This is a genomic window from Lysobacter sp. F6437 (genome assembly GCF_052547215.1).
Genome location: NZ_JBQWRB010000002.1, coordinates 282,601 through 338,603, shown reverse-complemented (window position 1 = coordinate 338,603; position 56,003 = coordinate 282,601). Strand labels below are relative to the sequence as shown.

51 protein-coding genes (2 of these 51 only partly in view) are annotated in these 56,003 nt (G+C 69.7%); 16 read left to right on the top strand and 35 right to left on the bottom strand.

All coding sequences use genetic code 11. From position 1 onward, the window contains the following. The 3 genes from ACT9F5_RS10090 to ACT9F5_RS10080 form a co-directional block, all read right to left on the bottom strand. A protein-coding gene (locus tag ACT9F5_RS10090; RefSeq protein WP_445119814.1) for an anti-sigma factor domain-containing protein crosses the window boundary here: on the bottom strand, positions 1-16 show its beginning. It extends 773 nt beyond the left edge of the window; 16 of the gene's 789 nt are visible here — the first part of the coding sequence; the start codon lies at positions 14-16; its stop codon lies beyond the left edge, outside the window. After that, a complete protein-coding gene (locus ACT9F5_RS10085) occupies positions 13-588 on the bottom strand; it encodes a sigma-70 family RNA polymerase sigma factor (protein WP_445119813.1) in 576 nt (191 codons plus the stop codon). The genes ACT9F5_RS10090 and ACT9F5_RS10085 overlap by 4 nt, the downstream gene beginning before the upstream one ends. A gap of 112 nt (positions 589-700) precedes the next feature. Further along, positions 701-1,522, bottom strand: coding sequence for a hypothetical protein (locus ACT9F5_RS10080; protein WP_445119812.1), 822 nt, complete (start codon positions 1,520-1,522; stop codon positions 701-703). A 125-nt stretch (positions 1,523-1,647) separates the two neighbouring features. On the opposite strand from ACT9F5_RS10080, the gene ACT9F5_RS10075 reads away from it, so the two are divergent. Then, positions 1,648-2,562 (top strand): alpha/beta hydrolase fold domain-containing protein, encoded by a 915-nt coding sequence (locus tag ACT9F5_RS10075; RefSeq protein ID WP_445119811.1) that lies wholly within the window; start codon positions 1,648-1,650, stop codon positions 2,560-2,562. A 125-nt stretch (positions 2,563-2,687) separates the two neighbouring features. Further along, positions 2,688-3,269, top strand: coding sequence for an Ax21 family protein (locus ACT9F5_RS10070; protein ID WP_445119810.1), 582 nt, complete (start codon positions 2,688-2,690; stop codon positions 3,267-3,269). A gap of 94 nt (positions 3,270-3,363) precedes the next feature. Here the strand turns inward: ACT9F5_RS10070 and ACT9F5_RS10065 are convergent, their stop codons facing one another. From ACT9F5_RS10065 to ACT9F5_RS10045, 5 genes are all read right to left on the bottom strand, one after another. After that, a complete protein-coding gene (locus ACT9F5_RS10065) occupies positions 3,364-4,389 on the bottom strand; it encodes an NAD(P)H-dependent glycerol-3-phosphate dehydrogenase (RefSeq protein ID WP_445119809.1) in 1,026 nt (341 codons plus the stop codon). Positions 4,390-4,399: 10 nt separating this feature from the next. After that, complete coding sequence (secB, locus tag ACT9F5_RS10060) at positions 4,400-4,930, bottom strand: protein-export chaperone SecB (protein WP_445119808.1); 531 nt, start codon at positions 4,928-4,930, stop codon at positions 4,400-4,402. A 110-nt stretch (positions 4,931-5,040) separates the two neighbouring features. Continuing rightward, on the bottom strand, positions 5,041-5,478 hold the full coding sequence (locus ACT9F5_RS10055) for a rhodanese-like domain-containing protein (protein ID WP_445098342.1): 438 nt from the start codon (positions 5,476-5,478) through the stop codon (positions 5,041-5,043). A gap of 69 nt (positions 5,479-5,547) precedes the next feature. Next, positions 5,548-5,961, bottom strand: a complete 414-nt coding sequence (locus tag ACT9F5_RS10050) for a hypothetical protein (protein ID WP_445119807.1) — start codon at positions 5,959-5,961, stop codon at positions 5,548-5,550. Positions 5,962-6,008: 47 nt separating this feature from the next. After that, positions 6,009-6,467, bottom strand: coding sequence for a YiiD C-terminal domain-containing protein (locus ACT9F5_RS10045; RefSeq protein ID WP_445119806.1), 459 nt, complete (start codon positions 6,465-6,467; stop codon positions 6,009-6,011). A gap of 37 nt (positions 6,468-6,504) precedes the next feature. Here ACT9F5_RS10045 and ACT9F5_RS10040 point away from each other — a divergent pair, with 37 nt between their 5' ends. From ACT9F5_RS10040 to ACT9F5_RS10030, 3 genes are all read left to right on the top strand, one after another. Beyond that, positions 6,505-7,269, top strand: a complete 765-nt coding sequence (locus ACT9F5_RS10040) for a uroporphyrinogen-III synthase (protein WP_445119805.1) — start codon at positions 6,505-6,507, stop codon at positions 7,267-7,269. 69 nt (positions 7,270-7,338) lie between these two features. After that, entirely contained in the window at positions 7,339-8,328 is a 990-nt protein-coding gene (locus ACT9F5_RS10035; RefSeq protein ID WP_445119804.1) for a uroporphyrinogen-III C-methyltransferase, read from the top strand. Continuing rightward, positions 8,325-9,590, top strand: coding sequence for a heme biosynthesis HemY N-terminal domain-containing protein (locus ACT9F5_RS10030; protein WP_445119803.1), 1,266 nt, complete (start codon positions 8,325-8,327; stop codon positions 9,588-9,590). Before ACT9F5_RS10035 ends, ACT9F5_RS10030 begins: the two co-directional genes overlap by 4 nt. Positions 9,591-9,746: 156 nt before the next feature. Here the strand turns inward: ACT9F5_RS10030 and ACT9F5_RS10025 are convergent, their stop codons facing one another. Then, positions 9,747-11,024 (bottom strand): acetyl-CoA C-acetyltransferase, encoded by a 1,278-nt coding sequence (locus tag ACT9F5_RS10025; protein WP_445119802.1) that lies wholly within the window; start codon positions 11,022-11,024, stop codon positions 9,747-9,749. A gap of 100 nt (positions 11,025-11,124) precedes the next feature. Between ACT9F5_RS10025 and ACT9F5_RS10020 the strand changes: the two genes are divergently transcribed. Next, complete coding sequence (locus ACT9F5_RS10020) at positions 11,125-12,033, top strand: hypothetical protein (protein WP_445119801.1); 909 nt, start codon at positions 11,125-11,127, stop codon at positions 12,031-12,033. A gap of 22 nt (positions 12,034-12,055) precedes the next feature. On the opposite strand, the gene ACT9F5_RS10015 is transcribed toward ACT9F5_RS10020, so the two are convergent. From ACT9F5_RS10015 to ACT9F5_RS09995, 5 genes are all read right to left on the bottom strand, one after another. Then, positions 12,056-12,400, bottom strand: a complete 345-nt coding sequence (locus ACT9F5_RS10015; protein WP_445119800.1) for a hypothetical protein — start codon at positions 12,398-12,400, stop codon at positions 12,056-12,058. Next, positions 12,397-12,906 (bottom strand): GNAT family N-acetyltransferase, encoded by a 510-nt coding sequence (locus tag ACT9F5_RS10010; protein WP_445119799.1) that lies wholly within the window; start codon positions 12,904-12,906, stop codon positions 12,397-12,399. The genes ACT9F5_RS10015 and ACT9F5_RS10010 overlap by 4 nt, the downstream gene beginning before the upstream one ends. 20 nt (positions 12,907-12,926) lie before the next feature. Then, on the bottom strand, positions 12,927-13,517 hold the full coding sequence (locus ACT9F5_RS10005; RefSeq protein ID WP_445119798.1) for a superoxide dismutase family protein: 591 nt from the start codon (positions 13,515-13,517) through the stop codon (positions 12,927-12,929). Between the two features lie 208 nt (positions 13,518-13,725). Beyond that, positions 13,726-15,138: a nitrogen regulation protein NR(I) gene (ntrC, locus tag ACT9F5_RS10000; protein WP_445119797.1), complete on the bottom strand. Its 1,413-nt coding sequence runs from the start codon at positions 15,136-15,138 to the stop codon at positions 13,726-13,728. Continuing rightward, positions 15,135-16,175 carry an ATP-binding protein gene (locus ACT9F5_RS09995; RefSeq protein ID WP_445119796.1) on the bottom strand — a complete coding sequence of 347 codons (1,041 nt, stop codon included), beginning with the start codon at positions 16,173-16,175 and terminating at the stop codon, positions 15,135-15,137. Before ACT9F5_RS09995 ends, ntrC begins: the two co-directional genes overlap by 4 nt. Positions 16,176-16,601: 426 nt before the next feature. Here ACT9F5_RS09995 and ACT9F5_RS09990 point away from each other — a divergent pair, with 426 nt between their 5' ends. Both ACT9F5_RS09990 and ACT9F5_RS09985 read left to right on the top strand, forming a co-directional pair. Then, the gene (locus ACT9F5_RS09990) at positions 16,602-17,756 is read left to right on the top strand and encodes an HNH endonuclease (RefSeq protein WP_445119795.1); all 1,155 of its coding nucleotides are present in this window, start codon (positions 16,602-16,604) and stop codon (positions 17,754-17,756) included. A gap of 66 nt (positions 17,757-17,822) precedes the next feature. Continuing rightward, a complete protein-coding gene (locus ACT9F5_RS09985) occupies positions 17,823-18,176 on the top strand; it encodes a hypothetical protein (RefSeq protein ID WP_445119794.1) in 354 nt (117 codons plus the stop codon). A gap of 106 nt (positions 18,177-18,282) precedes the next feature. Here the strand turns inward: ACT9F5_RS09985 and ACT9F5_RS09980 are convergent, their stop codons facing one another. The 6 genes from ACT9F5_RS09980 to glnA all read right to left on the bottom strand — a co-directional run bounded on the left by ACT9F5_RS09980 (position 18,283) and on the right by glnA (position 26,077). Next, entirely contained in the window at positions 18,283-19,590 is a 1,308-nt protein-coding gene (locus ACT9F5_RS09980) for a c-type cytochrome (RefSeq protein ID WP_445119793.1), read from the bottom strand. Then, positions 19,583-20,284 (bottom strand): cytochrome c oxidase assembly protein, encoded by a 702-nt coding sequence (locus ACT9F5_RS09975; protein ID WP_445119792.1) that lies wholly within the window; start codon positions 20,282-20,284, stop codon positions 19,583-19,585. Before ACT9F5_RS09975 ends, ACT9F5_RS09980 begins: the two co-directional genes overlap by 8 nt. Next, positions 20,281-20,664 carry a hypothetical protein gene (locus ACT9F5_RS09970; protein WP_445119791.1) on the bottom strand — a complete coding sequence of 128 codons (384 nt, stop codon included), beginning with the start codon at positions 20,662-20,664 and terminating at the stop codon, positions 20,281-20,283. Before ACT9F5_RS09970 ends, ACT9F5_RS09975 begins: the two co-directional genes overlap by 4 nt. 72 nt (positions 20,665-20,736) lie before the next feature. Further along, the gene (gene ctaD, locus ACT9F5_RS09965) at positions 20,737-23,229 is read right to left on the bottom strand and encodes a cytochrome c oxidase subunit I (RefSeq protein WP_445119790.1); all 2,493 of its coding nucleotides are present in this window, start codon (positions 23,227-23,229) and stop codon (positions 20,737-20,739) included. After that, entirely contained in the window at positions 23,226-24,179 is a 954-nt protein-coding gene (gene coxB, locus ACT9F5_RS09960; protein WP_445119789.1) for a cytochrome c oxidase subunit II, read from the bottom strand. The genes ctaD and coxB overlap by 4 nt, the downstream gene beginning before the upstream one ends. A gap of 488 nt (positions 24,180-24,667) precedes the next feature. Continuing rightward, a complete protein-coding gene (glnA, locus tag ACT9F5_RS09955) occupies positions 24,668-26,077 on the bottom strand; it encodes a type I glutamate--ammonia ligase (protein WP_445119788.1) in 1,410 nt (469 codons plus the stop codon). Between the two features lie 229 nt (positions 26,078-26,306). Between glnA and ACT9F5_RS09950 the strand changes: the two genes are divergently transcribed. Next, a complete protein-coding gene (locus ACT9F5_RS09950; RefSeq protein ID WP_445119787.1) occupies positions 26,307-27,161 on the top strand; it encodes an undecaprenyl-diphosphate phosphatase in 855 nt (284 codons plus the stop codon). A gap of 67 nt (positions 27,162-27,228) precedes the next feature. Beyond that, positions 27,229-28,074 (top strand): DUF4377 domain-containing protein, encoded by an 846-nt coding sequence (locus ACT9F5_RS09945; protein ID WP_445119786.1) that lies wholly within the window; start codon positions 27,229-27,231, stop codon positions 28,072-28,074. Between the two features lie 37 nt (positions 28,075-28,111). On the opposite strand, the gene ACT9F5_RS09940 is transcribed toward ACT9F5_RS09945, so the two are convergent. Together ACT9F5_RS09940 and ACT9F5_RS09935 are read right to left on the bottom strand one after the other, a co-directional pair. Beyond that, the gene (locus ACT9F5_RS09940) at positions 28,112-28,741 is read right to left on the bottom strand and encodes a YbhB/YbcL family Raf kinase inhibitor-like protein (RefSeq protein WP_445119785.1); all 630 of its coding nucleotides are present in this window, start codon (positions 28,739-28,741) and stop codon (positions 28,112-28,114) included. Positions 28,742-28,932: 191 nt separating this feature from the next. Beyond that, a complete protein-coding gene (locus ACT9F5_RS09935) occupies positions 28,933-31,005 on the bottom strand; it encodes a tetratricopeptide repeat protein (protein ID WP_445119784.1) in 2,073 nt (690 codons plus the stop codon). Positions 31,006-31,098: 93 nt separating this feature from the next. Here ACT9F5_RS09935 and ACT9F5_RS09930 point away from each other — a divergent pair, with 93 nt between their 5' ends. Beyond that, positions 31,099-31,863, top strand: coding sequence for a 1-acyl-sn-glycerol-3-phosphate acyltransferase (locus tag ACT9F5_RS09930; RefSeq protein WP_445119783.1), 765 nt, complete (start codon positions 31,099-31,101; stop codon positions 31,861-31,863). After that, complete coding sequence (locus ACT9F5_RS09925) at positions 31,863-32,867, top strand: alpha/beta fold hydrolase (protein ID WP_445119782.1); 1,005 nt, start codon at positions 31,863-31,865, stop codon at positions 32,865-32,867. The genes ACT9F5_RS09930 and ACT9F5_RS09925 overlap by 1 nt, the downstream gene beginning before the upstream one ends. 105 nt (positions 32,868-32,972) lie before the next feature. Here ACT9F5_RS09925 and ACT9F5_RS09920 read toward each other — a convergent pair whose 3' ends face one another. The 10 genes from ACT9F5_RS09920 to ACT9F5_RS09875 form a co-directional block, all read right to left on the bottom strand. Further along, positions 32,973-33,419 (bottom strand): hotdog fold thioesterase, encoded by a 447-nt coding sequence (locus tag ACT9F5_RS09920; protein ID WP_445119781.1) that lies wholly within the window; start codon positions 33,417-33,419, stop codon positions 32,973-32,975. Between the two features lie 49 nt (positions 33,420-33,468). Next, a complete protein-coding gene (locus ACT9F5_RS09915) occupies positions 33,469-34,779 on the bottom strand; it encodes a metallophosphoesterase (RefSeq protein ID WP_445119780.1) in 1,311 nt (436 codons plus the stop codon). 138 nt (positions 34,780-34,917) lie between these two features. Next, positions 34,918-35,127, bottom strand: a complete 210-nt coding sequence (locus ACT9F5_RS09910) for a hypothetical protein (protein WP_445119779.1) — start codon at positions 35,125-35,127, stop codon at positions 34,918-34,920. Positions 35,128-35,346: 219 nt separating this feature from the next. Continuing rightward, on the bottom strand, positions 35,347-37,284 hold the full coding sequence (locus ACT9F5_RS09905; protein WP_445119778.1) for a phospholipase D-like domain-containing protein: 1,938 nt from the start codon (positions 37,282-37,284) through the stop codon (positions 35,347-35,349). After that, complete coding sequence (locus tag ACT9F5_RS09900) at positions 37,281-37,901, bottom strand: YceI family protein (protein ID WP_445119777.1); 621 nt, start codon at positions 37,899-37,901, stop codon at positions 37,281-37,283. Before ACT9F5_RS09900 ends, ACT9F5_RS09905 begins: the two co-directional genes overlap by 4 nt. Next, on the bottom strand, positions 37,892-38,368 hold the full coding sequence (locus tag ACT9F5_RS09895; RefSeq protein ID WP_445119776.1) for a histidine phosphatase family protein: 477 nt from the start codon (positions 38,366-38,368) through the stop codon (positions 37,892-37,894). The genes ACT9F5_RS09900 and ACT9F5_RS09895 overlap by 10 nt, the downstream gene beginning before the upstream one ends. A gap of 60 nt (positions 38,369-38,428) precedes the next feature. After that, on the bottom strand, positions 38,429-39,061 hold the full coding sequence (locus ACT9F5_RS09890) for a nucleotide-binding protein (protein ID WP_445119775.1): 633 nt from the start codon (positions 39,059-39,061) through the stop codon (positions 38,429-38,431). 105 nt (positions 39,062-39,166) lie between these two features. Continuing rightward, entirely contained in the window at positions 39,167-41,722 is a 2,556-nt protein-coding gene (locus ACT9F5_RS09885) for an ATP-binding protein (protein WP_445119774.1), read from the bottom strand. Positions 41,723-41,726: 4 nt separating this feature from the next. After that, positions 41,727-42,923, bottom strand: coding sequence for an EAL domain-containing protein (locus ACT9F5_RS09880; RefSeq protein ID WP_445119773.1), 1,197 nt, complete (start codon positions 42,921-42,923; stop codon positions 41,727-41,729). A gap of 110 nt (positions 42,924-43,033) precedes the next feature. Continuing rightward, complete coding sequence (locus tag ACT9F5_RS09875; protein ID WP_445119772.1) at positions 43,034-43,690, bottom strand: tetratricopeptide repeat protein; 657 nt, start codon at positions 43,688-43,690, stop codon at positions 43,034-43,036. Between the two features lie 169 nt (positions 43,691-43,859). Between ACT9F5_RS09875 and ACT9F5_RS09870 the strand changes: the two genes are divergently transcribed. Next, positions 43,860-47,600, top strand: coding sequence for an indolepyruvate ferredoxin oxidoreductase family protein (locus ACT9F5_RS09870; protein ID WP_445119771.1), 3,741 nt, complete (start codon positions 43,860-43,862; stop codon positions 47,598-47,600). A 115-nt stretch (positions 47,601-47,715) separates the two neighbouring features. Here the strand turns inward: ACT9F5_RS09870 and ACT9F5_RS09865 are convergent, their stop codons facing one another. Next, on the bottom strand, positions 47,716-49,650 hold the full coding sequence (locus ACT9F5_RS09865; RefSeq protein WP_445119770.1) for a M61 family metallopeptidase: 1,935 nt from the start codon (positions 49,648-49,650) through the stop codon (positions 47,716-47,718). Positions 49,651-49,796: 146 nt separating this feature from the next. Between ACT9F5_RS09865 and ACT9F5_RS09860 the strand changes: the two genes are divergently transcribed. Next, positions 49,797-51,269 carry an MATE family efflux transporter gene (locus ACT9F5_RS09860; RefSeq protein ID WP_445119769.1) on the top strand — a complete coding sequence of 491 codons (1,473 nt, stop codon included), beginning with the start codon at positions 49,797-49,799 and terminating at the stop codon, positions 51,267-51,269. 7 nt (positions 51,270-51,276) lie between these two features. On the opposite strand, the gene ACT9F5_RS09855 is transcribed toward ACT9F5_RS09860, so the two are convergent. Both ACT9F5_RS09855 and ACT9F5_RS09850 read right to left on the bottom strand, forming a co-directional pair. Continuing rightward, the gene (locus tag ACT9F5_RS09855; RefSeq protein WP_445119768.1) at positions 51,277-52,485 is read right to left on the bottom strand and encodes an MFS transporter; all 1,209 of its coding nucleotides are present in this window, start codon (positions 52,483-52,485) and stop codon (positions 51,277-51,279) included. A 107-nt stretch (positions 52,486-52,592) separates the two neighbouring features. After that, on the bottom strand, positions 52,593-53,294 hold the full coding sequence (locus ACT9F5_RS09850; protein WP_445119767.1) for a DUF938 domain-containing protein: 702 nt from the start codon (positions 53,292-53,294) through the stop codon (positions 52,593-52,595). An 85-nt stretch (positions 53,295-53,379) separates the two neighbouring features. Between ACT9F5_RS09850 and ACT9F5_RS09845 the strand changes: the two genes are divergently transcribed. Next, positions 53,380-53,868, top strand: a complete 489-nt coding sequence (locus ACT9F5_RS09845; RefSeq protein ID WP_445119766.1) for a hypothetical protein — start codon at positions 53,380-53,382, stop codon at positions 53,866-53,868. Between the two features lie 245 nt (positions 53,869-54,113). After that, positions 54,114-56,003: the 5' portion of an N-acetylmuramoyl-L-alanine amidase gene (locus tag ACT9F5_RS09840; protein WP_445119765.1), read on the top strand. Its footprint extends 27 nt past the window's final position; 1,890 of the gene's 1,917 nt are visible here — the first part of the coding sequence; it begins with the start codon at positions 54,114-54,116; the stop codon falls past the right edge of the window.

The window sequence follows — 56,003 nt, the reverse complement described above, 5'->3', positions numbered from 1 at the left end:
GATCGCTACCGTTCATTGCTCAAGGCACGCTTTGAGTTGCAGCAGTCCGCGTCGGATCCAGCTCTTGACCGATCCCAGCGGCGAGCCCGAACGTGTCGCCAGCTCCTCGTATGTCGCGCCGTCGAAGAACGCGGTGCGGATTAGGGTCTTGCGGCGCGGCTCCAGTTGCTCCATGCAATCGTCGAGTTGCGCACGGGTGCCGGCCGCTTCGGCCTGCACCGCCGGTGATGGCGCGGGATCGTGGGCGGCCTCTGCGAGGTCGATCGACGCGCGACTTGCCGGTGCGGGCAGCGCGCGCAGGCGATCGATCGAGCGGTTGCGTGCGATGGTGCCCATCCAGGTCACGGCGCGGGCCCGGCTGGCATCGAACTGGCCGGCCTTGTTCCAGACCGTGACATAGACGTCCTGCAACACGTCTTCGGCTTCGGCGCGGTCGGACAACACCCGCAGGCAGATGCCCAGCAGTTTGCCCGCGGTAGTGCGGTACAGGGTCTCGAAGGCGGGTTGGTCGCCCGCGGCCACGCGCAGCAGCAGTGCGTCGACACTGTCGGCCGCTTCATCGCGTTCGCGCACACTCGTGTCGGTCATCCGGAATCCTCGCCGGTGCGAAGTAGAGTGGGGAAAGCGTCCCCACTGCCCGGGTTTATGACACGCGACAGCGCCCCGGGGCAATCGCCGACGCCAGCGGATGCGCGCCGGGTCAGCCTTCACAGTTGTGGACCAAGGGCGTGGCGGCGGCGGCATCGACCTGCCCGCGATCAATGTTGTTCCGGTGCAACCCGGGCGGGAACTCGATACGCACCTGCTGGTGGCGACCCTGCTTGTCGCGGATGGTGCCGACCCCTTCGAACCGAAGCAGTTGCCGGTCGCTGTTGCGGTAGACCAGCTCCGTCTTCGGCGCGGCGAATCCGTACCAGGCATCCAGCTCCATCCGCAACCGGGTGGTGCCGTCCGGCTCGTTCGCCGATTCGACCTTGTCGATGCTGACGTCGATGAAGTCCAGCCGGCTCGGCAACAGGAATGCGGCGCTGACGGCCGTCCCGCGCTGCAATGCCTGCCAGCGCGCTCGCACCAGACTGTCGAACCCGGCGTCGATCACCGCATTCGCCGTCGGCTCCAGCATGGCTGTCTTCATTGCCCGGTCTCCACTGGCTTGCCAGTACACCTCCCGCAGGTCACCCGCTTTGCGCACGCCCTCGCGGTAGCCATCGCGTGCGTCGAGGAAGTCGAAGTCGGGCGCGCCAGGCCGGCCGCTGTCCACCAGGTGCTTGCGCGCGAAGGGCTCGCCATTGGCACAGTGATAGACCACCAGGCGGGCGGGCCGGCCATGCTGCCGGTAGCGCCAGTGAACCTCGCGATACGACAGCCCGCCGTCCGTCGTCGAGTAGGCCAGGCCTTCGTATCGCTCCGCCGCCCATGCGCCCGACGCTCCGACGAGCGTGATCCCCGACAGCAACGCGGCCGCCAACCCGTGCGTTCCCGACTGCAGCCACGGGGTGGTCGAGATTGATCGCAGGCGCATGTTGCGTGTCCGGTTCGGCTTGCCCCGTTGTACGAGCGCTGGCCGGCGGAGGATGCAGTTGCATCCTGATCGGCCCTGGATGCGTATCCCTGCATGTCGCGACGACCGAGTCGACCAGGAGTGCCATGCCGAACCCCCTGCCCCATCCCGTCCTGCTTGTTCGTGCCGTGGCACTGGCAGCGATGCTGCTGGTAGGCAGCGGCTGCCAGCGCGTGCTGTTCGGATTCCTCAACCGTGGCCTGGCCCCTCCCGAGGCCACGGTGGTGTTCTCGCCTGCACGCGGGCTTTCGCTGGACATCTATCGACCCCAACCGATGCCCGCCACGGCCGCGCCGGTCGTGGTGTTCTTCTATGGAGGAAGCTGGCAACGAGGCAAACGCGAGCAGTACCGCTTCGTCGGCCGTCGCCTCGCGGCCAACGGAATCCTCACGATCGTCGCGGACTATCGGACCTGGCCGCGGGCCGGCTTTCCGGACTTTATCGACGACGCGGCGCAAGCGGTGGCATGGGCCCGCGACAACGCCGCTTCCCGCGGGGGCGATCCCGACCGCCTGTTCGTGGCAGGCCACTCGGCGGGGGCACACATTGCCGCGCTGCTCGCCACCGATGGACGCTATCTGCGTCGCCACGGGATTGCACCCACCAACCTGGCCGGGGTGGTCGGACTGTCCGGTCCCTACGATTTCGTGATCGACGGCGATCTGGAGCCTGTCTTCGGCCCGCGCACGCAGTGGCCGCAGGCGCAGCCGGTGAACTTCGTCAGCGGCGACGAACCCCCGTTCCTGCTGGTTCACGGCCTCGACGATGACGTTGTCGAAAGCCGGGACAGCATCGAGCTGGCGGACAAACTACGCGCGAACGGTGTCAATGCACACCTGTTGCTGCTACCCGACGGAACCCACGGCACCCCGCTTGCCGGCTTCTACGATCCGGCACGCGCGCCGTGCCTGCTTCCGGCAGTGCTGGCCTTCGTCCACAGCAAACCGTCCGTGGATGAGGGTGGATGCGAACAGCCGCCCGACCCTGAACAGGGCGTGTAGTTCCTTCACTCCTGCGTCGACAGTTCAGGGCGGATTTGGCCGCCCCCCGGATACTTCGGGTCCCGGGCACAGCCATCCCCCGATACGCGGCCCGGACCCATCAAACATAAAGAGGCTCAGACCTTATGAAGAAGTCATTGCTCGCCCTGCCCCTGATCGCCGCCCTGCCGTTCGCCGCGTCCGCAGCCGACGGCGTGTCATACAACTATGTCGAAGGCGGCTACATGGCCACCGAAACCGACAGCGGCATCGATGCCGACGGCTGGGCCATCAACGGCTCCGGCGCGATCGCCCCCAACTTCCACGTGTTCGGCGGCTACGCCGGGCAGAAGACCGATGACTTCAACGTCGGCGGCGTGAACTTCGATGGCGTCGACATCGACCAGATGCGCCTGGGCATCGGCTACAACCACGAGATCTCGCCGAATGCCGACCTGCTGACCCGCGTCGCCTACGAGCGCTCGGAAGACGAGTTCGACAGCTCGCTCGACGGCTACAGCGTCGAGGCCGGCGTGCGTGGCGCGCTGACCCGCAACCTCGAAGGCTATGCGCTGGCCGGCTACGAGGACGGCAGCGACTACGACGGCGACTTCTACGGTCGCGTCGGCGCGCAGGTGAAGTTCAACCCGATGTGGGGCATCAGCGGCGACGTCAAGTTCGTCGACGGCGCCACCCAGTACTTCATCGGCCCGCGCATCACGTTCTAGGCAGCACCGGGCAACCGCAGTACCCGCGACTTTTCTCTCTCCCCTGATCGTCGCGATCGAAGCCCGGCTCCGGCCGGGCTTTCTTGTGCGCCACTCAGCCGAACATCGCGCTCGGGTATTCGGCCTTCTGCTCGCGGGCCATCAATTGGCGCAGGCCTTCGCCGGGAGTGATCTCGCCGTGCAGCACGGCGTGCACCGCCTCGGCGATCGGCAGTTCGACGTCGTGGCGGCGGGCCAGCCGCATGACTTCGTCGGCGGTCTGCACCGACTCGACCACCTGGCCGATCTCGCGTACCGCCTCCTGGATGCCCTGCCCGCGGCCCAGCGCGAGGCCGAGCCGGCGGTTGCGCGACAGGTCGCCGGTGCAGGTCAGCACCAGGTCGCCGAGGCCGGCCAGGCCCATCAGCGTTTCCGGCTGGCCACCGAGCGCGCGGTTGAGCCGGAGCATCTCGTTGAGCCCGCGGGTGATCAGCCCGGCCCGCGCGTTGAGCCCGAGTTCCATGCCATCGGCGACACCGGTCGCCACCGCCAGCACGTTCTTCATCGCGCCACCGAGTTCAGCGCCGAGCATGTCGTCACCGGTGTAGGCGCGGAAATTGGGCCCGTGCAACACCTCGGCGACCGATTGCGCGAAGTCGGCGGTCGCCGAATGCACGGTCAACGCGGTCGGCAGGCCGAGCGCGACCTCCTTGGCAAACGACGGTCCGGTCACCACCGCCAACGGCACGTCCGGCCCCAGCACCTCGGCGGCCACCTCGTGCAAGAAGCGTCCGCTTCCGGGCTCGAAGCCCTTGCTCGCCCACGCCACCCCGGCCGCGGCGGGCCGATGCGGTGCCAGCGCGCGCAGGGTGTCGGCGAACGAGTGCGACGGCACCACCACCAGTACCAGCTCGGCACCCTCGAGCGCGGCCGCCAGGTCGGTGGTCGCGCGCAGGGTGTCGGGCAAGGCGATGTCGGGCAGGTAGCGCGGGTTCTGGTGGCCGCGGTCGATCATCGCGATGTTGGCCGCGTCGCGACCCCACAGCACCGTGCGGTGGCCGTGGCGGGCGATCAGTGCGGCCAGCGCGGTGCCCCAGGAACCAGCCCCGAGCACCGCGACGCTGGTCGATGTGTTGTGCATGCGCGACCGGTCAGGCGTTGCCGGCGGTCTCGGCGTCGGCAGCCAGGCCCTCGGCCTGCTTCGCCGCGCGCTGGCGCAGGCCTTCGGCATACAGCGCGTCGAAGTTGATCGGCTGCAGGAAGAACGGCGGGAAGCCACCGGACTGGACCAGGCTGCTGATCAGCTGGCGCGCGTACGGATACAGCACGTTCGGGCAGTGGGTACCGAGCATGCCGTCGAGCTGCGCCGGCTCGAACCCGGCCAGGGTGAACACGCCGGCCTGCTTGACCTCGACCACGTACAGCGCCTTGTCGCCGGCGTTGCAGGTCAGGGTGATGCCGAGGGTGACCTCGTAGGCGCTCTCATTGATGCGCTGCACGGCCTGGTTGAGGTTCATCTGCAACTGCGGCTGGGTCTGCTCGCTGAATGCGGCCGGGCCGGCAGGCACTTCGAACGAAACGTCCTTGGCATAGATCTTCTCGACCGTGAACGCCGGACCGGTGGCGGTGGCGTCGGTGGCGGCTTCCGGCGCGACGGCGCCGTTGAGGTTTTCTTCGGACATCTCGAACTCCAGCTAAAAGGCGGAAAAAATCAAGTATGGCACGCGCGGATTCGCGCCCCCGGGTCCGGCATGGGGGACGCGCGGGCCGGTTGCAAGGGGGGCCTGCCCGTTCAGCCGCGGCCTTTCACCAGCGGCAGGTCGGCGTGCTGCCAGGCCTGGACGCCGCCCTCGAGCCAGTAGACGTGCTCGAAACCGGCCTTCTTGAGCCGCTTGGCGGCATCCGCCGAGGCCTGGCCGGTGCGGCAGGTCACCACCACCGGCAGCGCACGGGCACTGGCCAGCAGTTTGTTCTCGGGGTCGAACTGGCTGGGCTGCACCGACTTGCTGCCGGCGATGTGGCCCTTCTGGAAGTCGTTGCTGGCCGACAGGTCGATCAGCAGCGCGTTGTCGCGGTTGATCAGCGCGGTCAGCTCGGCCGGGCGCAGCGCCTTGTAGCCGCGGAACAGGCGCATGACCTCGGTGTAGATGATCGCCACGGTCAGCGCGACCAGTCCGAGCGAGAGGTAGGGGTGGCGGCCGGCGAAGGCCAGCAGTTCATCGAGGGTCACGGCGTCACGACGGCGGCGAGCGGGCCGGCGATTGTCGCAGAAAGCGGCGGCCGGCTCATGCTCCGGGCCCTATTCGCCGGCCCACAGGTCCGGCAGGCCGCTGGTGATCCACCAGGTCTTGCCTGCCTCATCCCAGCGCCAGGTCTCCTGGTAGCGGACCTCGCGCTGCTCCATCGTGTGCTTGTTGACCACGCCGATCTGGATGCTGCGCACCGCGGTGCCGGCCTTGATGTTGCGGCTGGAGCCGACGTCGCGGTAGGCCGAGATCTCGATCTGTTCGTAGCGCTTGCGCTCCAGTTCGGTCAGCGGGTGCTCCTCGCGCAGCCTGGGATCGACCAGGTTGAGCGCGCCGCCGAAATCGTTCCAGCGGATCGCGCCGGACCAGGCGTACTGCGCGGCATCGAGCGCGTTGGCGGCGGGGCTGGAACTGGCGCAGCCGGCGAGCGCGAGCACGGCCAGCAGCACGGTGGTGATCAGGCGCATCGGCGCGCTCCGGGTCATGGCAAGGCGCCCATGGTAGTCGCCGCGGCTCAGCGCCGGGCGATCGCGACGTAGCGCGCGGTGAACTCGGTCGCAATGCCGCCGGCGGGCAGCGGTACCTTTGCCACCAGTTGGGTACGCGCACGCCCGCGCTGGCGCAGGGTCGCAATGAAGGTGGCCCAGTCCTCGCCGGCGCCGAGCTCGGCATCCACCTCGATATCGTCGAACAGTGGCGCGAGGTAGCGGATCTGGCTGTCGGCGACGAACACGTCGGCATCGATCCCGGCGGCCTCCAGTTGCAACGACACCAGCCCCCATGAGGCCAGCGTCATCATCGAGGCCAGGCTGCCGCCGAACGCGCAACCCTTGTCGTTGACGTGGCGCGCCAGCGGCGCATGCAATTGGAGCCGCTGGCCATCATAGGCGGCGATGCGCAGGTCCATCACCGCCACCGGCGGCATCGACTGGTAGTGGTGGTTGAGACGTTGCAGGGCTTCGGCGTGGGGCATCCGGGGTTCCAGTAAGTGGTCGCTATATGCTGGCGCAATGTCGACCGACACTCCGCCATTGCCGGCATGGTACGTAATCTCGCTGCGCCCCCGTGGCCAGCACGGACCGATGCGCCGTGCCGCCACGCGCTGCGGTGGCGGGATCATCGCGCTGTCGCCGTGGCGGTTGCAGCCGCTCGACGACGACGGTGCGCAGGCCGGCTTGCAGGCGGCACTGGACGCGCCGCGGGTGCTGTTCACCAGCCCGATGGCGGTGCGGGCGGCGGCCATGTTGCAACCGCTGCGCCCGGCCGATGGCCAGCAGTGGTTCGCGGTCGGCGCCGGTACCGCTGCGGCGCTCAGGCGCGCCGGCGCCGGTGAAGTCGCGGCGCCGCGACGGATGGACAGCGAAGGCCTGCTGGCACTGCCCGGCTTGCAGCGTCTCGACGGCCTCAAGATCGGCCTGGTCACCGCGCCCGGCGGCCGGGGGACGTTGGCTCCGGCGTTGCAGGCGCGCGGCGGAGAGGTCCGGCGCGCTGATGTGTACCGGCGCATTTCGTTGGCGCCGTCGGCGCACGCGCTTGCGGCATTGCGTGGACTGTCGCGGCCGGCAGCGGTCGCGGTATCCAGCGGCGAAGGGCTGCGGTTGGTCATGGACGCACTGCCGGCCGATCTCGCCGCGCGGGTCCGTTCGCTGCCGGTAATTGGAGCCAGCGACCGTCTGCTCGAACTGGCGTACGCGCTGGGTTTCGCGCACGGTCATCGGGCAGCGGATGCACGCCCCGCGAGCCTGGTCGAAGCGGCCGCGTCGATACTGGGTTGAGCCCCGCCACGGCAGGCCGGCAGCCGTGCTTCCGGTAGCATGTCGGCACTTCGTCCACCGGTTGCGTCCGTGTCCCCGACTTCCCCCGATTCCTCCCCGCGTCGCCGCAGCAGTTGGCCGTGGTGGCTGCTGGTTTTCCTGTTGCTTGCCGGCGCCGGCTGGTACGGCTGGCAATGGTGGCAGTCGCGTGCGGACGAATCCCGCGCCGCCAGCGATGTCGAGTTGCGCCTGCAGGCCCTCGACGACCGTGTCGACGGTCTGCGTCGCGACCAGCGCGCCCAGGCCGGCCGGCTGCAGCAGACGGTCGCGACCAACGGGGTATTGCGCGACGAACTGCTCGGGCTGGGCGAGCGCTCGGCGATCATCGAAGACAGCTTCGCCCGCTTCGCCGATCCCGATCGTCATGGCGCACAGGCACTGCGTCTGGACGAGGCGGAAATGCTGTTGTCGATCGCCGGGCAGCGGTTGTCGATCGCCGGCGACCTCGATGGTGCGCGGCGCGCACTGGCGCTTGCCGCCGGCGTGCTCGAAGGTGTCGACGACCCTGCGTATCTGAGCCTGCGCCAGACCCTCGGGCAGGAACGCGCCGCGCTCGACGCACTCGAGGCCGACCCGCGCGCTCAGGCGATGGCGCAACTGGACACGTTCGCACAGTCGATCACGCAGGTGCAGCCGGACGCGCGCAGCGCTGCCCAACCGGAAGCCGCACAACCGTGGTGGCGCCGTGCGTTCGCCAACATCCTCGACGTGCGCCCGAGCGATCGCGCGGTCGCGGTGCAACCGGCCGACGTCGCCGCCGCCCGCGCCGGGTTGCAGCTGGAAATAAGCCTCGCCCGTGCCGCGGCCGAGCGTCGTGACGTCGACGGCTACCGCGCCGCCTTGCGTCGCACTGATGGCTGGTTGCTGCGACTGATGCCGGATTCGCCTGAACGGCAGCGCCAACGCGAACGCCTGCGTGCGGTCGCGGCACTGCCGCTTTCACTCTCGCTTCCGACCCTCGGCAGCACACTGGCCCAACTGCGCCAGTCGCGCGCCACGAGCCAGGAGCCCCGCCAATGAACCTGTTCCGCAACCTGTTGTTGTTGATCGTGCTGGTGCTGGTCGGCGCGCTGGTCGCGCAGCTGCTGGTGCAGGATCCGGGTTACGTGCTGGTCCGTTACCGCGGCACCGACTACACCACCACCCTCGCCGCCGCGTTGCTGATCGGCCTGGGCGTGCTGGTCGCCGCATGGCTGTTGTGGAAGATGCTGAGCCTGCCGCTGGCCGCGTTGCGCCGTCGCCGCGAGCGTGCGGCGCGGGCCAAGCTCACCGATGGCCTCAACGCGCTCAACCAGGGCCACTGGAGCCGCGCCGAGAAGTTGCTCGACGAGGCCGCGCGCGCGCCGACCGCGGAGGACGATGGCATCGGCCACGTCGCCCGCGCCGGTGCCGCGCGTGCCGCAGCAGCCCGGGGCGACACCGCCGTCGCCAACCAGCATCTTGATGCGCTCGCCGGCCCGCACCCGCTGACCCGTGCACTGACCGCAGCCGAACTGGCGCTCGCCGACGACCGCCCGGTTGACGCCTTGGCCGTGCTCGATGGACCCAACGTGCAGCCGCTGCCGCCGCGCGGGCTGGCCTTGCGTGCGCAGGCGCTGGCGGCCACCGGCCGCACCGGTGACGCCTACGGCCTGCTCGGCCCGATCCGCCAGCAGCAAGCCTTGCCGCCGGCACGGGTGGACGCACTGGAGACCCGTTGGGCCGAGGCCGCACTGCGCGAAGCCGGCGACGCCAACGTGCTTGCCGACCGCTGGGAAGCCCTGCCCAAGCCGCTGCGCAGCGAGCCGGCCGCGGTCGCCGCGTACGCCGAACGTGCCGCTGCATTGCGTTGGGAAGAAGCCTCGGCGAAGAGCGTCGAACAGGCACTCGACGCGCGTTGGGACGAATCGCTGGCCGGTCTCTACGGGCGTCTGCCGATCGGCCGGATCGACGCCCGCCGCGAGCGCGCCGAGCGCTGGCTCGAAGCGCACCCGGCCAGCCCGGGCCTGTTGCTGAGCCTGGCACGGCTGAGCCGTGCGCAAGGCCAGTGGCCGCAGTCGGAGGCCTACCTGCACCGCGCACTGGCCCAGGGCGCCAATGCCGAAGCGTGGGAGGAACTTGGCCACGGCTTCGCCCAGGCCGGCGACGAACCGCGCGCACGCCTGAGTTACGCCAACGCCCTGCGCGCGACCCGCGGCGAGGCGATCACCGAACTCCCCGGGCGCGACCTGCGCGAGCGGATCTACGACCAGTCGGTCGCCGAGGAGCGCGACGAACACGGCATGCCGCGGCTGCGCGAGTAGCGCGCGCGGCGGATTCGCAGGGATGTCGGATTTCTTGTAGGAGCGGCTTTAGCCGCGATCTGGAGTCGTTCGCTCGCGCCGACTTCCGATCGCGGCTAAAGCCGCTCCTACAGAAGCGCGGGCATCTTCGCCCGCGCTTTTTTTGCTGTGCTTGCCTCAGCGCTCCAGGATCGCCACCACGCCCATGCCGCCGGCGGTGCAGATCGACAGCAGGCAACGTCCGCCGCCTCGCGCCTTGAGCTCCTTCGCCGCGGTCGCGACCAGCCGCGCGCCGGTCGCGGCGAACGGGTGGCCGGTCGCCAGCGAGGAGCCGTTGACGTTGATCCTGGCCGGGTCGATCTGCCCCATCGGCGCGTCCAGTCCCAGCCGGTTCCGGCAGTACTCCTCACTCTCCCACGCGCGCAGCGTGCACAGCACCTGCGCGGCGAACGCCTCGTGGATTTCGTAGAAATCGAAGTCCTGCAGCGTCAGGCCATTGCGCGCCAGCATCTGCGGCACCGCGATGGTCGGCGCCATCAGCAGCCCCTCGCCATGCACGAAGTCGACCGCCGCGACCTGCGCGTCGCGCAGGTGGCACAGCGGTTCGTGGCCGTGCGCCCGTGCCCACTCATCGGAGGCCAGCAGGCACGCCGCCGCGCCGTCGGTCAGCGGTGTCGAGTTGGCCGCGGTCAAGGTGCCGCGGCCGGAGGTCCGGTCGAACGCCGGCTTCAGCGTCGCCAGCTTTTCCAGGCTGCTGTCCGGACGCAGGTTGTTGTCGCGCGAGACGCCGCGGAAGCTGACCACCAGGTCGTCGAAGAAGCCACGCTCGTAGGCGGCGGCGAGCTTCTGGTGCGACGCCAGCGCGAACTCGTCCTGCGAATCGCGCGAGATGTTCCACTGCTTGGCCATGTCCTCGCAGTGGTCGCCCATCGACTTGCCGGTGCGCGGCTCGGCGACGCCGGGGAAGTCGGGCTTGAGTTCGCGGAAGGAGAAGCCCTTGAACGCGGCCAGCTTGCCCTTGAAATCCTTCGCCGCGTTCGCCGCCAGCAGGCGCCGGCGCAACTCCTTCGAGTAGACGATCGGCACGTCGGAAGTGGTGTCCGAGCCGCCGCCGATGCCGGCATCGATCTGCCCGACCGCGATCTTGTTGGCGACGGTGATGATGCTGTCCAGCGAGGTGCCGCAGGCGCGCTGCAGGGTGATGCCCGGGGTCAGCGGCGACAGGCCGGACGACAGCGCCGCCTCGCGGCCGAGGTTCCAGTCGCTGGAGTGCTTGATCACCGCGCCCATCGCGACTTCGCCGAGCTGCTGCCCGTGCAGGCCGAACTTCTCGACCAGCGCGCCCAGCGTGCGCACCGACATGCCGAGGTTGCCGACGTCGGCATACGCGGTGTTCTGGCGGCAGAACGGGATTCGTACGCCACCGAGCACGGCTACCGGACGGGCTGGACGCATCGTGTCACCTCATCGAATGCTTGTTGCGTGGGCATAATGACCGCAGTGTAGCGCCGGGCCCGGCGCCAACCAAACGCCTGCGTATAGAACAGGGAACCCGATGGATCCGACCGTCCCACCCGCTGCCGACCTGCATGTACTCGGCGCGCTGGCGCTGGAACTGGACGGCGCCGCGCCGGTCGCGCGCGATCGCCTCGACCAGGCCGGCACCGGCCCGCTGGCCGACCTGGTGGCGCGCGACCTGGCCGGTTTCTGCGCCGAGGCGGCGGAACTGGAGCTGGTGCTGGTCGGCGCGCTTTACGACCCGGTCGAACTGCTGCGCCCGGGCTGGCCTCTGCATCGTGAACTCGACCAGCTGGCCGCACGCGCGCCCCGCTCCGGCATCGCCGGCGGCGGCCGGGTCATCGCCTTCGGCAGCCATGACGGCCGCCTGCCCGGCGCGCTCACGCCGTCGCCGGATTTCGCGGGCGGTCCGCTGCGATTGCTGCCGTTCGTGCTGACCGGCGAGGCCGGCGCGGTGGCGCGGGTCGGCGACGCCTTCGAGCGCGAACTGATCGAACGCGGCATGGCCGGCGCCGATACCGCGCTGGCCGCGCAGGACGGGTTCGGCCTGCGGGTCGAGCACGCGCGTTACCTGACCGTGCACGACCTCGCCGCGATGACCGCACTGCAGTACGAGCACGCCGGGCTGGCCGCGTTGTGGCCGCTGCTGGAAACCGCGTTGCTGCAGCCCGACGGCGAAGCCTGGCTCGACCAGCCGCCCGAACCGCTGCTGCATTACGTCGCTGGCGAAGTGCGGATCGCACTGTTTTCGCCAGCAGCGTGGTACGCGCGCTACGCCGGCGGCGTGGCATGCGACAGCGACGACGCGCGCGCGCGGCTGCAACGCCAGCACCAGCACTTCGAGGCCCGCCAGCGGCAGATCGCCGCGGTGCTGGGCGCCCACGGCGTGCCGGTGACCTTCGTGCATTGCGAGCGCGACGCCGACTACCGCAACGCGCTGGGCTGAGCGCCCGGCCCTCGACGCGGGGTTATCGCTCGCGCAAGAACTGGTTGGCGCGGTCTTCCTCGCGCTCGTCGAACAACGCCGACCCCAGTGCGGTTTCGGCAATCGTGCAACCCAGGCCGCCGCCATCAACACAGGGCACCGACTCGTCGGACGCCCGGAAGGCGTTGCTGATCGCATTGCGCACGCCCTGCGTGGAGGCCGGCGCACCGGGCGCGGTCGACGGGTCGGCCGGGCCGGCGGCAACGCCGGTGCTGGCGGTAGTGATCGATGCGTCGCCCTCGCGGACGGTGGCGCCCTCGGACGCCCACGCAATCGCTGGCAGCAGCAGCGCCAGGGCAACCGAAAACCGGATCGTGCTGGACTTCATGCTGGCTCCTTGCCGGTGGGCGTGGTGGCGATCGGGTATTCCAGAATAGCGTAGCCGGCGTCGACCATCCCCAGCGCGCCGTAGGTCGCCAGCGCCGGCGCATTGCCGCGTTCGGCATACAGGCGCAGGCCGACGACGCCGTCGGTGGCGCGTGCGAGTTGCTCGACGTGGCGATACAGCGCGGCGAATACGCCCTGCCGCCGGTGCGCCTCGTCGACGTAGACGCTCTGGATCCACCACCACTCGCCGTTGCGCCAGTCGCTCCATTCGCGGGTCAGCATCAGGGTGCCGACCGGGGTGGAGAGCGTCTCGCGGCCGGCGGCGACGGCCTCGTGCATGGCGATGAAGTAGCGCGCCTTCGCCGGGTCGGCGATGCCGGCCTCGACCCCGGCGCGGACGCGCTCGGGGTCGAGTTGTTTGTGCTCGGTTTCCATCGCCATCGCGCCGTTCCAGCGCGCGATCAGCCCGGCATCGGCGGCACGGGCTTCGCGGATGCGCACGGTCATGGGCGATGGCGGGTTGGCGATCAACCCGCGCTGATCACGCCACACGCGACGCGCGCGCCGGCATTGCCGGAGGGCTGGCTGGTGTAGTCGTCCGGATCGGCGTGCACGATCACCGCCTTGCCGACCGCGTCGTTGGCCGCGCCGCCGCCAAGCACCACGCCCTTGGCATGCACGTCGACGGTCGCGACGCCTTCGGCATTCGCCGAGATGTTGTTCATGTCGCCGCCGTGGTGGGTGGCGGTGTCGACCTTGCCGTGCGCCTCGCTGCCCGGATTGAAGTGCCCACCCGCGCTGCTGGCGTCGGCGGCGCTGCAATCGCCCTTCTCGTGGATGTGGATGCCGTGGCTGCTGTTGGGCTTGAGCCCGCCGATCTCGCCGGTCAGGTGCAGGCCATCGTCCATCGGCATCAGGCTCAGCTTGCCGCTGACCAGGCTGCCCGAGGCCGAGGCGAGGTTGACGCTGGCGCCGGACAGGGTCGACTCGGTGGCCAGCGCGGGCGTGCTGGTGGACGCCGCGGCGTCGACGCCGGCATCGCTGGCATCGCCGGTCGGGGACGAGGCGCAGGCGGCGAGGACCAGGGCACTGGCGGTGGCAAGCAGGGCGGTTTTCATGGTGGATCTCCTTGGGGGTGAATAAGGCGACCGCGGGCTCTTGTAGGAGCGGCTTTAGCCGCGATCTGAAGTCGGCGCGATTATCCGATCGCGGCTAAAGCCGCTCCTACAACAGCAGGAAGTCCAGTCGGACAATGGCCCGGGGCTGGGCGCCGCGACACCGTAACGCGATGCGGGTTCAGTGTCGGTGAATCCGCGAGGGCGGGATTCACGGCGTCCCCGGCTTGAGCTTGCGGGTGAGCGTGTTGCGGCCGACCCCGAGACGCGCGGCAGCCTCGCCGCGGTGGCCGTCGGTGTATTCCAGCGCGGTCTGCAGCAATACCTGGTCGAAGCGCTCGCGGGCCCGCGCGTGGATGTCGGCGGCGCCGACGTCGAGCTGGCCGCGGGTCCAGTCGGCCAGCGCGGCTTCCCAGTCGACCGTGGCGGGCGCGGTGCGGCGGACACCCAGCGCGGCGTCGATCTCGCCGCGGCCAATGCCCTCGCCCGGCGCCAACGCGGCCAGCCGCCAGCACAGGTTCTCCAGCTCGCGCACGTTGCCGGGCCAATCGTGCGCGAGCAGGCGCTCGATCGCGGCGGCGGACAAGCGCTTGGGCGCGGCATCGAACTTACGCGCGGCGATCGCGAGGAAGCGCTCGGCCAGCTGCGGCACGTCCGCCACCCGTTCGCGCAGCGGCGGCAGTTGCAACCGGACCACGTCGAGCCGGTGCAGCAGGTCGGCGCGGAAGCGGCCGGCCGTGACCAGCGCGTCCAGGTCCTGGTGGGTCGCGGCGATCACCCGCACGTCGACCCGGATCAGCTCGCGGCCGCCGACCCGGAAGAACTCGTTCTCGGCCAGCACCCGCAACAACCGGGTCTGCAGCGGCAGCGGCATGTCGCCGATCTCGTCGAGGAACAACGTGCCGCGGTCGGCCTGCTCGAAGCGGCCGGGCTGGCGCTTGTGTGCGCCGGTGAACGCGCCGGCTTCGTGGCCGAACAGTTCAGACTCCAGCAGTTCCGACGGGATCGCCGCGGTGTTGAGCGCGACGAACGGCTGCTTCGCGCGCGGCGACTCGCGGTGCAGCGCGCGTGCGACCAGCTCCTTGCCGGTGCCGGTCTCGCCGGTGATGAGCACCGACAGCGGCGCCTGCGCGAGCCGGCCGATCGCGCGGAACAGTTCGCGCATCGGCGGCGAGGCGCCGAGCAGCAGCGGGGTGTCGCCGTTGGACGCGTGCGCGTCCGGTTGCGGGACCACCGTGCTCGCCGCCGCCTCCAGCCCCAGTGCGCGTGCGGCCAACGCGACCGCGTCGTCGAGGTCGAACGGCTTGGACAGGAATTCATGGGCGCCGCCGCGGAACGCGCCGGCGGTGCTGGCGACGTCGGTATAGGCGCTCATCACGATCACCGGCAGGTTCGGCGCGCGCGCCTTGAGCTTGTCGAGCAGCACCAGTCCATCGTCGCCGGGCATGCGCACGTCGGTGAAGATCAATTCTGGCGCGCCGTGCCGTTCGAACGCCTGCACAGCGGCGGCGGCGTGTTCGAACTCGTCGACCCGGTGGCCGGCATCGCGCAGCGCGGTGGCCAGCACGAAGCGGACGCCGCGGTCGTCGTCGACGATCCAGATCCGCTTGCCCGACGCGCTCATTCCGCGGTCTCCGGTTCGACCGGCATCGGCAGCAGCAGGGTGAACACGGTATGCCCCGGTCGCGAGCGGTAGGCCAGCGAACCGCGGTGCTCGCGCGCGACCTGCTGGGCCAGCGCAAGCCCGAGCCCGCTGCCTTCGGCGCGACCGGACACCAGCGGCAGGAACAGGCGTTCGGTCAGGTCTTCGGGCACGCCGCGGCCGTCGTCGACGATCTCCAGCCGCAGCGCCACCGGATGCGATTCGTCGCCGATGCGCAAGCCGTGTTCGGCGCGGGTGCGCAGACTGACATTGCCGGCGCCGGCCTCGATCGCGTTGCGCACCAGGTTCCACAGGGACTGGGTGAGGCGGTCGGCGTCGCCGAGGAACTCGGGCAGGCTGGGGTCGTAGTCGCGCAGCAGCCGCACCGCCCAGCCGGCGTCGCTTTCGGCCAGCCGCAACACGCGCTCGAGCACGGCGTGGATGTTGAGCGGAGCGTGCGGGCGCGGCGGGGCCGGCACCAGCAACTGGTCGAGCAGGGCGGTCAGGCGGGCGACTTCGCTGTCGATCAGGCCGAGCAGTTCTTTCGAGTCGTCGCCTTCGACGCGGCGCGCGAGCAGTTGGGCGGCGCCCTTGAGGCCGGCCAGCGGGTTGCGAAGTTCGTGCGCGAGGCCCTTGAGCGAGGCGGCCAATGCGGAGGGCAGCAGCAGGGCGGGGTCGTCGCCGGGGAATTCGTCGACGGGGTGGGCTTCGACCAGCACGCGGGCGTCGCGGTCGGTGCTGAGCCAGAGGTCGGCGAAGCGTTCGTCGGCATCGGGGTGACGCAGGTGCAGGCGGCGCAGGCGCAAGGGGGCGCCGTCGGGGTCGAGCCGGGCGAGTGCGGTGGACAGGCGCGGCGGGGTCTCGGCATCGAGGGCGGCCAGAGGCCGGCCGATCAGGCGACGGCTGCCGACGCCGAGCCAGCGGGCGAAGGCCTGGTTGCAGCCGGCGATGCTGCCGTCGGGGTCGAGCCACGCCAGCGGGGTGGTGAGGGTGTCGACGTCGGGCGGCGGGGCGGACATTGCACCATCTTAGTGCAGGCCGGTGGGGGCGGTGCTGAGGGGTGGCGGGTTGGTAATGGGTCGGAGCTCGCCGCCAACGATAAAAGGGGCGTCGGCGAGCCGTGGAGACTCGCGGACGGATCGAAAAGGGCCGCCGGCGAGCCAAAAAGACTCGCGAGTGGACAAAATTTGTTCAACCGCGGGAGGAAAAGGGCGGATCGCGGGCGAAAAACCGTCGCGCGAGGGCATTGGAGCTTCGCGCATGAGATCAAAACGCTCGCTCGTGGGTCTTCAATGCTCGCTTGAGAACAAAAAAGGGGGGCTGTTGGGGGTTTTTGGCTCGCGGGTCGGGCTTTGAGTGATTGAAGAGGGACGGCGAAGGCTGTGGGCTCCGGGCGGGGTCGGCGCCCCGACCGGGTGCTTGCCGACCGGTTCGGTCGGCCATCCATGGCCGACTCACCGGCCGCGGCCATCCATGGCCGCTTCGGAAGCACCCCGCCGGGGCACCGCCCTTCGCGGTTTCGGTGGTGGGGTGCTTTGGGGGGGGATTTGGCGTGGGGCGCGACGCGACCTATCCTGGCGCGGCTGCATTGCCCAGGGACCGGGCCCGTTTTTCCATCGCTGTCGGAATCCGGAGCCGTCTTGGTCGACGTCCCTTTCAAGGTCGGAGCGCTGTACCACCGCCGTGACGAGATCCACGCGCGCTTTGGTGGGCAGCGGCAGGGGGGCATATCGACGCCGAAAGACTCACCGGTCGTGATCATGTTCACCGGGGAAGCCGGCGTCACCCACGGCTACCACGACTTCTGGGATGACGACGGTGTCCTTCACTATTTTGGTGAGGGACAGGTCGGGGACATGACATACAGCGGCGGCAACCGCGCGATCCTCCGCCACGATGTCGAGGGCAAGGTGTTGTTGTTGTTCCAGATGATGGGCAAGGGACAGCCGTATCGTTTTCTAGGTGAGTTCCAGTTGGCCAGCCAGCCGTATGAGAAAGCGGGCGTGCCCGACACCCGGGGCGACCTGCGCAAGGCGATCGTTTTTCCGCTGCGGCCCGTACTGCACGAAGTCACTCCATTCGAGGCCACGCATGTGGGCGAGGCCGCCAACGCCGAACTGGAGCTCGGAAGCACGGTCACGCTCCGCCTCGGCGAGGTGCGCAAGAAGCAGTCGCTGTTCCGTCGCCGCCTGATCGGCGTGGAGAAGGAATGCCGGCTCACCGGGGTGCGCGACCTGCGCTTCCTGCGCGCCAGCCATATCAAGCCGTGGGCCGAGTGCGGCACCGCGGAGGAGCGGGTGGATGGTCATAACGGTTTGCTGCTGACGCCCACGGCCGATCTGCTTTTCGACCGCGGCTGGATCACCTTCGAGGACAAGGGTGCGCTGGTGCCATCGCAACTGTTGCCCGACGATGTGGCGAAGCGGATCGGCTTCTCGGTGCGATCAGGACGCAGATGCGGAGCTTTCACCCAGCCGCAAAGCCACTACCTCGAGTACCACCGCAACAAGGTGTTCGAGAAGAAGCTGGCGCAAAGCGATGATCCGGTGGCGACGTTGATGGAGACGCTCAGCTCGCAACCCGGATATCCGGGCAAGTAGTTCCGGGATCTCGCTCCGCGCGACGCCGCCAAGCCACGCTCGCCGCTCCTTCAGCAGGAGCGTGTCATGGACCGGGACGGCGACTACAGCGTCTTCGAATACCTCTACCGCGATGCGGGCAACTACAAGACCCACGCTTGCGTGTTGTTGCGCGGTCGGGCCAACGACGAGGACCTCGCGGCGATCCGGCGAGCGCTCGACGACGGCACCTTCATTCCGCAGCGGGTTGGCCTGCCTTCGCTGCACGAGCAGCATTGGCGTGATTGCGGCAGTGGGTTCGATGACGAACTTGATCATCCGCTGCATGAGTTCGCCGGGTTGCGTGCCGCCAGGTCGGATGAAGTCGAGGCGCTGGCGCCCAATGGCGGTGTCGCCCGGTTGGTGGATCGCTTTCGCGGCACTGGGGAAGGTGCGCGTTGATCGACCGACGATTGTCGGTGGGTCGGGGCTTGCGTCGCTCCTACAAAAACCGCTGGTGTGGCTGCGAGGTGCAGGCAGCGAGCACCAATGGCATCAGAACGCCTGACTACTCCAATCGCGACGCGGGACCTTCGCTAACCACGCCACCATCCGCCGGCAGCGACGCGTAATACAGCGCGAGGTCGCGGATATCGTCCGGCTCCAGCCGCGCGGCCACGGTCTCCATGATCCCGGCGTACGCGGTGCCGCCGCGGTCGCGCTGCTTGAACAGCGACAGCTGCCGTTCGATGTAGGCCGCCGGCTGTCCCGCCAGGCGTGGGTACAACGCGTTGCGCGGCGACGTGCCGGGGCCATGGCATTCCACGCAGGAGGCGACGCGACGCGACGCCACGCCCTCGCGTGCCAGCCGCTCGCCACGTGCGATCGCCGCGCGCAGGGCGTTGGCTTGTCCGGCGTCGGCGCGCCCGGCGCCCTCGTCGCCCTCGTCGCCCGCGACGTCGCGGCCCGCGCCATGGCCGCTGCCGCTGCCATCGCGACCACCCCCGTCAGCCGCCGCGTAATAGCGCGCCAGCGCCCGCATCTCGCTCGCATCCAGCGCAGCGGCAACCGGTTGCATCACGCCGCTGTGGCGGTCGCCGCGGGCGTAGGCCTGCAGGCTGGCCAGCAGGTAGGCCTCGGGCTGCCCCGCCAGCGGCGGGAACGCGCCATCGCCGCGGCCCGCGCCGTCACGGCCGTGGCAGCGCGCGCAGTTGGCCAGCGCCTGTGGCTCGGTGGACGAGCGCGTGGGGCCAATGTCGGGAACCTCCGCCTCCTCGCCGTAGGCCAGCTGGCGGAACTCGGCCGGACCCAACTGCGGCAACCGCCGCAGGAACGCGACCATCGCCCACGCCTCGTCGTCGCGCCGTTGCGACGGCCACGCCGGCATCGCGGTGTACTTGATGCCGTGCTTGACGATCCAGAACAGTTCGCGGTCGTTCCAGTCGTCGACCATCGGCGGGAGGTAGGGCGGCTCCGGAACGCTGTGCAGCACGACCTCCGCGCGTGGATGGCCCGGCGCGCCGTGGCATGGCAGGCAGCCCTCGGCGTAATGGCCGGCGCCCTTGAGCACCATCGCCTCCGTATCAAGCAGCCGCTCTTCGGGGGGCGGTGGCTTCACCGCCAGCGCATGGGTCTGCACCGAACGGCGCATCACGAAATGCAGCAGGACCTGGGTGATCGGCCAGTGCCCTTGGCTGGCGGCGACCGGCATCAGCCCCACCGACACGAACAGCAATCCAGCCAGGCCGAACACCACGGCGGCCAGCAGCAACCGGCCCAGCGCCAACGTCCACGAGCCGCCGACCAGGCACGACCACAGCCAGCGCGGCAACCTCGCGATTGCCTCCCACCATTCGTTGTCGCGCCGGTCAGCCATCGGCCACCTCCGCGTGCCGCTCGCGCAGCAATCCGAACAACAGCACCAGTGCGCCAGCCAGGTAGGCGACGCCACCGAACGACAGCATCAGCACCCCGCCCAGGTGCTGGTCCTGCAAAGCGGTCAGGCCGAACCCCACGTCGGCGCCGTGGCCATAAAGCGGCCGCGTGGCCAGCGCCAGCAGCACGCCGAGCAAAGTCATGTGCATCGAGGTCAGCAGCAGCCCGGCAATGCCGGTCGCGGCGCGCAGGTGCCGTTGCGCCGCGCTGCCGCCGAACGCGGCCAGCCACACCAGCAGGCCGACCGCGAGGAAGCTGCCCTGTTCGACCACGAGCAAGCCCGTCGAGTGCCGCGCGGCGTGGTGCAGCGCCGGCGCATGCCAGGCCCAGACCACGATGAACTCGACGACCGAGGCCACCACCGGCGACAGCAGCACGGCCGCTACCCGCCGCGCCATCGGACGTCCGTTGGTCGGCGATGCGCCAGTCGCCAGCCACCGCACTGGATCAAGCCGGCCACCGGCCATGCCGGCCGCGATCAGCGGCGCGGCCACCGCCACCACCGACATGTGCATCGCCATGTGCGCGGCGAACGAGTGCCTCGACCACTCCGGCAGCGGCCCGATCCACACCCCGGCCAGCACCACCAGCCCGCAGGCCAGCGGCCAGCTCCCGTGTTGGCCGGCGAGCCTCATCGGCAGGTCCCGATCAGCCCGATCGCGAGCGCGGAGTAGACCACCGCGACGAAGCTCAACCCGCACAGCAGCAGCGTCGCGAAGCCGAGGAAGCGGTGGCGGTCGCCGGCGCTGGCGTCGTCGTGCGGCAGTTCCGCGTCGCCCCACTGGTGCTGGCGCCAGCTGCGCCAGCCGACGCCGACGATCACGGCCAGCGCAACCACCGTGTAGGCGACCAGTGCGACCCGCGCCGTGCCCAGCGGCGCCGCCACCGTCGCCGCCCTGGCGCACCAGACCGCGGCGGTGACGTACGACAGCAGGAAATGCACGGCCCACGTCGCCGGCCCGGACGTCAGCAACCACAGGCTGGCGCGGCTTTCCGGCAGGACTGTGTCTTCCACCGAGCGCCGCGGTGGCGCGGGGTCCGGCTGCGTGCGGGGATGTTGTCTGCGTGGCGTCGTCATCGTCCGGCCTCAGGCCGCCAGCGGGAAACCGGCGATCGTCGCGACCGTCACCAGCACGGTGATCGCGACGAAGTGCCAGTACAGGGTGACGTTGTGGATGTCGATGTCGTGTTCGGCGGTCATTCGCCCGGCCGCGCGGCGGGCGATGCAGTACAGCTGCATGATCACGCCGACCGCGATGTGCGCCACGGTCCAGCCGACCAGCAGCCACACCGTGGCCTGGTACGCGTGCGCGGTCGGGTCCATGCCGGTCAGCCACGGCCCGGCCAGCAGCGCGGCGCCGGCCGCGAGTGCCAACACCGCCGCGCTCGCGGCGGCGAGGTGGAAGCCGACGCCCGATACGCGGCGGTTGAGTCCGCGCGCCAGCACCGTCGCGGCCCATGCGGCAATCGCCAGCCCCAGCGCCAACGTCGGCCACAACAGGCCCGGCCCGGCGGCCGGATCCGCCGGGAAATCCTCGTGCACGGTCCAGAAGAAGAAGTAGCCGAACACCAGGCTGGCGAATGCGGCCATGTCGCCGATCATGGTGATGAACATCGCCCACCAGCCCACCGACACCTGCCCGGACGCGTACAGCGGCAGCGTCAATCCGAGCCCGACATCCTTCGATGGCTTTTCCGGCACCAGCGCGGTGCCGGTCCACAACCACACCAGGGTCGTGACCAGCGCCAGCACCGCGCTGATGCCCGCGGCGACGTATTGGCTGAACACCGGGAAGATGAAGGCGCCGCCGGTGAACACCGCCGCCCAGAACGTCACGAAGGTCGGCCCCGGGACGCGCAGGCATTGCTCCGGCACCGCATCGACCGGCGAGGTCACCAGCGTCTCGCGCCGGCCTTCCGGCGCATCGGCGAGGTAGAAACGCCCGCCGTCGACATCGCGCACGAGGTCCGGCTGGTCCCACAACGGATAGCGGCTGTGCACGACCGGGATCGAACGCACGCCCCACGGCCGCGACGGCATCTGCGACAGCCATTCCAGCGTCCCGGCGCGCCATGGATTGCGCTCGGAACGGCCGCGCCGGAACGCGGTCCGCAAGGCGTCGATCAGCAGCACCGCGAACCCCGCCGCCAGCACGAACGCACCCACCGTCGAGATCAAGTTGAGCAGGTCGAACCCCTGCCCGCCGCGATAGGTGAACACCCGCCGCGGCATCCCGCCCAGGCCACTGATGTGCATCGGCAGGAACGCGATGTTGAAGCCGGAGAACATCAGCCAGAACGCGATCCGCCCGGCCCGTTCCGACAACTGCTTGCCGACCACCAGCGGATAGAAGTAGTAGGTGCCGGCGATCACCGGGAACACCATGCCGCCGATCAACACGTAATGCAGGTGGGCGACGATGAAGTAGGTGTCGTGCGCCTGGAAGTCGAATGGCGCCATCGCGATCATCACCCCGGTCAGGCCGCCGAGCACGAAGATCACCAGTGCGCCGAGCACGAACAGCATCGGCACCGAGCGCACCACGCGGCCGGCCAGCACCGTCGCCAGCAGCGCGAAGATCTGCACCCCGGTCGGCAGCGCGACCGCCTGCGACGCCGCCGAGAAGAACGCCAGCGAGATGTTCGGCAGGCCGGTGGTGAACATGTGGTGGACCCACAGGCCGAAGCTCAGGAAGCCGGTGCCGACCGCGGCCAGCACGATCCAGCTGTAGCCGACGATCGGGCGCCGCGCGAACGTCGGCACGATCATCGCGACCAGCGCGATCGCCGGCAGGAAGATGATGTAGACCTCCGGGTGGCCGAAGATCCAGAACAGGTGCTGCCACAACAACGGGTCGCCGCCGCGCGCCGGGTCGAAGAACGGCCAGTCGAGCAGGCGCTGTGCCTCGAACATCAGATCGCCGGCGATCAGCGGCGGGAATGCGAACAGGATCATCGCCCCGACCACCAGGATGTACCACGCGTACAGCGGCATCAGGTTGATCCGCATGCCCGGTGGTCGGGTCTTGAGCACGCCGACGATCAGCTCGACCGCGGCCGCGATCGACGCGACCTCGATGAAACTCAACCCGAGCAGCCAGATGTCGGCGCCGAGCCCGTCCTGGTACTCGGTGGTCAACGGCGGGTACATGAACCAGCCGCCCTGCGGCGCGGCGTCGAAGAAGATCGAGCCGCAGACGAACACGCCGCCGATCAGGAAGCACCAGAACCCGTAGGCCGACAACCGCGGGAACGGCAGCTCGCGCGCACCGAGCAGCGTCGGCAGGATCAGGATCGAGAACGCCTCGAAGATCGGCACCGCGAACAGGAACATCATCACCGAGCCGTGCAGCGAGAACAGCTGGTTGTAGGTGGTGGCGCTGACGAAGTCGTTGTCCGGCAGCGCCAGCTGCACGCGCATCAGCAGCGCCAGCACGCCGGCGAACAGGAAGAACGTGATTGCGGTAGCCGTGTACCACGCGCCCACCTGGCTGTTGTTGACCGACGACCAGTAGCGCCAGCCGGTCGGGGTTTTCCAGGTTTCTTCGAGGCGCGCGGCCTGTGCGGGATCGCCGGTCATTGCAGACCCTCCAGGTAGCTCGCGATCGCGTGCAGTTCGGCCTCGGGCAGCATCCCGAACTCGGGCATCGGCGCTTCCGGTTTCACGCTGTGGGTATCGGCGATCCAGCGCTGGAAACCGGCGGCGTCGTTGGGCAAGGTGCCGGCCGCGAGGCGCAGGCGGCTGCCGACGTGGGTCAGGTCGGGGCCGACCACCCCGGCAGCCGCGGTGCCGCGGACGCTGTGGCAGGCACCGCAACCGGTGCTCTGGAACGCGCTTTCCCCGCGACGTGCAATCGGGTCGGATGGCGATGCGGCGGGTGCGGCCTGGTGCTGCAGCCAGCGTGCGAACGGCTCGGGTTCCATCACCACCACCGCCAATTGCATGAACGCGTGCGAGGTGCCGCAGTACTCGGCGCAGGCGCCATGGAAGGTGCCGGTGCGGGTCGGCTCCAGCACCAGCGTGGTGGTACGGCCGGGGATCATGTCGAGCTTGCCGCCGAGCGAGGGAATCCAGAACGAATGGATCACGTCGGGGCTGGTCAGGACGAACTCGACGCGCTGGCCGACCGGCAGGCGGATCTCGTTGGCCAGCACCACCGGCGCCGCATCGTCGGGCCGGTAGGTCACGCGCCACCACCATTGCTCGCCCGATACCGCGATGCGCAGGCCATCGTGTGGTGCGGGTTCGCGCAGTTGCGGCATCAGTATCAGCCCGTGCACCAGCAGTGCGCCGAGCACGACGGTGGGGATGATCACGCCGCCACCCACGATCAGCCAGCGGTGCGCGCGGCGGCGGTCGGGCGGGTCATCGCGCCGGCGGCCGGCATGCAGCGCGATGGCGACCACCACCAACCAGACGACGCCGGCACCGATCGCCATCAGCCAGAACAGGCGGGCGATGGTGGCCGCTTCGACGCCGGCGGGGTCGAGTGTCGAGGAGGCGCCGCCGCAGCCGGTCAGGACGACCAACGCAACGCCGCCCGCACAAAAGCGGTGCGTTATCCGTCGCATCCGAAGCCGGGCCGTGTCGGCTGTGGTTTCGCGCGGTGGCATCGCGAGTGCATGTTCCTTCGACGGAGACCCCGTCGAGGAGCCTGCCGTGGGGGGTCGAAACGGGTCGTGAAGGTTTGACGGTGGGCTATTGGGGTGGGTTACGGGGAAGCGTGTCGATCGACAGACGAGGGGTCAGAGAGTCGCGACTTACGTCGCTCCTACAAGGTGCCGGAAGTGGCTGGTATGCCGTGCATCAACGCCATACACCACACGCGCGACGCGGGGTCTTGGCTGGGGCGGGCCGAAGCGGCCATGGATGGCCGCGGCCGGTGAGTCGGCCAAGGATGGTCGACCGAACCGGTCGGCCCGCCCCGGCCAAGGCCCCGCCTCCCTCCGAAGCCGACACAAACAACAACGGCCCGGAAATTCCGGGCCGTTGCATGGATCGCGAGATCAGTCGGGGACTAGATCGCGTAGTACATCTGGTACTCAAGCGGATGCGTCGCGGCGCGGAACGCGGTGACTTCCTTCATCTTCAGACCGATGTAGGCGTCGATGAAGTCGTCGGTGAACACGCCGCCGGCCTTGAGGAAGTCGCGGTCCGCATCCAGTGCTTCCAGCGCCTGGTCGAGGCTGTGGCAAACGGTCGGGATGTTCTTCTCTTCTTCCGGCGGCAGGTCGTACAGGTCCTTGTCGGACGGCGCGCCCGGGTCGATCTGGTTCTTGATGCCGTCGAGGCCGGCCATCATCAACGCGGCGAAGATCAGGTAGCCGGAGTTCATCGGGTCCGGGAAGCGGAACTCGATGCGGCGCGCCTTCGGGTTGGAGACGTACGGGATGCGGCAGCTCGCGGAGCGGTTGGAGGCCGAGTACGCCAACATCACCGGCGCCTCGAAGCCGGGCACCAGCCGCTTGTAGGAGTTGGTGCTGGAGTTGGCGAAGGCGTTGATCGCGCGCGCGTGTTTGAACACGCCGCCGATGTACCACAGCGCCATCTGGCTCAGGCCGCCGTAGCCGTCGCCGGAGAACAGGTTGACCCCGCCCTTGGCCAGCGACTGGTGCACGTGCATGCCGCTGCCGTTGTCACCGACGAGGGGTTTCGGCATGAAAGTCGCGGTCTTGCCGTTGCGGTGGGCGACGTTCTTGATGACGTACTTCATCGTCAGCAGCTCGTCGGCCTTCTTGGTCAGCGAGTTGAACTTGGTGCCGATCTCGCACTGGCCGGCGTTGGCGACCTCGTGGTGGTGGACCTCGACTTCGATGCCGACCGCTTCCAGCGTCTTGCACATCTCGGCGCGGATGTCGTGCAGCGAATCCAGCGGCGCGACCGGGAAGTAGCCGCCCTTCACGCCCGGGCGGTAGCCGGTGTTGCCGCCTTCGTACTCGCGGCCGGAGTTCCACGCCGCCTCCTCGGAATCGACGTGGTAGAAGGTGTGGCCCATGTCGTTGGCGTAGCGAACCGAGTCGAAGATGAAGAACTCGGGCTCGGGGCCGAAGAACGCCTGCTCGGCGATGCCGCTGGACTTGAGGTAGGCCTCGGCGCGCTTGGCGATGCCGCGCGGGTCGCGGGTGTAGGCCTGCATCGTGGTCGGGTCGAGGATGTCGCAGACCAGGATCAGGGTCGGGTCGGCGGTGAACGGGTCCAGGATCGCGGTCGAGGGGTCGGGCAGCAGCACCATGTCGGACTGGTGGATCCCGCGCCAGCCGCCGATCGAGCTGCCGTCGAACATCTTGCCGTCCTCGAACAGCGCCGGCTCGACGATCGAGGCCGGGAAGGTCACGTGGTGCTGCACGCCGCGCATGTCGGCAAAGCGCAGGTCGACGAATTCGACCTTGTGGTCGCGGATGAGTTTTTCGACGTTCTCGATGGACATGGCGGGCTCGCTGGCGGGAAGGAAGGACACTGCTTTGCTTCAGAGCAAGCGTCGTGCCAAGTTTCATCGAACACAAGCTGTTGATTTTACTCGACCCGCTGGGATCTGGTTGAGATAATTGCCCTCTGTTGGTGCGACGGACCCGTGGTCGCACCATTCCGGTGCGAGCCGGTGACCGGGTATTCTGCGCCAACGACTCCCGCACCTGTCCCCATCCGGCCCCGTCTCCATGACCGACCTGCTCGCCGCGCTGTTGCTCGGCATCATCGAAGGCATCACCGAATTCCTGCCGATTTCCAGCACCGGGCACCTGCTGATCGCCCAGCACTGGCTCGGTGCGCGCAGCGCGCTGTTCAACATCGCGATCCAGGCCGGCGCGATCGGCGCGGTGGTGCTGATCTACCGCAAGCGGTTGTGGGGCATGGCGGTCGCGTTCGCCGGCCACGACGCGCCGGCGGAGTACGACCCGCTGGGGATCACCGCGACGCCGGCGCAATCGCGCGACTACGCGTTCAAGCTGCTGGCGGCGTTTGCGGTGACCGCGGTGGGCGGCCTGTTGGTCAAGGCGCTGGGCTGGGAGTTGCCGACCGCGATCGCGCCGATCGCGTGGGCGCTGGTGATCGGCGCGGTATGGATGCTGGTCGCCGAACACTTGGCCGCGCGCCGTGCGGAAAAGCTCGGCGAGCGCACCGCGATCAGCTGGACGGTGGCGGTGCTGGTCGGCATCGCGCAGGTCGTGGCCGGGGTGTTCCCCGGCACCTCGCGCTCGGCCGCGACGATCTTCGTGGCGCTGCTGGCGGGCACCACCAACCGCGCCGCGGCGACCGAATTCGCGTTCCTGGTCGGCATCCCGACGATGTTCGCCGCGACCGGTTACGAGGTGCTGGAGCTTTACCTCGACGGCGGCCTCGGCACGGTCGACTGGACCGAGTTGTCGGTGGCGTTCGTGGCCTCCGCGGTGACCGCGTTCATCGCGGTGAAGTGGCTGCTGCGCTACATCCAGAGCCATCGCTTCACCGCGTTCGCGGTGTACCGGCTGGCGCTGGGGTTGGCGTTGCTGCTGTGGTTGCCGGCCGGCAACTGAGGCGTAACCCCATCTGCACGGTTGGTGCGTTTCCATGGGTTTCCCGGATTCCATGGACATTTGCCCGATGAACATCCACCGCACCTCCAGCGCCACGCTGGCCCTGTTGCTGCCGCTGGCGCTTGCCGCCTGCGCGGGCGGCGACCGCACACCGACGTCCGAGCCAACGGCACGGATGCCGCCACCGGCGAGTAACGACACCGCCGGTCCCGGTCCGGGGTCCCACATGCTCGGCGGCCAGAAGTGGCACCTGAGCGCGGCGACCGACGCCGACGGCCAGCGCATCGACGCGCTGTTCCCGGCCGATGACCGGCCGCTCACGCTGGAGTTCAAGGACCGCAATGTCGGCGTGTCCGGCGGCTGCAACCGGATTGGCGGCAGCTACGAGGTCGATGCGCAGGGCCGGCTGCAGGTCGGCCGGTTGAACTCGACGATGATGGCCTGCGACGAGGCGCTGATGCAGGCCGACCAGGCGATCAGCGCGCTTCTGGCGCAGCCGCTGCTGCCGCGGATCGAGGAGACCGCACCTCCGCGGCTGAAGCTGGAGTCGGCCGATGGCGGCAGCTCGACCTGGATCGGCGAGGCCACCGCCGAGACGCGTTATGGCGGCCCCGGCGAGACCGTGTTCCTGGAGGTCGCGCCGCAACGCGTCGCCTGCAACCACCCGCTGATCCCCGACCACCAGTGTTTGCAGGTGCGCGAGATCCGCTACGGCGACAACGGCGTCAAGCAGTCGCCACCGGGCGAGTGGCAACCGCTGTACGAGGAGATCGAGGGCTTCGAGTTCGTCGCCGGCGAGCGCAAGGTGTTGCGGTTGAAGAAGTTCAAGCGTGATCCCGCGCCGGCGGATGCCTCGTCGATCGCCTACGTGCTCGACATGGTGGTCGAGTCGGAGATCGCGCCGGCGGAATGAGGCGCGCGTCGCGTCGCCGCTGGACCGGCACGCCGGCTCAGCGTGCGACTGCCGGATGCAGCGAGTAGGTGCCGTGCACCAGCGCTTCGGCGAGCACGTGGCCATGGATCGCGCGCATCACGTCGGCGGCGGTGAAGCGGTCCGGCACGTCGAGACGGTCGACGTCGAGCGCGAACAGCCGGAAGAAGTAGCGGTGCTCGCGCAGGTCGTTGGGCGGCGGGAACGGGCCATCGAAGCCGAACCAGTCGCCTGCCAGCGCGTCATCGCCGGCGAACCATCCGGTGTAGTCGTTCAGTCCCTGTCGCGCACCGGCCGGGCCGGCGGGGTCGCGCTTGCCGTGTTTGGTGACGCCGTCGCTGCAGCTGCCGGCCGGAATCGTGCGCAGGTCGGCGGGGAGGTCGACCATCGCCCAGTGGCAGAACTCGGTGCGCGGCTGCGACACCGGGATCTCGACGCCGTCCTTGTTGACCATCTCGGCGACGGTCGGCGCGTCGGTGTCGACGCACAGCAGAGCGAACGAGCGGGTGCCGGCGGGCACGTCGTCCCAGACCAGCTGCGGATTGCGGTTGCGGCCGAAGCCGACCGCGCCGTCCGCATCGCGCACGCCGAGCGCGAACTCGGCCGGGATCGCGCCGCGGTGATCGAAACTGTCGCTGTGGATGCGCATCGGGAGGCTCCGTGTGGGATCCACGGAGTCTGCCAGATGCGGGGTTGGCGTCGCAGCGGATGCCCGAGCCGCCTTATGCCGCTTCCCTGCAGGAGCGACGTCAGTCGCGATTTCACTGATACCCGGGATCGCCGTGCATTCGCGACTTACGTCGCTCCTACACAGGGCAAACGCGCGGTGCCCGGGTGGCATCAGTCCTCGGCGTAGCCCAGCCGGCGCGCGACCGGTGCCAGCAATTTGAACGCTTCGCCCAGCGGCTCGGCGAAGGCACGCCAGTGGCCGGCGGGGAAGCGGCTGGGGCCCATGGCCTGGGGCGGAGGGGCAGGCAGGCGGGTCTGCAGGGCGCCGGCAAGCGCGGTGGCGATCGCGGCGGGATCCTCGGCAATGCCGTCCATCCGCAGCAGGCGGTGCGGCAGCAGGTCGTGTTCGTGCAGGTCGGCGACCTGGCCCAGCACCTGCGCCAGCCACTGCGCGCCGGCTTCCGGGGTCTCCAGCGCGAACGGCGCCGGGGCGCCGAACGCGAGCCAGTCCAGCAGCATGTCGCGTGGGTCGCGCAGCACCACCAGCAGCAGTGCCTCGGGCAGGTGCGGACGCAGCGCGAGCAGTGCGGCGTTGTCCCACCACAGCAGCCAGTCGAACACCTGGCCGTCCTTGACCCCGCGCGCGGGCAGCGCCGCGCGCCATTCGGCGACCAGCGCGGCCGGGTCGGCGGAACCACCGGCCAGCGCGTCGATGGTCAGGTAGCGCTGGAACAGGTCGACCGGCGGCTGCGCGCCAAAACGATCGGCCCGCACCGGGGCACCGGCGTTTGCGAGGGTGGCGGCGACACGCTCGACCAGCGAGCCCGGCGCGCCCCACAACAGCACCACTGCGGCGGCAGGCTGGTCGAGCACGGCCTGTTCCGGCCACTCCTTGCGCGGCGCGCTGGGTTGCGGCAACGGCAGCCGCTGCGGCACCACTTCGGCGTGCAACTCGGCCCAGGTCGCGGCGGCCGCGTCGGGCTGGCCGGCAATGTCGAGGGTGCGGCCCATCAGTTGGCGCAGGTTGCGTTTGGCCGCCTCGCCATCGGCGCCCGCCAGCAGCCGCTCGACATGGTTGATCGCCTCGTCGGGATCACGCTTGAGTTCGGCATCGATGACGCGCAGCTCGGCGCGGGCGTGGCCGGGTTGCAGCTCGAGTATCCGGCGCGCCACCGCCTCGGCCTGGTCGGCCTCGTCGTGGGCATCGTGCAGGGCGATCTGAGCCTCAAGCGCCGGCACGAAACCGGGCATCGCTTCCTGCCAGCGCGCGAGCACGGCGCGGGCGCCGTCGCCGGCGAACTCCTCGAACGCCAGCCGCGCGTGCCACAGGGCAACGGCCTGCGGATGCGCGGCGAGCAACTGGTCCAGGCGGCCGCGCGCGCCGTCGGTGTCGTTGAGCCGCTGCCAGGCCTCGACCAGCGCCGCGACCGCGCGGCGGTCATCGGGCTGGGCCGTGACGGCATCGACCAGCAGGTCGCGGGCCTGCTCGTTGCGGCCGGCCTGCAGTTGCATTTCGCCGACGGTGCGGCGCAGCGCCGCGGTCGCGGCGGGATTGTCGAGCAGCGGCGCGAGTTCGTCGGCGGCCTCGCCGGGGCGGCCCTGCCGGCGCAACAGGTCGGCGATCAGCGCGCGCAGCGACAGCGAGTCCGGCTGGCCTTCGAGCAACTTGCGGAACGCCTGCTCGGCGAACGCGAGGTGGCCCTTGGCGAGATACGCAAAGCCCAGCGCATGGCGCAGGGTCGGCTCGCCGGGGAAACGCTCGGAGGCTTGGCTGAGGATCGCCAGCGCGCGGTCCGCGTCGCCGCGACGCAGCGCGAGGGTGCCTTCCAGCGCGGCGACCTGCGGGTGTTCCGGGGCAATCCGGGCACCGGTGCGGGTCAGCCGCTCGGCTTCGTCGAGCTCACCGCGACCCAGCGCGAGCTGGGCCTGAACGATGTACGCGGGGAACTGGTTGGGGTCGAGCCCGATGCTGCGGGCGAGCGCGGCCTCGGCCTCGTCGAGCTGACGCTCTTTCAACAACAGGCCGGCGCGTTCGAGGTGCAGGTTGGCGTCGTCCGGCGCCAGCGCAATGGCGTGGTCGATCGCCGCGATCGCGCCTTCACGGTCGCCCGACAACCGCAGCGCGCTGGCCAGCAGGCGTTGCGAAGTCGGGTCCTGCGGCTCGGCGGCAACGGCCTCGCGGGCGGCGGCCAGGGCCTCGTCGGCAGCGCCGCGGCGCAGGGCGTCGATGATCGGTTCGTGCATGGAAAGCTCGGGGTTCGATGACAGCCCGCGATTGTAGCCGTTGCCTGCCGGTCGACTCGTTCACCGTTACCGTGCTTCGGTATGATCGCGATGATGAATGCGCCGCTGGCACGTAGTTTCCGCTATCTCTACCGCGTGCCGATGCTGGCCTGGCACCTGCTGGTCGACCTGCCGGTGGTGTTGCTGCTGATGCCGCTGTCGCACGGCCGGGTGATCGACGGTGAACGTGTCGACCATCGCCTGGTGCGGGCCTGGTCGGCCGGGTTGATGCGGGTGTTCGGCTTCCGCATGCAGCGCTTCGGCACGCCGTTGCCGGGCGCGGCGATGTTCGTCGCCAACCATGTCAGCTGGATCGACATCGAGGCGCTGCACAGCCAGCGGATGATGGGTTTCGTCGCCAAGCGCGAGATCCAGGGCTGGCCGGTGGTCGGCTGGATGGCCGGGCGCGCCGAGACCATCTTCCATGCGCGCGGCAGCACCGAGTCGCTGGGCGGGGTGCTGCACGAGATGCTGGGGCGGCTGCGCAACGGCCGCTCGGTCGGGGTGTTCCCCGAGGGCGGCACCCGCGGCGGTCGCGAGATCGGGCCGTTCCACGCGCGGATCTTCCTGGCTTCGGTCGAGGCCGGCGTGCCGGTGCAACCGGTGGCGCTGCGCTATGGCGCGGGCGGCTCGGCGCAGACGGTGGTCGCGTTCGCGCGCGGCGAGGGATTCCTCGGCAACTTCGTGCGCCTGCTCGGCGAACCGGCGCGGGTGGCGGAAGTGCATTTCCTCGAACCGATCGCCCCGGGCGAGGCCGAGGGCCGTCGCCGCATCGCCGAACTCGCGCGCGAGCGGATCATCGCCGCGATGGCGCGGTGATGGCGGACGCGAGCGACTTCCGCCCGCCGCGCTGGCTGCGCAACGCCCACCTGCAATCGGCGCTCGGTTCCAGCAATGCGCGACGGCGCATCGGCCAGGCCCGGCTCGCGGCCAGCGGTGCGGTGACGACCGAACACCTGGTCGACGGCGGCGACGGGGTTCGCCTGCAGGGGCTGCACAGCGCGCGACCGGATGTCGCCGCGCCGCGTGGGCTGGCCCTGCTGCTGCACGGCTGGGAAGGCAGCGTCGAATCAAGCTACATGCGGCTGACCGCGGCGCAGCTGCTGGCGGACGGCTTCGAGGTGTTCCGGCTCAATTTCCGCGACCACGGCGACACCCACCACCTCAACGAGGAGATCTTCCACTCGTGCCGGATCGACGAGGTGGTGCTGGCGGCGAAGGACGTCGCCCGGCGCTTCCCGTTGCGACCGATGGTGGTGGCCGGCTACTCGCTGGGCGGCAACTTCGCGCTACGGCTGGCGTTGCGCGCGCCGGCCGCGGGCCTGCAGCTGGCGCACGTCGCCGCAGTCTGCCCGGTGCTCGACCCGGCGCGGACGATGGACGCGATGGAAGCCGGGCTGCCGTTCTACCTGTGGCACTTCGAGCGCAAGTGGCGCAGCTCGCTGGCGCGCAAGCGCGCGCTGTTCCCGCAGCGGCACGACTTCGACGACCGCGTGCTCGGCCAGCGCATGCGGCCGCTGACCCAATGGCTGGTCGAGCGCCAGACCGACTTCGGCACCCTCGAGCGCTACTTCGACGGCTACACCATCGGCGGCGACCGGCTGGCCAACCTGCAGGTCCCGGCCAGCATCCTGACCGCGGTCGACGACCCGGTGATCCCGTTCGCCGATTTCGAACGCCTGCAACTGCCAGCCAGCGCGCGGCTGGAGGTCTCGCCATGGGGCGGCCACTGCGGCTTCATCGAGAACGCCCGGCTGGACGGCTACGCGGAACGCTGGATCGCCCGCCAGCTCGCTACCGCGATTGACATGACGCCCCTGTAGGAGCGGCTTCAGCCGCGATCGGACAATCGTTCGCCCGCACCCACTCCCGATCGCGGCTGAAGCCGCTCCTACAAGAGCGCGGGCCATTCGCGGACGATTGCGGCCTCAGCGCGCGCTGATCACCGCCAACGTCAGCCGCGAGATGCACACCAGCTCGCCGGCCTCGTCCTCGATCCGGATTTCCCAGACCTGGGTGCGGCCGCCGACGTGCGCCGGCCGCGCGGTGCCGATGACGTTGCCGCTGCGCACGGCGCGCACGTGGTTGGCGTTGATCTCGATGCCGACGCAGACCCTGCCTTCGGGCACGCACAGGTTGCCGGCACTGCTGCCGAGGGTTTCGGCCAGCAGCACCGAGGCGCCGCCGTGCAGCAGGCCGTAAGGCTGGCGGGTGCGCTCGTCGACCGGCATGGTGCCGCGTACGAAATCGTGGCCGATCTCGGTGAACACGATGCCCAGCGGCTCCATCGCGGTGCCGCGCGAAAGCTCGTTGAGGCGCTCGACGCTGGTGTCGCGACGGAACGGCGAGGGAACGGTGGCGGCGGGTTCATTCATCCGGCCACGATAGCCGAGCAGGCGGCGCGCGGCGAACCGCGGCGCGCCTTCAGTAGGGGTATGGCAACGCCGACAACCGGCGGATGTCCCGGCACATGTCCCACAGCAACGCGCGGTCGGCGGCATCGGCGAGGCTGAACTCGCGAAACGTGCGCTCCTCGTCCGGGTGGAGGTTGCGCGGGACACCGAGGTCGACCACCCGGGCGACGCCGTCCTCGTAGACCAGTACCTCGGGCCGCGCGTCGCTGCTGTTGACGTCCACCGCGCGCACCCGGCCACCGTGGAGGCTTTGGATCCGCTCGACCAGCGTGTGTGCGACCACGATTTCGCTGGCGTCGAAGTGTTCCAGCGCGAGTTGTACGTCGGCGGAGGTGGCCGCCGGATAGCGCCCGTCGAGCCCGCGGAAGTAGCCGCGGTACTGGGTGACCCCGGCCGGCCCGAGTACCGCGTCGAGGCCGGCCGTCCGCGGCGGCGCGGTCGCCGGCCGCGTCCAGTACGCGCGCATCGCGGCATTGAGCTGTTCGACCGACAACCCGGAACGCACGACCGCCGGGCCGACCCCACCGTGCACGAACAGCACCGAACCCAGCTTCAGTGCGACCGGCTGCCGGCGCAGCCAATGGCCGATCACGGTGTCGTCGGCGAATGCCTGTCGATAGCCACCCATCATGTTCAACGCATGCAGGTGGTCCGGATGGGCGCGGGTGGGATTGGTGCGCAGCAGGTACTGCTCGTGGTTGCCGAGCAGCACGTGCACCGCGCCGCCTGCCGCATCCGCCTGCACGGCAAGGCCATGCAGGCGCCAGAGCACGGCGAAGACGTCGCGACCGCGATCGACCGAATCACCCAGGACCACCAGGTGGCCGCTGCCGTAATCCCAGTCGCCGGCGGCGTCGACGATGCCGAGTTTGCGCAGCGATTTGTCGAGGAATGCGGCGTTGCCTTCCAGGTCGCTGAGCACCGCCACCCGGCCGGGCATCGGCGCCACGGCGGCCGCTACGCCCGGATCGCCCAGCACGAAGGAATGCCGCTGGCCCGCGCAGTCGATCCGAAGCCGGTCGCTGCGGACGCGCGCCTGTCCGACCTCGTCCTCGCAGAACCACGTGGCCGACCACGTACCGTTGCCGTCGCGTCGGACGACCGGTCCGTCGAGCAGGCCAGGCAGAACCACCTGCCGTCCGGTGGCGGAGTACAGCGGAAACGCGACATCCCCCACGCCGAGCGGGACCCGGAACCGGGTGGGTGAGCCGCGGGTGGTGGTCTCGACGGTGGCGCACGAGAGCAGGATCAACAACGCGATGGCGCCCACCGCGGCGAGCAGGGAAACCAGCAACAGCGTGCGTTTGACTATCCGTGGCATGCGACGGTGCTCCTTGCGGAAAAAGAGCCCGGGACCGGCCCGCTGACAGGGGAGACGTCAGCGGGTCGATCCCGGGGCTTGCGGCGCGGTCCTGCGGGTCACTGGCGGCGCGGGTGGAGCGGGATCCCCCCGGATCGCTCAGACGCAGCGGAACAGCGGGACGACGTTGTGGGACACGTAGCTGCGGTTGCTGGCATAGCCGCTGCTGGTGCCGTAGCCGACGCCGAAGGCACGCTCGCGGTGCGGTGGACGCGACGGGGTATTGGCGGCGGCGGGACGGCTGGCGTTCGCGCTCGGGTTGAAGCTCGGGGTCGACGGGTTGGTGGTGGCGAAGCGGTAGGCGTTCATGGCGTTTTTCCTTGCGGTCGGGGGAGTTGGTGACTCGGTGTGTTGGTAAAGTACAACACCACCGTTGTAGTACCATGTGCCGGAAGTCACCCCACCGAAGACAGGGGTCGAACGGGTGGTCTTCCCGGGTCACGGGAGCTGGGATGGCCAATGCGGCCGCAGGGTTGCGGTGACTGACGGCAGGGGCGGCGCCAGTCGCGGACTGGGCGCCGGGGCCGGCTACAGGATCGGGGCGAGGCCGGCGCCGAAGGCGGTGAACAGCCGGGTCGGCAGGCCCTTGGCCGCCATGTTGACGCCCGGGAAGTCGCCGACCGGGCGGTAGCAGTCGCGGAAGCCCGGGTCGTCCGGCGGCAGCGGCTCGGGGCACCCGGGCCCGGGTACGTACTCGTAGCTGGTGGCGTAGCGCACCGGCCACAGGTCGAAGATCGGCAGGTACTCGGAGGCCTTGGCCAGCGAGTACTCCAGCCCCCACAGCACCGGCGCCTTGTCGCGCGGCGCGATCACCCAGGAGTTGGCCGGGCTGATGTCGCGGCGGATGCTGGCCTCGAGCGCCTGCGCAAAGGCTTCGTCCTCGATCACCAGCGCGCTCTCGGTGTTGTAGTGGTCGCCGCGCGGGTCGAAGTTGTGGGTGCCGACCACGCCGATCCGGCCGTCGATCACCAGCGACTTGGCGTGCATGCCGATGCGCACGCCGGCGCGCTTGAGCGGCACCGGTTCGTTGGCCTGGCGGCGCAGGTAGCGGGTGGCGCCGTACTCCGGCCGCAGCGGCTGGCGGTAGCGCGCGGTGCGCAACACGCTGTCGCGATCGGGCGGCCGGGTCGCGATGGGCTCGGGGTTCGGCTGGTACTCGGGCACGGTCGCGCCGGTCGCGGCCAGGTCGATCGGCGCGTCCTCCGGGAACGGCTTGTACTCGTAGATGTTGAAACCGAAGTCGCGCAGGTAGCGGCGCTTGTACTTGTACGACAGCGCGTAGGCGATGAACGCGTCGGTCGCGGCGAGACTATTCGTCGAGACCACGATCCGTGGCGGGTCGGGACGCTCCTGCAACTGCTCGAACATCTCCTGCGCGGCGTCCGACAGCACCAGGTACGGCGTCTGCAGCAGCACCTCCTCGCGCGCCGACTCGATCAGCGCGCGCAGCGAACCCGAAGCGTGCGCGACCCGTGCCGGGTCCTCGCGGCGGTGCTTGGCCGGGCTGTCGGATATGAAGCGGACCTCGCCGACGGCCAGCGCCCTGTCGGCCAGCAGTTCCTGTACCAGTGCGCTGTCGGCCGCGCGCGCGCGCATCTCGGCGGCACGTTCGGGGCGTTCGAACACGTGCGGCGGCAACACCGGCACGCCGTTGTCGAGGATCGACTGGCCGACATCCACCAGCCGCGCCGGCGGCACGCTGAGCCGGTCGGACCAGAACATGTCGAAGTCGGCGCGCATCTCGCGCGCGACCGGGCCGGCGGCGAGCACGTCGCGGTCGCGGAAGTTGTACTCGTCGTCCCAGTCGTAATAGTCGTCCTGGTAGTTGCGCCCGCCGATGATGCCGACCGCGCCGTCGACCAGCAGCAGTTTGGTGTGCATGCGCTGGTTGAGCTGGCGCCAGCAGCAGGCGGCCGCCAGCAGGTACTGCGGATAACTGATCCGCGCGCGGTTCAGCACCGGGTTGTAGAGCCGGACCCGGAAGTTGACGTGGCTGCCGGCCAGCGCCGCCAGGGTATCGATGTGCTTCAGCGCCGCCAGCTGGTCCATCAGCAGCCGCACCTGCACCCCGCGGCGCGCGGCGACGAGCAGTTCGTCGAGGATCAGTCGGCCGGCGTCGTCCTCGTCGAAGATGTAGGTCTGCAGGTCGATCGAGGTGGTCGCGCTGCGGATCAGGTTGACCCGCGCCAGCAGCGCGTTGGTGCCGTGGTCGAGGATCAGCGCGTAGTGCCGCGGCTGCTCCGGGGTCGATTCGGCGAAGGCCTGGCCGGCCAGGTGGTGCAGCGGCGAAGGCTGCGCGCAGGTGTCGGCGGCGTCGCAGCTCAGTTCGGTCGAGCGCGATGCCTCGGCGAGTGCGACCGCGCGGCTGGCTTCCTGCGGCGACAGCGTCGCGCAGGCCGACAGCGTCAGCGCCAGCCACGCGACCGCCAGCCGCAGCAGCGGAGGGAGTGGACCGGCGTGCTTCATCGCGGTGCGTCCTGCAGCCGCACGCGCATGTCGAAGCTGACCTTGTCGGTCAGCGCCAGGCGCCAGTGGTCGAGGCCGTAGTCGTCGCGGTCGACGCTGCCACTGGCGACCACGTCGCAATCGCGGCCGGGGCGCGCGCAGGTGGCCGGGGCGACCACGAAGGTCTCGATCCGGCTGACTCCGTGCATGCTCAACCGCCCGCGCAGCTTGCCGCCGTCGTGGGCCAGCTCGGCCGGGTGCGGTTCGGAGACGAACTCGATCACCGGGTAGTTGGCGGCGTCGAAGAAGCGCTCGCCACGGGCGAGTTCCGCGTAGCGCTCCGAGCCTTCGACCTCGACCGCGGCCGTCATCAGCCGGATCCGGACCTGGTGGCGGCCGTCGGGCAGGATCTCCAGCGCGCCGTCATGGTTCGGGAACCGGCCGTCGACGCGCTGGCCCCAGCGGGTGCGCAGCTCGAAGCCGAAGCGGGTGTGGACGGGATCGAAGCCGATCGAATCGCCGGGACGGAAATCCGGCGCCGCGAACGGCATCGACGCGGGCGCCGCGGCGAACGCCGGCCATGCCAGCGCTCCCACGACCCCCCAGGCAAGCCAGTGCTGCTTGAACGTCACGGCCACCAGAACGCGCTGAGCCGGGCCACGCCCGGTTCCAGCGGGACATCACGGGGCATGCTCAGCACCGCGACCCCGCACGGCGGCATGCCGCGGTAGTCGCCCGACTGGCCGCTGTGCAGCAGCGCCGCCAGTTGCTCCATCCCGGGGTTGTGGCCGACCAGCATCAGGCGGTCGACGTCGGCATGGCGGTCTGCCAGCGCGATCAGCGCGCCGGGGTCGGCTTCGTAGATGCTGTCGTCGACCTTCTGCTCGACGTAGCCGATCGCGCCCATCACCGCTTCCAGGGTCTCGCGGGTGCGTCGCGACGGCGAGCACAGCACGCAGTCGGGCACCAGCTTCTGTTCCACCAGCCATTTGCCGGCGGCCTCGGCCTCGGCCTGGCCCTCCGCCGAGAGCGGGCGGTCGAGATCGGCCTGACCGGCGGTGGCGGATTCGGCGTGGGCGTGGCGGAGCAGGATCAGTTCGCGCATGGGGACCTCGGTGGAGTGGGCTGGCGTCGGGTTCCGGGTGGTTGTCGCATCAAGTCTTCTTCAGCCTGCTTTCTTCAACCAGCGCAGCAGCGGCTGCCAGTCCGCCTGGTGCTCGCGCACCTGCGCCGAATGGTAGTCGAACAGGCTCTTGCCGATGCCGCACAGGAACACGTAGGCCTGGCTGTCGCGCAATTGCGCAACCACCGGGTACGGCCATTGCGTGAACAGCTCCACCGCCTGCTGCGAGGCGTTGGTCCACGGCTTCAGTTTGTTGGCGACCAGCCCCACCTGCAGGTCACCGCGACGCACCCGCGGGTGCCTGGCGAGGGTGTCGAGGAAGGCGACGCTGGCCTCGATGTCGAACGTCGACGGCAGCACCGGCACCACCACCGCGTTGGCGGCGGCGAGGAACGGCTCGAGGTCGCGCGCCATCGCGCCGGCGGCGGCGTCGATCACGACGTAGCCGGTATCTCCCGGCAACTGGCTGCGCCAGCGCGGCGCGGTGCCGTCGAGCGGCAGCACCGCACTCTCCAGCCCCGCACGCCGCTGCGCCCAGCGCGTCGACGAGCCCTGCGGGTCGGCATCGACCAGCACGGTGTTGAGGCCGTCTAGGGCCGCCTGCGCGGCGAGGTGGGTGGCGATCGTGGTCTTGCCCACGCCGCCCTTGGAACTGGCTACCAGCACGGTCTTCATCGACACCCCCTGTCCGGATAGTGATCAGGCTTGTTGATGCAGCTGAAGCCGCAGCGTACACCGCGGCGCGGTGATGGGGCGATCAACTGGCCGGAACGGTTCGACCTATGGATAGCGCTCGGCGACGTACAGGCGCAGGCGGCCGGCTGCGGTGTGGAGGTCGGCGGCCAGTGGGGCAAGGTGGGCACCGGGATCGTCGCGGGCGACGGCCTCCAGCGCCTCGGCGGCTTCGGCCAGTCCGGCTGCGCCGACCAGTCGTGCAGCCCCCTTGATCTTGTGCGCCTGCCGCGCCAGCGCCGGGGCATCGCCGGCAGCGACGGCACGGTCGAGGCCGGCGAGGTCGCCGGTGGTGCTGTCGAGGAAGTCGGCCAGCAACAGTCGTGCCTCCGCCGGGTCGCCGCCGGTCAGGCCATCGAGGGTCACGCCGTCCAGCGGCGGCGGGTCGTCGGCCAGTTGCGGCAGGCCAGGCATCGGCGCCAGTTCGGCTCCACCGGCCCCGGCAGGTGCCAACGCGGAAGCGGGGTCGGTCGCCTCGTCGCGCGTCTGCGGCAGCCAGCGTTGCAGGCAGGCCTGCAGCACCGGAACCGAAACCGGCTTGGCGAGGTAATCGTCCATGCCGGCACCGAGGCAGCGCTCGGCTTCGCCTTTCAGTGCCGACGCGGTCAGCGCGACGATCGGGGTGCGGGCGAGGTCGCCGCGGGCTTCCTCCTCGCGGATCGCCCGGGCCAGCTGGTAGCCATCCAGCCCGGGCATGTGCACGTCCGACAAGACCAGGCCGTAGCGACCGGTGCGCCAGCGCTGCAGCCCTTCGTTGCCGTCCTCGGCGGACTCGCTGGCGTAGCCGGCCAGGGCCAGCTGGCGGGCGATCACCAGCCGGTTGGTCGGATGGTCGTCGACCAGCAGCACCAGGCTGCCCTCGCGCTCGGCCTGGGCGACGCCGGGCAGGCGGCGCGGTGCGAACGCGACCGGCGCGGCCTCGGCGTGGGCGTCGACGGCCACGTCCTCGGCGGGCGCCTGCGGCAGCACCAGTTCCAGCCGCATCGTGGTGCCCTGCCCCGGGGTGCTGTCCATCCGCACTTCGCCATCCATCAGCTCGGCCAGCCGGCGGCAGATCACCAGCCCGAGGCCGGTGCCGCCGAAGCGCCGGGTGGTGTCGCCCTCGGCCTGGCTGAAGGGCTGGAACAACTGGGCCTGCGCCTCGGCGCTGACGCCGATGCCGGTGTCCGCGACACTGAAGGTCACGCGGTCACGCACCGGCTCACCGACCCCAGCGGCATCGGGCTGACCCTGTGATTCCAGCGCAACACGCACGTGTCCGTGGGCGGTGAACTTGATCGCGTTCGACAGGAAGTTGCCGAGTATCTGGCGCAGCCGCAACGGGTCGGCGAAGTGCGCTTCGGCGACGCGCGGGTCGATGCTGCATTCGAGCGCCAGGCCCTTGCTGGACGCCGCGCCGGAATAGTTGGCGACGGTGCTGCGCACCAGTGCCGCCAGCCGCACCGGTTCGGGCGCCAGTTCGAGCCGGCCGGCCTCGATCTTGGAGAAGTCGAGGATGTCGCCGATGATCTGCAGCAGCGACTGCGAAGAGTGCTGGATGATGTTCAGCGCGTGGCGCTGGTCGGGGTCCAGCCGGGTGTGGGCGAGTACCTCGATCATGCCGGTGACGCCGATCATCGGGGTGCGGATCTCGTGGCTCATCGAGGCCAGGAAATTCGACTTGGCGTGGTTGGCGGCCTGCGCGCGGGCCTCGCTCTCGCGCAATTCATCCTGCAGCCGCGCGTTGGCCACGAGGGTCGCCTCGTTGCGGGCGAGCTGGTCGATCAGTTCGGTCTCGAAATCGAGCACGTCGGTGCGCATCTCGGTGAAGGCGTCCATCACCGTCGCCAGTTCGCCGCGCGGCTGGTGGCGCGGCTGCGCGGTGTAATCGTGCGCACGCATCCGGCGGGCCAGGAAGGTCAGGCTCTCGATGCCGCGATAGGCGTTGCGCAGCACCACCCGGCCGATCATCGCGACCGCCAGCAACGCCAGCAACGACAGGCCGACGCGCAACAGGCTGGTGGTGCGGTTGCGCGCGAGGTCGTCGCGCACCAGCGCTTCGGCCTCGACCATCGCCAGGTCCGAGAGCGTCTGGATCCGCACCGTGACCGGGTCGATCGCGGGATACAGCCCGGTATCGGCGAAGCGCGCCAGCGCGTCGGAGTCGCGGCGCAGCAGGATCCCGCGCAGCCGTGCGGTGGCGGCATCGGCGTCGACCCGGGCGTGCCGGACCTCGTCGTACAGGCGCTGCTGCGCCGGGGCCCGCGCCATCGCCGACAACGCCGTCCAGTTGCGCTCGACCCGCTCGCGCGCGGCATCGATCGTGCTGACGCCCTCGTCCCACGGCAGCAGGCCGTTGCGGACGCGGAACGTGGTGTCGACCACCACCAGCCCGTAGCCGTCGGACACCGCCTTGAGCCGGCGCATGCGCTGCAGCGAGTCGTCCTTCAGCGCCAGCAGTGATTGCCGCGCCTGGTGCTGGGCGATCTCGTCGATCACCAGTACGGTCATCCCGGCCAGCAGGAACAACCCGAACAACGCCCACAACTGGTGGCGGATGCTCAGGCTCGACAGCCGTTCGCCCAGCCCCGCACGCCACGACCTGGCTGTCGGAGCGGCGGCCACCGGCTCAGTGCCCCGGCCGGCGCCAGCGGCTGACCACTTCGGGCAACTCCTCCGGCGGCACCGGAGGTGCGATCAGGTGGCCCTGCGCCATCCCGCAGCCAAGCTCGGCCAGCATCTGCCAGTCCTCGATACTGGCCACGCCCTCGGCCACGACTTCCAGCCCGAGCTTGCGGGCGAGGTCGAGGCTGGCTTCGACCACCGCGCGCTTGCGCGGCTGGCTGTGCGCGCCGACGACGAAGCCCTGGTCGATCTTGAGTTCGGTGAACGGGATCTGCGAGAGCTGCGCGAGCGAGGAATAGCCGGTGCCGAAATCGTCGATCGACAGCCCAAAGCCCTTCAACCGCAGTCGCGCAAGCACGCCGAGCGCCCGCGCGGCGTCGGCCATCACCGAGCTTTCGGTCAGCTCCAGCACCACCTCGGCCGGGTCGACGCCCTGTTCCTTGACGATGCGCTGGTAGCGGTCGGCCGCGGTCGGGTCGGCCAGCGTGGTGGGCGAGACGTTGACCGACAGGTTGAGGCACAGGCCGGCCCGGTCCCACTCCCGCTTCCAGCGGCAGCCCTGTTCCAGCATCAGGTCGGTCAACGGATCGGCCAGGCCCTCGCGTTCCAGCAATCCGATGAAGTTCTGCGGCCGCACCACCCGGCCGTCGGCACGGACCCAGCGCGCCAGCGCCTCGACTGCCACCGGCTTGCCGTTGCCGAACTCGACCTGGGGCTGGAACCACGGGCGGATCTCGCCGCGACCGAGCGCGGTGCGGATCTCGGTGGCGCTGATCTCGATGCTGTCGTCGACGTCTTCCGAGTGCAGCAGCAGGTCGTAGCCGGCCAGCGCGGCGGCGAGCTTGTCGGCGGTCAGCGGCTTCTCGACGCTGCCGAGCACGTGCAAGCCGTAGGCGCGGGTCATGGTCTGGACGGTGTTGAGCAGCGCCGGGTCCAACGCGCTGACCACCAGCACCGAGCGCGCGAGCCGGCGCTGGGCGACGTGGCCGATGAACTCGATGCCGTCCATGCCGGGCATGTCGAGGTCGACCATGACGATATCGGGAGGCTGTGCGCGGGCCGCGAGCTGCTGCAGCGCCGACTTGCCGTCGGCCGCCTCGTCGACGTCCTCGACGCCAAGCTCATCCAGCAGGCGCAGCGCCATCCGGCGCTGGAAGCCATGGTCCTCGACCACCATCACGCTCAACGTCGATACGGACATTCCATTCCCCCTGCGACGGCGATCACTTTAGCGCCACTTTGCGGGGTCGCGCGAGCGCATATGCGAAACCCGGCCGGAGCCGGGTTTGCGGGTAATTCACGCGGCCGGGCTCAGCCCCAGCCCGGCGGGTCGGCCTGCCAGGCCTGCTGCACCTCGGCCAGGATCGCGCGATCCTCGTCGCGCCAGTCGGGCAGCAGCCCCGAAAACTGGTCGCGTACACGCCAGCGGTCCGGGCGGGTGCGCACCGCGGCGGCATACCATTGCACCGCCTCCGCCTTGCGGTCGAGCTTCCACAACGCCAGCGCGAAGGTCGGCGGCATCCATTCGGCGTCGACCCTGCGCGATTCGAGCAACAGGTTCCATTGCGCCAGCGCGGCCTCGTACTCGCCAAGGCGGTACAGGTCCCAGCCGTAGTTCCACAGCACCGGCCGGTACAGCGCGTTGTTGATGTCCAACTGGGCGATCGCGCGGCCGTAAAGCTCACGGCCGACCTGCGGGCGACCCCCGGCCATCGCCATGTGCGCGAGCTGGGCGGTCTCGGCCCTGGCCCGCGGGTTGCGCTGGATCTCCCTGAGGAGCTTCTGCGCAAGCGGGTCGCCACTGCCGTCGATCGCCACCACCGGGCGCGTGGTCCGCGGCTCCTCGTCGAAGTAGAACTCGGACGCCGGCAGCGGCGCCATCGTGGTGTCCTGCGCGGCGGCGGAGCGGCCGGCAGCGGCCAGGACCACCCCGGCCAGCGCGGCGAAAACGAGTTTGCGAAGCTGCATGGAGTCCCCCTGTATGAACCGCGCATGGTACCCCGAACACCGGTGGCCACAGGCGGCACTGCTACACTTCCGGGGCTTTGCCCCACGAGTTTGCACATTCGGTCGCGAAGCTGTTCCGCTTCCACTCCCCGCAGCCACCCCGCGGCCACCTGCCGCGTCGGAGCCACGCATGACCAGTACCGCCGAACTCAGCTCGCCGTCCTCGGCGAACACCTCCCTGACCTCGTCCGTGGTCGATCCCGACTACAGCCTCGACCACAAGTACAGCCGCGAATCCGGCCGGATCTACCTGTCGGGCGTGCAGGCGCTGGTGCGGCTGCCGCTGATGCAGCGGTTGCGCGACCAGGCCGCCGGGCTCGACACCGCCGGCTTCATTTCCGGCTACCGCGGCTCGCCGCTGGGCGGCTTCGACCTGGAGCTGTGGCGGGCGAAGAAGCACCTGGAAGCGGCCGGGGTGAAGTTCGCCCCTGGCTTGAACGAGGACCTCGGCGCGACCATGGTCTGGGGCACCCAGCAGACCCAGCTGTTCCCGGGCGCGAAGCACCAGGGCGTGTTCGGCATGTGGTACGGCAAGGGCCCGGGCGTGGACCGCAGTGGCGACGTGTTCAAGCACGCCAACGCCGCCGGCACTTCGCCGCATGGCGGCGTGCTCGCGCTGGCGGCTGACGACCACGCCTGCCGCAGCTCGACGCTTCCGCACGGCTCGGAAGGCGAGTTCACCAGCGCGATGATCCCGATCCTCAATCCGGCCGGGGTGCAGGACATCCTCGACATGGGCGCGATCGGCTGGGCGATGTCGCGCTACACCGGCCGCTGGATCGGCTTCAAGACGATCGCCGAGACGGTCGAGTCCTCGGCCTCGGTCGACGTCAATCCGCTGGCGCTGCAGATCGTGGTGCCCGGTGACGACGAGTTCGAGATGCCGGTCGGCGGCCTCAACATCCGCTGGCCCGACCCGCCGATGGACCAGGAGATGCGCCTGCATCGCTACGCGGTCAAGGCCGCGCAGGCGTTCGCGCGGGCCAACCGGATCGACCGCATCGTGATCGACTCGCCGGCGCCGAAGCTGGGCATCATCACCACCGGCAAGTCCTACCTCGACGTGCTGACCGCGCTGGAGTACCTCGGCCTCGACGAGCGCGCCTGCTCCGACCTCGGCATCCGGGTCTACAAGGTCGGCATGACCTGGCCGCTGGAACCGGTCGGCCTGCGCAACTTCGTGCGCGGCCTGTCCGACATCCTGGTGGTCGAGGAGAAGCACGCCTTCATCGAGAACCAGATGAAGGAGTCGATGTACAACTGGCGCGAGGCCGACTTCGGCGGCGCGCGTCCGAGCATCATCGGCAAGTACGACGAGTCCGGCGCGTGGATCCTGCCGAGCACCGGCGAGCTGACCCCGGCGACGATCGCCGGCGTGATCGGTCGCCGCATCCAGAAGAACATCGCGCTCGACGCCGGCGCCACCGAGCGCATGGAGCAGGTGCTGCAGTGGATGGCGGCCAAGGAAGCCGAGCTGGCACTGCCGCGCGCGCAGTTCCCGCGCGTGCCGCACTACTGCTCGGGCTGCCCGCACAACACCTCGACCGTGGTGCCGGAGGGCTCGCGCGCGCTGGGCGGCATCGGCTGCCACTACATGGTCACCTGGATGGACCGCAGCACCGACACCTACACCCACATGGGCGGCGAAGGCGTCACCTGGGCCGGGCAGGCGGCGTTCACCGACACCCAGCACGTGTTCCAGAACCTCGGCGACGGCACCTACTTCCACTCCGGCTCGCTGGCGATCCGGCAGGCGGTCGCGGCCGGGGTCAACATCACCTACAAGATCCTCTACAACGACGCGGTGGCGATGACCGGCGGGCAGCCGGTCGACGGCCAGCTCAGCGTGCCGCAGATCGCGCAGCAGGTCCGCAGCGAAGGCGTGCAGGCGATCGTGGTGGTGTCGGACGAGATCGGGAAGTGGAGCGATCGTTCGATCTTCCCGGATGGTGTCGAGTTCGAGGACCGCAAGCACCTCGACGACGTGCAGAAGCGCCTGCGCGAGGTCAAGGGCACCTCGGTGCTGATCTACGACCAGACCTGCGCGACCGAAAAGCGCCGCCGCCGCAAGCGCGGCAAGATGGTCGATCCGCAGAAGCGCGTCATGGTCAACTCGCTGGTCTGCGAAGGCTGCGGCGACTGCGGCAAGAAGTCGTTCTGCGTCTCGGTGCTGCCGAAGGAGACCGAATTCGGCCGCAAGCGCGAGATCGACCAGTCCAACTGCAACAAGGACTACAGCTGCGTCGAAGGCTTCTGCCCGAGCTTCGTCACCGTTGAGGGCGGCGCGCTCAAAAAGGGCATGCCGGCCAAGAGCGGCAGCAGCGCCAAGGACCGGCTCGCCGACCTGCCGCTGCCGACGCTGCCGGCGCTCGACAGGCCGTGGAACATCCTGATCACCGGCGTCGGCGGCACCGGCGTGGTCACCATCGGCGCGCTGCTCGGCATGGCCGGGCACCTCGAGGGCAAGGGCGCGACCGTGCTCGACCAGACCGGGCTGGCGCAGAAGGGCGGCGCGGTCACGACCCATATCCGCATCGCGCAGACCCCGGCCGACATCCACGCGGTGCGCATCGCCGCCGGTGAAGCGGATCTCGTGCTCGGCTGCGACATGGTCGTGGTCAACGACTACTGGGCGCTGTCGAAGGTCCGCGGCGGCCGCTCGACCGTGGTGCTCAACAGCTACGAGGCGATGCCGGGCACGTTCACCACCCGTCCGGACATGCAGTTCCCGGCCAGCGACATCATCGACGCGGTGCGCAAGGCGCTCGGTGGCGAGGAACCGGTGGTCGTTGATGCGACCCAGCTGGCGACCGCGCTGCTCGGCGACGCGATCATGTCGAACCTGTTCATCCTCGGCCACGCCTGGCAGCAGGGGCTGGTGCCGCTGTCGCTGGACTCGATCATGCGTGCGGTCGAGCTCAACGGTGCGGCGATCGAGAAGAACAAGGCGGCGTTCGCCTGGGGCCGGCTGGCGGTGATCGATCCGCAGGCCGTCGCCGAGGCCGCCGGGCTGGTGCGCAACCGGCCGACCGCCGCCGAGGCGACCCCGCACGCGCTACCGATGCTCGGCGCGGGCGAGTGGGAAGGCCACGAGTTCGGCAGCCCGTCGGCGCCGCGCGCGACCACCGCGCAGGACGAACTGCGCCACGTCCCCGAGCACGGCGCGGCAGGCGACAGCGTCGCCTTCCTGCCGCTCGACGACGCCCGCCTGTCGCGTTCGCTCGACGAAGTTATCGCCCGCCGCGTCGCGTTCCTGACCGACTACCAGGACGCCGCCTACGCACGCCGCTATTCGGACTTCGTCGCCAAGGTGCGCGAGGCCGAGCACGCCCGTGTCGCCGCCAGCAGCGACCTGACCGAGGCGGTCGCGCGCTACGCGTTCAAGCTGATGGCCTACAAGGACGAGTACGAGGTCGCCCGCCTCTACACCAGCGGCGACTTCATGCGCCGCGTGCAACAGCAGTTCGATGGCGACTTCAAGCTCAAGTTCCACCTTGCACCGCCGCTGCTGGCGAAGAAGGACGCGCAGGGTCGTGGCGTCAAGCGCGAGTTCGGGCCGTGGGTGTTCACCGCGTTCAAGGCGCTGGCGAAATTGCGCAAGTTGCGCGGCAGCGCATTCGACGTGTTCGGCTACACCGAAGAGCGCAAGACGGAGCGTCGCCTGATTGGCGAATATTTCGCCACTATCGAGGCGCTGTTGTCGAAGCTCGATCGCGGCAATGTCGGCCTCGCCGCCGAGATCGCCAGCATCCCCGAGCACATCCGCGGCTACGGCCACGTCAAGGACGAGCACCTGGCCAAGGCCAAGGCCCGCGAGGCGGAGTTGCTCAAGGAGTGGGACAACCCGCTGCGGCTAGTGCAGGTAGCGTAAGCGCGCGCGGGTCCTGGCCACTGTAGGAGCGGCTTTAGCCGCGATCGGGAACCGGACGGGCGACCGATTTTCCGATCGCGGCTAAAGCCGCTCCTACAGGGTCATCCGCGACCGTCTACAGCGGCTGCAGGATCTTGCTCAGGCGGTCTTTCGTGCCTTCGATCCGCTCCAGGTGCGGATACTTCAGGCCCTCGCGGTAATCCAGCTTCACCGTCTTCACTACTTCGCCGTGCTTGACCACCAGCTCGATCGGCGTGCCGTCCGCCTTGGCGGCCTTGACCGCCTCGTCCAGCAGCCCGGTGTCGAACGCGTAGCCGTTGACCGCCAGCATGGTGCTACCCGGGGCGATGCCGGCATTGAACGCGGGACCGTCCCAGCGCACCGAACCGGCCTTGCCATCCTTCTTCGACACCACCATGCCGAGCGAGGCGGTGTAGTCGGCGGCCTTGCGCGATGACAGCACGCCCTTGTGGTAGTCGCTGGGCGTGTCGGTGTAGACCAGCTTCCAGCCACTCGCGGCCAGACCGTCCAGCGGCGGCGCGTTGGCGTCGAGGCGGCTGCGAAGGAACGTCGCCCAGTCGCCGGGCTCGATCGCGTCGAGCGCCGCGACCACGTCCTCGAACACATACGGCTTGACCTCCCAGCTGCCATCGTCGACACCGAAGAAGGTGCTTGCGAAATCATTCAGCGAATGATCGCCGCCCGACAGTTCGCGCAGCCTGGCATCGACCGCCAGCCAGACCAGCGCGCCGGCGTTGTAGTAGTCCTCGCTCATCTGGTAGCTGCGGTACGGCTGCGGCCGGCGCGCGGAGATCACCGGGTCGTAGGTGGTGTCCTGCACGTTGCGCCAGTCCAGCCCCGGGCGGTCGCTGGCGTAGGTCGAGGCGACCAGTGCCAACGCGCCGAGTGCGTCGTCCTTGTCCCACAGCCCCGAACGCGCGGCCAGCACCATGCCCCAGTACTGGGTCTGGCCCTCGTAGACCCACAGCAGGCTGCCGTCCATCGGTACGTGGAAGTTCGGCGTCGCCAGCCCGGCCGGGCGGCGGAACTTGCCGTTCCACGAATGCACGAATTCATGCGGCAGCAGGTCGCGCGCGGCGACCGCGCTGTCCCAGTCGCTGAAGTAACCGGGCTTGACCCCGTTCTCGCTGGAACGGTGGTGCTCCAGTCCCTGCCCGCCCATGCGGTCCGACAGCGACAGCAGGAAGTCGTAGTGGTCGTAGTGCCTGGAGTCGAACAGCTTGTAGGCCTGGTCGACCAGCGCGCGATGCGCCTCGATCTGCTTCTCGTCGTACTCCAGGTACTTCGGCGCGTCGGCCACGATGTCGAGCATCACCGGCGTGTCCGCGCCCGGGTCGAGGTCGACCCGCTTGAAGTGGCGACCCGCATACACCGGCGAGTCCTGCAGCACCTCGAAGCTGACCGTGTCGTAGCGCAGCGTGTCGCCCTGGCGCTGTTGCAGCTCCAGCGCGGTACCGGCCTGCCAGCCCACCGGCAACACCAGGCTCGGCGTGACCGCGATGTTGCCGGCGTGGTAACCGGACGGGTACAGCGCGACAGTGCCCCACTGCACGTTGAGCATGTCGTGGGTCATCACCACCCGGCCTTCGCTGCCGCCGGTCGGGGTGAGCATGTCGAACTGCACGTCGAGCGAGCTCACGCCGGCCGGCACGTCGAGCTTGAATGCGTAGACATCGAGCGGATCGCGCTTCCACGTCAGCGGCTGGCCGTTGGCGCTGACCTTGAGCCCGGCCAGCTTGTTGATCGGGCCGTCCGGGCGGTGCTTGCCGGGGATCCACTTCGGGAACAGCAGCGTGACCGGACCGGAAGCGACCGGGATCTGCTGGCGAACGTGCAGCACCCGCCGCGCGAGGTCGGTCGCATCGACGGTGAGCACCATCGTGCCTGGATAGGCCGTATCGACCAGCGCGCCCTGCGGCGAGACCGCGGCCGTCGGCGTCGGCGTGGTGGCGGGCGACTGCGCGAGCGCGATCGACAACGGCAACAGTGCCAGCAACGGCAACGCGGCGGACGGGCGGAACTTCGACATCGACAGACCCCTGTGGTGGCAACCACCCCATCCTACGGACCCATGCCGGCATGGCCCCTGCCAAACGGCATGGGGTGGTGGGACACGGGTCCGTTCGCGTGCCGTCCACCGCGCTCCGCTAGGCTGGCGGCCTGCAAGGAGCCGCGATGACCCAACAACGCACCCTCACCGAGGGCCCGATCGGCCGCACCCTGTTCGTGTTCGCGCTGCCGATCCTCGGCGGCAACGTGCTGCAGTCGCTCAATGGTTCGGTCAACGCGGTCTGGGTCGGCCGCTTCCTCGGCGAGGAGGCGCTGACCGCGATCGCGAATGCCAACAACATCATGTTCCTGCTGCTGGGCGGGGTGTTCGGCTTCGGCATGGCCTCGACCATCCTGGTCGGGCAGGCGATGGGCCGGCGCGACCTGCCCGGCGCGCGCAAGGTGATCGGCAGCGCGGCGACGTTCTTCCTCGGTATCTCGATCGCACTCGCGGCGCTGGGCCTGCCGCTGTCGCGCCACGTGCTGGTCTGGATGAGCACGCCGGAAGCGGCGCTGCCACTCGCCGACGCCTACCTCAAGGTTATCTTCCTGGCGCTGCCGTTCCTGTACGCGTTCGCGTTCCTGTCGGCGATCCTGCGCGGCGCCGGCGACACCCGCACGCCGTTCGTGTTCCTGCTGCTGGCGGTGGTGCTCGACATCGCGCTGGTGCCGCTGCTGATGTTCGGGGTCGGCCCACTGCCGGAGATGGGCATGGCCGGCAGCGCGATGGCGACGCTGGTGGCCAACGTGATCGCGCTGGCGGCGATGCTGGCGTGGCTGCGCCACAAGCGGCATCCGCTGTGGATCAGTCGTAGCGAGCGCCACCTGTTCAACCCCGACTGGACCATCGTCCGCACGCTGGTCACCAAGGGCGTGCCGATGGGCCTGCAGATGGTGATGATCTCGATGGCGATGATCGCGATGATCACCATGGTGAATGCCTATGGCACCCACACCACCGCCGCCTACGGCGCCGCGCTGCAGTTGTGGACCTACGTGCAGATGCCGGCGATGGCGATCGGCGCGGCGTGCTCGTCGATGGCGGCGCAGAACGTTGGCGCCGGCAAGTGGGACCGGGTCGAGTCGACCACCCGCGCCGGCGTCGGCTTCAACTTCCTGCTGACCGGCGCGCTGATCGTGCCGCTGATCCTGCTCGACCGCTTCACCCTGTCGATGTTCATGCCGGACGGCAGCGAGGCGCTGGAGATCGCGCGGCACCTCAACCACATCGCGGTGTGGTCGTTCCTGTTCTTCGGCGTGACCTTCGTGATCGCCGGCGTGGTGCGTTCGACCGGCGCGGTGGTGCCGCCGCTGGTCATCCTCGGCCTGGCGCTGTGGGGCGTGCGGGTGCCATTCGCCAACTGGCTGCAGCCACAGCTGGGCGTGGATGCGATCTGGTGGAGCTTCCCGGTCAGCGCATTCGTGTCGATGGTGCTGTCGCTGGCCTACTACCGCTGGGGCCGTTGGCGCCAGGCGCGGATGCTGCCAGTCGATCCCGACGCGATCGCGGTGCCGTCCGAGGTGCCCGCGCAGGTGCCGTCGCCGGTGGCGGACGCGGGTGCGCGCTGCGAAGACGGCGAGGTCGCGCTGCCGCGCTGAGCGGTTGCTACGCCGCGTCCAGCACGCCGGCCCGGCGCTCGTCTCGGCGTGCCCATGCGTAGACCAGCAGGCCGCCGACCGCGGTCGCGGCACCCACGTAACCGGTCGAAGTCCAGCCGAAACCGGCGCTGATCGCCAGCCCGCCTAGCCACGGCCCGAGCGCGTTGGCGGCGTTGAACGCGGCGTGGTTGGAGGCGGCGGCAAGGGTCTGCGCCTCGCCGGCGACGTCCATCAACCGGGTCTGCAGCACCGGCGCCAATGCGCCCATCGTGCCGACCGCGACCACCGCCGGCAGCATCGTCCACAGCGAATGCGCGGCCAGCGGATAAACCAGCAGCACCAGCGCCGACCACGACAGGATCACCGCGGCGGCGCGGAAGTGCAGGCGGTCGACCAGCCAGCCGCCGGCGAGGTTGCCGATGATCGAGCCGACGCCGAACACGCCCATCGCGATCGGGATCCAGCCATCGGACGTGCCGGTGACGGCCGTCAGCGTTGGCGCAAGGTAGCTGAAGGCGCAGAACATGCCGGCAAATCCAATCGCGCCGATCAGCAACGTCAGCCAGACCTGCGAGGTGTTGAACGCGCGCATCTCGCGCAGCGGCGTCTGCCGCGGCTCGGACGGGTCGTGCGTGAGCCAGCGCGCGACCAGCGCAACCGTCAGCACCGCAACCGCAGCGACCAGCGCGAAGGTGTAGCGCCAGCTCAACTCCTGTCCCAGCCACGTCGCGAGCGGGTTGCCGACCAGGATCGCGATCGACAGGCCCAGCATCACCCGGCTGATTGCCGCGCCGCGCTGGCCGGGGCCGCCGATCGAGGCGGCGACCAGCATCGCCACGCCGAAGTAGGCCCCGTGCGGCAGGCCGGCGATGAAGCGGAACGCCAGCATCGCGTGGTAGTTGGGCGCGAACGCGGTCGCCAGGTTGGCCAGCGCGTAGAAGGCCATCAGCACCAGCAGCAGCGAGCGTCGCGGCACCCGCGCCCCGAGGATCGCCAGCAGCGGTGCGCCGACCACCACGCCGAGCGCATAGGCGCTGATCAGGTGGCCGACCTGCGGTTCGGTGATGCCGAAACCGTCGACCAGACTGGGCATCAGCCCCATCATCGCGAACTCGCTGGTGCCAATCGCGAACCCGCCCGTCGCCAGCGCGAACAGGATCAGCGCGTAGTTGCGCCGGTTGTGCTGGTGGGCCGTCAGGGAGGGATCGTCCGCCAAGCTGGAGTCCTTGCGGGAAAAATGAGCCGCCAATTGTGCACCGCAGCAAGCGATCTTGCGGTAACGGAGGTGAAACAGCGCGTTGCGGGCTTTGCGCGGCGGTCCGCTCATTCCGCTAGCTGACACGTCGCCTCGACGCAGCCGCCCGTGCCGGCGCGCCGCCACACCAGGCATCGATTGTTGGCCGGCATCGCGATGTCGTCCTGCAACACCAGTTCCGCCTCGCGCGCGAGCGCGTCGACCGCCTCGAAGTCGCGGATCGCCGAGGCCGGATCCCGCGCACGCAACCAGCCGTCGAACTCGCGGTTGCTGTCGCTGCTGTAGTCGCCGCCGTAGTTGAACGGCCCGTACACCACCAGCGTGCCGCCGCCGGCAAGCAGAACCCCGACCCCGGCAAAGAACGCCTGTACCTGCGCCCAGCCCATGATGTGCAAGGTGTTGGCGCTGAACACCGCGTCGAAACGCGTTCCTTCTCCCACCTGTGGGAGAAGGTGCCCCGCAGGGGCGGATGAGGGCACGCGACTCCGCACCAACGACGCCCACCCCCCGACATCCAGCTCCATCGGCGCCGGCGTACTCGGCAACCCGGCCTCGTCGAGCCATGCCCGGATACCCGCCAGGTACTCCTCGCGGTCGCTGCACTGCCACCTCAGCCACGGCATCGCCGCCGCGAAGTGCACCGCATGCTGCCCGGTGCCGCTGCCGACCTCGAGCACGTGGCGTGCATCGGCGAAGCGCTCGCGCAGGACGTCGAGAATGGGATCGCGGTTGCGTTCGCAGGCGGGGGCGAAGGGTTTGTCGGCGGCCATGGCACGGGATCTGGGAACGGACGGACAGTGTCGCGCAGGTGCTCTTTCGCAACGAACCCTCCGATCATCGCGCACACTCCCTTGCATGCGCCCGGTCCTCGACAGCACGCTGATCCTCCCGGTTCCGCCCGCCCAGTGGTCGCCACCGATCACGGCGGTCACCGTCGACGGCATCCACCTGGACCCCAAGCGCGAACTGCACATCACCCTGATCGGTGGCGAGCTGCTGCGGGAGTTGCGCGCGACGTTCGGCGATTCGCGGACCCGCGCGGTGATCACGGCCGGTTGCGACGAACACGACTGGCACTTCAATCGCACCGGCCATTGCCTGCTGCTTCGCAAGCCGATCGCCGGCCAGGGCTTCGCCCACTCGATCATCGAACGGGTCGAACTGCCGGCGATGGCGCCATTCCACCAGCGCCTCGGCTGCCTGCTCGGCCGCGAGCTGCCGGTGCCGGCGGCGCACGTGACGCTTTACGTGGCGGGCCGCCCTCGCGGCATCGGCGTGGCGAGCGACGCCGCTTTGCGGGCCCTGCAATTGCGCCCGGTCGCGGCGGCGGAATTGTCCGGATGACGCCGCAACGGATTTTCCCCTGCACAACGGCTCGGCCATACCGATGCATGGCGCAAAGTATCGATGCGTCGCGCAATCGCGCGTAACGAACCCCTCACAATTCCGCGATGAACGGCAGCGGAACGGCGCCTGTTCACAACGGCTGTCACAGGTTCGCCCGCCCGGCTCGTGTTGGCGCATCCCGGCCACCTTCGGCGTGTAGAAACGGCGGCGCAGGGGGTTAGCGAACCAGAGGGGTTCACGGAATGAATCGAAAGACCGTTGTCCTGCTGTCCGCCGTAACCGCCGCGCTGCTCGTCTCGCCGGCGGTCTCCGCCCAGGCGGCCGTGTCGAACGATGCCGCGCTGCAGGCGCGACTGGATGCCGAAGAAGCCCGGCTGCAACCGCAGCGGCAGGCGTTGCAGGGATATTTCCGGCAGGCCTATGCACGCTATCCGACGATCCCGGTCGGCACGCTGGAGGCAATCGCGTACGTCCAGACCCGCTGGATGGACCTGCAGCCGGACCCGAAACGGATGCAGGGAGAGCGTCATGGCCACATGCCGGCCGCATACGGGCCGATGGGCCTGTACGCGGGTGAGGGCTTCGCGGACCAGGTCACCGAGGGCGCGCGCCTGCTCGGAGCGACGCCCGAACGCGTCCGCCGTGATGCACGCCTGAACGTGCTGGCCGCGGCGGCGTTGCTGGATCGCGAGATCCGCAGCGACACCCCGGCCATTCGGGCGGGCCGGCAGGTTCGTCGGCCCGAGTCGATACGACCGGCGTTGATGCGTTACGCCGGCTTCGCTCCCGCGCAGGCCGCCGCCGACGGCGAGATCGCCAACTACGCCCGCACGTCCTTCGCCTACGACGTGTTGCTGGCGCAGGACCGTGGCGTCGACGACCGCGGCATCAAGGTGCCGGAACGACCGATCGAGTGGGAGCAGGCATTCGACATGGCGCAGCTGGTCAAGTTGCGGGCACCGTTCGTGCGCCTCGACGTCGCCAACGACCGCATCGAGACCGCCGACTACGCGATCGACCCGGTCACCGAAACGCTGAAGGACAAGGCGCCGGCACGGGCGACCGCAAGCGCGGATGGCGACGGTCCCGACATGGGCACCATGAGCACCGACTACGGCCCCGCGTTGTGGGTCGCCTCGCCGTACCACCACGCGCGCAGCTCCTACAGCTCGGTGACCATCCACACCGCGCAGGGCAGCTACGGCGGCACCATCTCGTGGTTCCAGAGCAACCCGTACAGCGTCAGCGCGCATTACGTGATCCGCAGCTCCGACGGCCAGGTCACCCAGATGGTGCGCAACTCGCGTGCCGCCCACCACGTGGGGGTGCACAACAACACCACCCTCGGCATCGAGCACGAGGGCTACGTCAACAACAGCTCCTGGTACACCACCGCGATGTACAACAGCTCCGCCGCACTGGTGCGCAACTTCTGCGGCAAGTACTCGGCCATCACCTGTGCCAATGCCTACGACGGCCCGGCCCACAACGGCGTGGTGGTGCTGTCGACCGCGATCGACGTCAAGGGCCACCAGCACTACAGCAGCCAGACCCACACCGACCCCGGCATCAACTGGAACTGGGGCCGCTACTACGACCTGCTCAATCCCGGTGGCGGTGGTGGCGGCACCACCATCCTCGACAGCTTCGAGGGCAGCGTCGGCCACTTCAATACCAGCCCGACCTATTCGGGTAGCACCACCGGCATCTCCACCGCGTCCAGCGCGAGCCGTACCTGCACCACGCGCCGCAATGGCAACTGTTCGCTGCGGGTCCTGCTGAAGGACAACAGCGCCTCATCGGCGAACTGGGCGGTGCGGTTGCTGTCGGGCACCGGCAGTCCCGGCAGCAATGCACCGCTGACCCGGGCCGGCGGCAGCGTCGGGTTCTGGGTGTATGCCGGCGGCAGCGGCATGAGCGTGGGCCTCGGCATCGATGACAGCGACGGCACCGAACGCTCGGTCACCCGGTCGTTGGCCGCCAACAGCTGGACCTACGTGTCGTGGTCGCTCACCGACGCCGGGCAATGGAACGCCTGGGTCGGCGGCAACGGTGCGATCACCGCCGCGACGGTGAAGCTCGACGCGGTGTGGCTGTACCGCGCGCAGACCGCCTACGACGTCAACGTCTAC

What these genes read in the sequence shown, in the direction of transcription:
- ACT9F5_RS10085 (WP_445119813.1), bottom strand. Translation starts at nt 588, where the DNA reads ATGACCGACACGAGTGTGCGCGAACGCGATGAAGCGGCCGACAGTGTC.
- ACT9F5_RS10080 (WP_445119812.1), bottom strand. Translation starts at nt 1,522, where the DNA reads ATGCGCCTGCGATCAATCTCGACCACCCCGTGGCTGCAGTCGGGAACG.
- ACT9F5_RS10075 (WP_445119811.1), top strand. Translation starts at nt 1,648, where the DNA reads ATGCCGAACCCCCTGCCCCATCCCGTCCTGCTTGTTCGTGCCGTGGCA.
- ACT9F5_RS10070 (WP_445119810.1), top strand. Translation starts at nt 2,688, where the DNA reads ATGAAGAAGTCATTGCTCGCCCTGCCCCTGATCGCCGCCCTGCCGTTC.
- ACT9F5_RS10065 (WP_445119809.1), bottom strand. Translation starts at nt 4,389, where the DNA reads ATGCACAACACATCGACCAGCGTCGCGGTGCTCGGGGCTGGTTCCTGG.
- secB (WP_445119808.1), bottom strand. Translation starts at nt 4,930, where the DNA reads ATGTCCGAAGAAAACCTCAACGGCGCCGTCGCGCCGGAAGCCGCCACC.
- ACT9F5_RS10050 (WP_445119807.1), bottom strand. Translation starts at nt 5,961, where the DNA reads ATGCGCCTGATCACCACCGTGCTGCTGGCCGTGCTCGCGCTCGCCGGC.
- ACT9F5_RS10045 (WP_445119806.1), bottom strand. Translation starts at nt 6,467, where the DNA reads ATGCCCCACGCCGAAGCCCTGCAACGTCTCAACCACCACTACCAGTCG.
- ACT9F5_RS10040 (WP_445119805.1), top strand. Translation starts at nt 6,505, where the DNA reads ATGTCGACCGACACTCCGCCATTGCCGGCATGGTACGTAATCTCGCTG.
- ACT9F5_RS10030 (WP_445119803.1), top strand. Translation starts at nt 8,325, where the DNA reads ATGAACCTGTTCCGCAACCTGTTGTTGTTGATCGTGCTGGTGCTGGTC.
- ACT9F5_RS10025 (WP_445119802.1), bottom strand. Translation starts at nt 11,024, where the DNA reads ATGCGTCCAGCCCGTCCGGTAGCCGTGCTCGGTGGCGTACGAATCCCG.
- ACT9F5_RS10020 (WP_445119801.1), top strand. Translation starts at nt 11,125, where the DNA reads ATGGATCCGACCGTCCCACCCGCTGCCGACCTGCATGTACTCGGCGCG.
- ACT9F5_RS10015 (WP_445119800.1), bottom strand. Translation starts at nt 12,400, where the DNA reads ATGAAGTCCAGCACGATCCGGTTTTCGGTTGCCCTGGCGCTGCTGCTG.
- ACT9F5_RS10010 (WP_445119799.1), bottom strand. Translation starts at nt 12,906, where the DNA reads ATGACCGTGCGCATCCGCGAAGCCCGTGCCGCCGATGCCGGGCTGATC.
- ACT9F5_RS10005 (WP_445119798.1), bottom strand. Translation starts at nt 13,517, where the DNA reads ATGAAAACCGCCCTGCTTGCCACCGCCAGTGCCCTGGTCCTCGCCGCC.
- ntrC (WP_445119797.1), bottom strand. Translation starts at nt 15,138, where the DNA reads ATGAGCGCGTCGGGCAAGCGGATCTGGATCGTCGACGACGACCGCGGC.
- ACT9F5_RS09995 (WP_445119796.1), bottom strand. Translation starts at nt 16,175, where the DNA reads ATGTCCGCCCCGCCGCCCGACGTCGACACCCTCACCACCCCGCTGGCG.
- ACT9F5_RS09990 (WP_445119795.1), top strand. Translation starts at nt 16,602, where the DNA reads ATGGCCGACTCACCGGCCGCGGCCATCCATGGCCGCTTCGGAAGCACC.
- ACT9F5_RS09985 (WP_445119794.1), top strand. Translation starts at nt 17,823, where the DNA reads ATGGACCGGGACGGCGACTACAGCGTCTTCGAATACCTCTACCGCGAT.
- ACT9F5_RS09980 (WP_445119793.1), bottom strand. Translation starts at nt 19,590, where the DNA reads ATGGCTGACCGGCGCGACAACGAATGGTGGGAGGCAATCGCGAGGTTG.
- ACT9F5_RS09975 (WP_445119792.1), bottom strand. Translation starts at nt 20,284, where the DNA reads ATGAGGCTCGCCGGCCAACACGGGAGCTGGCCGCTGGCCTGCGGGCTG.
- ctaD (WP_445119790.1), bottom strand. Translation starts at nt 23,229, where the DNA reads ATGACCGGCGATCCCGCACAGGCCGCGCGCCTCGAAGAAACCTGGAAA.
- glnA (WP_445119788.1), bottom strand. Translation starts at nt 26,077, where the DNA reads ATGTCCATCGAGAACGTCGAAAAACTCATCCGCGACCACAAGGTCGAA.
- ACT9F5_RS09950 (WP_445119787.1), top strand. Translation starts at nt 26,307, where the DNA reads ATGACCGACCTGCTCGCCGCGCTGTTGCTCGGCATCATCGAAGGCATC.
- ACT9F5_RS09945 (WP_445119786.1), top strand. Translation starts at nt 27,229, where the DNA reads ATGAACATCCACCGCACCTCCAGCGCCACGCTGGCCCTGTTGCTGCCG.
- ACT9F5_RS09940 (WP_445119785.1), bottom strand. Translation starts at nt 28,741, where the DNA reads ATGCGCATCCACAGCGACAGTTTCGATCACCGCGGCGCGATCCCGGCC.
- ACT9F5_RS09935 (WP_445119784.1), bottom strand. Translation starts at nt 31,005, where the DNA reads ATGCACGAACCGATCATCGACGCCCTGCGCCGCGGCGCTGCCGACGAG.
- ACT9F5_RS09930 (WP_445119783.1), top strand. Translation starts at nt 31,099, where the DNA reads ATGAATGCGCCGCTGGCACGTAGTTTCCGCTATCTCTACCGCGTGCCG.
- ACT9F5_RS09925 (WP_445119782.1), top strand. Translation starts at nt 31,863, where the DNA reads ATGGCGGACGCGAGCGACTTCCGCCCGCCGCGCTGGCTGCGCAACGCC.
- ACT9F5_RS09920 (WP_445119781.1), bottom strand. Translation starts at nt 33,419, where the DNA reads ATGAATGAACCCGCCGCCACCGTTCCCTCGCCGTTCCGTCGCGACACC.
- ACT9F5_RS09915 (WP_445119780.1), bottom strand. Translation starts at nt 34,779, where the DNA reads ATGCCACGGATAGTCAAACGCACGCTGTTGCTGGTTTCCCTGCTCGCC.
- ACT9F5_RS09910 (WP_445119779.1), bottom strand. Translation starts at nt 35,127, where the DNA reads ATGAACGCCTACCGCTTCGCCACCACCAACCCGTCGACCCCGAGCTTC.
- ACT9F5_RS09905 (WP_445119778.1), bottom strand. Translation starts at nt 37,284, where the DNA reads ATGAAGCACGCCGGTCCACTCCCTCCGCTGCTGCGGCTGGCGGTCGCG.
- ACT9F5_RS09895 (WP_445119776.1), bottom strand. Translation starts at nt 38,368, where the DNA reads ATGCGCGAACTGATCCTGCTCCGCCACGCCCACGCCGAATCCGCCACC.
- ACT9F5_RS09890 (WP_445119775.1), bottom strand. Translation starts at nt 39,061, where the DNA reads ATGAAGACCGTGCTGGTAGCCAGTTCCAAGGGCGGCGTGGGCAAGACC.
- ACT9F5_RS09880 (WP_445119773.1), bottom strand. Translation starts at nt 42,923, where the DNA reads ATGTCCGTATCGACGTTGAGCGTGATGGTGGTCGAGGACCATGGCTTC.
- ACT9F5_RS09875 (WP_445119772.1), bottom strand. Translation starts at nt 43,690, where the DNA reads ATGCAGCTTCGCAAACTCGTTTTCGCCGCGCTGGCCGGGGTGGTCCTG.
- ACT9F5_RS09870 (WP_445119771.1), top strand. Translation starts at nt 43,860, where the DNA reads ATGACCAGTACCGCCGAACTCAGCTCGCCGTCCTCGGCGAACACCTCC.
- ACT9F5_RS09865 (WP_445119770.1), bottom strand. Translation starts at nt 49,650, where the DNA reads ATGTCGAAGTTCCGCCCGTCCGCCGCGTTGCCGTTGCTGGCACTGTTG.
- ACT9F5_RS09860 (WP_445119769.1), top strand. Translation starts at nt 49,797, where the DNA reads ATGACCCAACAACGCACCCTCACCGAGGGCCCGATCGGCCGCACCCTG.
- ACT9F5_RS09850 (WP_445119767.1), bottom strand. Translation starts at nt 53,294, where the DNA reads ATGGCCGCCGACAAACCCTTCGCCCCCGCCTGCGAACGCAACCGCGAT.
- ACT9F5_RS09845 (WP_445119766.1), top strand. Translation starts at nt 53,380, where the DNA reads ATGCGCCCGGTCCTCGACAGCACGCTGATCCTCCCGGTTCCGCCCGCC.